This window comes from Rahnella sp. BIGb0603, from assembly GCF_024808755.1.
Lineage (GTDB): Bacteria > Pseudomonadota > Gammaproteobacteria > Enterobacterales > Enterobacteriaceae > Rahnella > Rahnella contaminans.
In genome coordinates, this window is sequence record NZ_JANUEX010000004.1 from 173,014 (window position 1) to 228,112 (window position 55,099).

The 55,099-nt window shown below is 53.2% G+C and carries 63 protein-coding genes (2 of these 63 running past the window's edge); 42 read left to right on the forward strand and 21 right to left on the reverse strand.

The window, feature by feature from the left end; translation table 11 throughout:
* Positions 1-11, reverse strand: partial view of a dGTPase gene (dgt, locus tag M2403_RS12145; RefSeq protein WP_259229298.1) — the beginning only. The gene continues 1,504 nt to the left of window position 1, outside the view; only the first 11 of its 1,515 coding nucleotides appear in the window; it begins with the start codon at positions 9-11; its stop codon lies off the left edge, out of view.
* Positions 12-195: 184 nt separating this feature from the next.
* Here dgt and mtnN point away from each other — a divergent pair, with 184 nt between their 5' ends.
* The 3 genes from mtnN to M2403_RS12160 all read left to right on the forward strand — a co-directional run bounded on the left by mtnN (position 196) and on the right by M2403_RS12160 (position 2,301).
* A complete protein-coding gene (gene mtnN, locus M2403_RS12150) occupies positions 196-900 on the forward strand; it encodes a 5'-methylthioadenosine/S-adenosylhomocysteine nucleosidase (protein WP_152327669.1) in 705 nt (234 codons plus the stop codon).
* The gene (gene btuF / locus M2403_RS12155) at positions 900-1,706 is read left to right on the forward strand and encodes a vitamin B12 ABC transporter substrate-binding protein BtuF (RefSeq protein WP_165059063.1); all 807 of its coding nucleotides are present in this window, start codon (positions 900-902) and stop codon (positions 1,704-1,706) included. The genes mtnN and btuF overlap by 1 nt, the downstream gene beginning before the upstream one ends.
* 349 nt (positions 1,707-2,055) lie before the next feature.
* Positions 2,056-2,301, forward strand: a complete 246-nt coding sequence (locus tag M2403_RS12160) for a hypothetical protein (protein WP_152327667.1) — start codon at positions 2,056-2,058, stop codon at positions 2,299-2,301.
* 103 nt (positions 2,302-2,404) lie between these two features.
* Here M2403_RS12160 and erpA read toward each other — a convergent pair whose 3' ends face one another.
* Both erpA and clcA read right to left on the reverse strand, forming a co-directional pair.
* Positions 2,405-2,764 (reverse strand): iron-sulfur cluster insertion protein ErpA, encoded by a 360-nt coding sequence (gene erpA, locus M2403_RS12165; protein ID WP_369825840.1) that lies wholly within the window; start codon positions 2,762-2,764, stop codon positions 2,405-2,407.
* Positions 2,765-2,852: 88 nt separating this feature from the next.
* Positions 2,853-4,316 (reverse strand): H(+)/Cl(-) exchange transporter ClcA, encoded by a 1,464-nt coding sequence (gene clcA, locus M2403_RS12170; RefSeq protein WP_259229302.1) that lies wholly within the window; start codon positions 4,314-4,316, stop codon positions 2,853-2,855.
* Positions 4,317-4,502: 186 nt separating this feature from the next.
* Here clcA and hemL point away from each other — a divergent pair, with 186 nt between their 5' ends.
* A complete protein-coding gene (gene hemL / locus M2403_RS12175) occupies positions 4,503-5,783 on the forward strand; it encodes a glutamate-1-semialdehyde 2,1-aminomutase (RefSeq protein WP_152327665.1) in 1,281 nt (426 codons plus the stop codon).
* A gap of 62 nt (positions 5,784-5,845) precedes the next feature.
* Here the strand turns inward: hemL and fhuB are convergent, their stop codons facing one another.
* The 6 genes from fhuB to hrpB all read right to left on the reverse strand — a co-directional run bounded on the left by fhuB (position 5,846) and on the right by hrpB (position 17,438).
* On the reverse strand, positions 5,846-7,834 hold the full coding sequence (fhuB, locus tag M2403_RS12180) for a Fe(3+)-hydroxamate ABC transporter permease FhuB (RefSeq protein ID WP_208949978.1): 1,989 nt from the start codon (positions 7,832-7,834) through the stop codon (positions 5,846-5,848).
* Positions 7,831-8,733: a Fe(3+)-hydroxamate ABC transporter substrate-binding protein FhuD gene (gene fhuD / locus M2403_RS12185; RefSeq protein WP_259229304.1), complete on the reverse strand. Its 903-nt coding sequence runs from the start codon at positions 8,731-8,733 to the stop codon at positions 7,831-7,833. The genes fhuB and fhuD overlap by 4 nt, the downstream gene beginning before the upstream one ends.
* A 1-nt stretch (position 8,734) precedes the next feature.
* Positions 8,735-9,547, reverse strand: a complete 813-nt coding sequence (gene fhuC, locus M2403_RS12190) for a Fe3+-hydroxamate ABC transporter ATP-binding protein FhuC (RefSeq protein ID WP_195813762.1) — start codon at positions 9,545-9,547, stop codon at positions 8,735-8,737.
* 78 nt (positions 9,548-9,625) lie between these two features.
* On the reverse strand, positions 9,626-11,854 hold the full coding sequence (gene fhuA / locus M2403_RS12195; protein ID WP_217152683.1) for a ferrichrome porin FhuA: 2,229 nt from the start codon (positions 11,852-11,854) through the stop codon (positions 9,626-9,628).
* 294 nt (positions 11,855-12,148) lie between these two features.
* The gene (gene mrcB, locus M2403_RS12200) at positions 12,149-14,779 is read right to left on the reverse strand and encodes a bifunctional glycosyl transferase/transpeptidase (RefSeq protein WP_259229306.1); all 2,631 of its coding nucleotides are present in this window, start codon (positions 14,777-14,779) and stop codon (positions 12,149-12,151) included.
* A gap of 214 nt (positions 14,780-14,993) precedes the next feature.
* On the reverse strand, positions 14,994-17,438 hold the full coding sequence (gene hrpB / locus M2403_RS12205) for an ATP-dependent helicase HrpB (protein ID WP_259229628.1): 2,445 nt from the start codon (positions 17,436-17,438) through the stop codon (positions 14,994-14,996).
* A gap of 94 nt (positions 17,439-17,532) precedes the next feature.
* On the opposite strand from hrpB, the gene thpR reads away from it, so the two are divergent.
* The 6 genes from thpR (at position 17,533) to folK (ending at position 22,775) form a co-directional block, all read left to right on the forward strand.
* Positions 17,533-18,075 (forward strand): RNA 2',3'-cyclic phosphodiesterase, encoded by a 543-nt coding sequence (thpR, locus tag M2403_RS12210; protein ID WP_259229308.1) that lies wholly within the window; start codon positions 17,533-17,535, stop codon positions 18,073-18,075.
* A gap of 23 nt (positions 18,076-18,098) precedes the next feature.
* Positions 18,099-18,818, forward strand: coding sequence for a DNA/RNA nuclease SfsA (gene sfsA, locus M2403_RS12215; RefSeq protein WP_217152536.1), 720 nt, complete (start codon positions 18,099-18,101; stop codon positions 18,816-18,818).
* 245 nt (positions 18,819-19,063) lie between these two features.
* Positions 19,064-19,519 (forward strand): RNA polymerase-binding protein DksA, encoded by a 456-nt coding sequence (gene dksA, locus M2403_RS12220; RefSeq protein WP_095924702.1) that lies wholly within the window; start codon positions 19,064-19,066, stop codon positions 19,517-19,519.
* Between the two features lie 62 nt (positions 19,520-19,581).
* Positions 19,582-20,448: a tRNA glutamyl-Q(34) synthetase GluQRS gene (gene gluQRS, locus M2403_RS12225; RefSeq protein ID WP_217152535.1), complete on the forward strand. Its 867-nt coding sequence runs from the start codon at positions 19,582-19,584 to the stop codon at positions 20,446-20,448.
* A gap of 525 nt (positions 20,449-20,973) precedes the next feature.
* Positions 20,974-22,299 (forward strand): polynucleotide adenylyltransferase PcnB, encoded by a 1,326-nt coding sequence (gene pcnB / locus M2403_RS12230; RefSeq protein WP_204902605.1) that lies wholly within the window; start codon positions 20,974-20,976, stop codon positions 22,297-22,299.
* Positions 22,296-22,775, forward strand: a complete 480-nt coding sequence (gene folK / locus M2403_RS12235; protein WP_152327656.1) for a 2-amino-4-hydroxy-6-hydroxymethyldihydropteridine diphosphokinase — start codon at positions 22,296-22,298, stop codon at positions 22,773-22,775. Before pcnB ends, folK begins: the two co-directional genes overlap by 4 nt.
* Before the next feature lie 5 nt (positions 22,776-22,780).
* Here folK and qseC read toward each other — a convergent pair whose 3' ends face one another.
* Positions 22,781-24,139, reverse strand: a complete 1,359-nt coding sequence (gene qseC / locus M2403_RS12240; protein ID WP_259229629.1) for a quorum sensing histidine kinase QseC — start codon at positions 24,137-24,139, stop codon at positions 22,781-22,783.
* A gap of 5 nt (positions 24,140-24,144) precedes the next feature.
* Entirely contained in the window at positions 24,145-24,822 is a 678-nt protein-coding gene (gene qseB / locus M2403_RS12245) for a quorum sensing response regulator transcription factor QseB (protein ID WP_259229324.1), read from the reverse strand.
* Between the two features lie 158 nt (positions 24,823-24,980).
* Here qseB and panB point away from each other — a divergent pair, with 158 nt between their 5' ends.
* From panB to panD, 3 genes are all read left to right on the forward strand, one after another.
* Positions 24,981-25,775, forward strand: a complete 795-nt coding sequence (panB, locus tag M2403_RS12250; protein ID WP_259229326.1) for a 3-methyl-2-oxobutanoate hydroxymethyltransferase — start codon at positions 24,981-24,983, stop codon at positions 25,773-25,775.
* A gap of 14 nt (positions 25,776-25,789) precedes the next feature.
* Positions 25,790-26,644 carry a pantoate--beta-alanine ligase gene (gene panC / locus M2403_RS12255; RefSeq protein ID WP_152327653.1) on the forward strand — a complete coding sequence of 285 codons (855 nt, stop codon included), beginning with the start codon at positions 25,790-25,792 and terminating at the stop codon, positions 26,642-26,644.
* Between the two features lie 106 nt (positions 26,645-26,750).
* Positions 26,751-27,131, forward strand: a complete 381-nt coding sequence (gene panD / locus M2403_RS12260) for an aspartate 1-decarboxylase (RefSeq protein WP_101075221.1) — start codon at positions 26,751-26,753, stop codon at positions 27,129-27,131.
* Positions 27,132-27,358: 227 nt separating this feature from the next.
* Here panD and M2403_RS12265 read toward each other — a convergent pair whose 3' ends face one another.
* On the reverse strand, positions 27,359-28,129 hold the full coding sequence (locus M2403_RS12265) for an ABC transporter permease (protein ID WP_152327652.1): 771 nt from the start codon (positions 28,127-28,129) through the stop codon (positions 27,359-27,361).
* Positions 28,129-29,052 (reverse strand): ABC transporter ATP-binding protein, encoded by a 924-nt coding sequence (locus M2403_RS12270; RefSeq protein WP_152327651.1) that lies wholly within the window; start codon positions 29,050-29,052, stop codon positions 28,129-28,131. Before M2403_RS12270 ends, M2403_RS12265 begins: the two co-directional genes overlap by 1 nt.
* Before the next feature lie 133 nt (positions 29,053-29,185).
* Here M2403_RS12270 and can point away from each other — a divergent pair, with 133 nt between their 5' ends.
* Complete coding sequence (gene can, locus M2403_RS12275; RefSeq protein WP_152327650.1) at positions 29,186-29,842, forward strand: carbonate dehydratase; 657 nt, start codon at positions 29,186-29,188, stop codon at positions 29,840-29,842.
* 148 nt (positions 29,843-29,990) lie between these two features.
* Here can and M2403_RS12280 read toward each other — a convergent pair whose 3' ends face one another.
* Both M2403_RS12280 and M2403_RS12285 read right to left on the reverse strand, forming a co-directional pair.
* Positions 29,991-30,998 carry a tyrosine-type recombinase/integrase gene (locus tag M2403_RS12280; protein ID WP_259229341.1) on the reverse strand — a complete coding sequence of 336 codons (1,008 nt, stop codon included), beginning with the start codon at positions 30,996-30,998 and terminating at the stop codon, positions 29,991-29,993.
* A gap of 75 nt (positions 30,999-31,073) precedes the next feature.
* Positions 31,074-31,373, reverse strand: a complete 300-nt coding sequence (locus M2403_RS12285; protein WP_259229342.1) for a helix-turn-helix transcriptional regulator — start codon at positions 31,371-31,373, stop codon at positions 31,074-31,076.
* Positions 31,374-31,492: 119 nt separating this feature from the next.
* On the opposite strand from M2403_RS12285, the gene M2403_RS12290 reads away from it, so the two are divergent.
* The gene (locus M2403_RS12290) at positions 31,493-31,765 is read left to right on the forward strand and encodes a regulatory phage cox family protein (protein WP_259229344.1); all 273 of its coding nucleotides are present in this window, start codon (positions 31,493-31,495) and stop codon (positions 31,763-31,765) included.
* Positions 31,766-31,801: 36 nt separating this feature from the next.
* A complete protein-coding gene (locus M2403_RS12295) occupies positions 31,802-32,137 on the forward strand; it encodes a hypothetical protein (RefSeq protein ID WP_259229347.1) in 336 nt (111 codons plus the stop codon).
* Here the strand turns inward: M2403_RS12295 and M2403_RS12300 are convergent.
* On the reverse strand, positions 32,121-32,309 hold the full coding sequence (locus tag M2403_RS12300) for a hypothetical protein (RefSeq protein WP_259229349.1): 189 nt from the start codon (positions 32,307-32,309) through the stop codon (positions 32,121-32,123). The two genes, M2403_RS12295 and M2403_RS12300, sit on opposite strands and share 17 nt — an antisense overlap.
* Before the next feature lie 140 nt (positions 32,310-32,449).
* On the opposite strand from M2403_RS12300, the gene M2403_RS12305 reads away from it, so the two are divergent.
* The 5 genes from M2403_RS12305 to M2403_RS12325 all read left to right on the forward strand — a co-directional run bounded on the left by M2403_RS12305 (position 32,450) and on the right by M2403_RS12325 (position 35,750).
* Complete coding sequence (locus tag M2403_RS12305) at positions 32,450-32,614, forward strand: phage filamentation protein Fil family protein (RefSeq protein WP_259229352.1); 165 nt, start codon at positions 32,450-32,452, stop codon at positions 32,612-32,614.
* A gap of 7 nt (positions 32,615-32,621) precedes the next feature.
* Complete coding sequence (locus tag M2403_RS12310) at positions 32,622-32,948, forward strand: hypothetical protein (RefSeq protein WP_223509138.1); 327 nt, start codon at positions 32,622-32,624, stop codon at positions 32,946-32,948.
* A 66-nt stretch (positions 32,949-33,014) separates the two neighbouring features.
* Positions 33,015-33,197 carry a DUF2732 family protein gene (locus M2403_RS12315; protein ID WP_112286861.1) on the forward strand — a complete coding sequence of 61 codons (183 nt, stop codon included), beginning with the start codon at positions 33,015-33,017 and terminating at the stop codon, positions 33,195-33,197.
* Positions 33,197-33,421, forward strand: coding sequence for a TraR/DksA family transcriptional regulator (locus M2403_RS12320; protein WP_112286862.1), 225 nt, complete (start codon positions 33,197-33,199; stop codon positions 33,419-33,421). The genes M2403_RS12315 and M2403_RS12320 overlap by 1 nt, the downstream gene beginning before the upstream one ends.
* A 79-nt stretch (positions 33,422-33,500) precedes the next feature.
* Entirely contained in the window at positions 33,501-35,750 is a 2,250-nt protein-coding gene (locus tag M2403_RS12325; RefSeq protein WP_259229362.1) for a replication endonuclease, read from the forward strand.
* A gap of 313 nt (positions 35,751-36,063) precedes the next feature.
* On the opposite strand, the gene M2403_RS12330 is transcribed toward M2403_RS12325, so the two are convergent.
* Both M2403_RS12330 and M2403_RS12335 read right to left on the reverse strand, forming a co-directional pair.
* Positions 36,064-37,143 carry a DUF6602 domain-containing protein gene (locus M2403_RS12330; RefSeq protein WP_259229364.1) on the reverse strand — a complete coding sequence of 360 codons (1,080 nt, stop codon included), beginning with the start codon at positions 37,141-37,143 and terminating at the stop codon, positions 36,064-36,066.
* Positions 37,144-37,597: 454 nt separating this feature from the next.
* Positions 37,598-37,846 (reverse strand): plasmid recombination protein, encoded by a 249-nt coding sequence (locus M2403_RS12335; RefSeq protein WP_310503636.1) that lies wholly within the window; start codon positions 37,844-37,846, stop codon positions 37,598-37,600.
* Between the two features lie 909 nt (positions 37,847-38,755).
* Here M2403_RS12335 and M2403_RS12340 point away from each other — a divergent pair.
* Complete coding sequence (locus M2403_RS12340) at positions 38,756-40,549, forward strand: ATP-dependent endonuclease (RefSeq protein WP_112286867.1); 1,794 nt, start codon at positions 38,756-38,758, stop codon at positions 40,547-40,549.
* Positions 40,550-40,592: 43 nt separating this feature from the next.
* Here the strand turns inward: M2403_RS12340 and M2403_RS12345 are convergent, their stop codons facing one another.
* Together M2403_RS12345 and M2403_RS12350 are read right to left on the reverse strand one after the other, a co-directional pair.
* Positions 40,593-41,630 (reverse strand): phage portal protein, encoded by a 1,038-nt coding sequence (locus tag M2403_RS12345; protein ID WP_112286868.1) that lies wholly within the window; start codon positions 41,628-41,630, stop codon positions 40,593-40,595.
* 2 nt (positions 41,631-41,632) lie between these two features.
* On the reverse strand, positions 41,633-43,399 hold the full coding sequence (locus M2403_RS12350; RefSeq protein ID WP_259229370.1) for a terminase ATPase subunit family protein: 1,767 nt from the start codon (positions 43,397-43,399) through the stop codon (positions 41,633-41,635).
* A gap of 149 nt (positions 43,400-43,548) precedes the next feature.
* Between M2403_RS12350 and M2403_RS12355 the strand changes: the two genes are divergently transcribed.
* From M2403_RS12355 to M2403_RS12405, 11 genes are all read left to right on the forward strand, one after another.
* Positions 43,549-44,400, forward strand: coding sequence for a GPO family capsid scaffolding protein (locus M2403_RS12355; RefSeq protein ID WP_259229631.1), 852 nt, complete (start codon positions 43,549-43,551; stop codon positions 44,398-44,400).
* Positions 44,401-44,446: 46 nt separating this feature from the next.
* The gene (locus tag M2403_RS12360) at positions 44,447-45,511 is read left to right on the forward strand and encodes a phage major capsid protein, P2 family (RefSeq protein WP_259229372.1); all 1,065 of its coding nucleotides are present in this window, start codon (positions 44,447-44,449) and stop codon (positions 45,509-45,511) included.
* An 11-nt stretch (positions 45,512-45,522) separates the two neighbouring features.
* Positions 45,523-46,179: a phage terminase small subunit gene (gene gpM, locus M2403_RS12365; protein ID WP_259229373.1), complete on the forward strand. Its 657-nt coding sequence runs from the start codon at positions 45,523-45,525 to the stop codon at positions 46,177-46,179.
* A gap of 95 nt (positions 46,180-46,274) precedes the next feature.
* Positions 46,275-46,745 carry a head completion/stabilization protein gene (locus M2403_RS12370; RefSeq protein ID WP_259229374.1) on the forward strand — a complete coding sequence of 157 codons (471 nt, stop codon included), beginning with the start codon at positions 46,275-46,277 and terminating at the stop codon, positions 46,743-46,745.
* Complete coding sequence (locus M2403_RS12375; RefSeq protein WP_235174386.1) at positions 46,745-46,948, forward strand: tail protein X; 204 nt, start codon at positions 46,745-46,747, stop codon at positions 46,946-46,948. Before M2403_RS12370 ends, M2403_RS12375 begins: the two co-directional genes overlap by 1 nt.
* Before the next feature lie 5 nt (positions 46,949-46,953).
* Entirely contained in the window at positions 46,954-47,163 is a 210-nt protein-coding gene (locus tag M2403_RS12380) for a phage holin (protein ID WP_120164091.1), read from the forward strand.
* Positions 47,144-47,653 carry a lysozyme gene (locus tag M2403_RS12385; RefSeq protein WP_259229379.1) on the forward strand — a complete coding sequence of 170 codons (510 nt, stop codon included), beginning with the start codon at positions 47,144-47,146 and terminating at the stop codon, positions 47,651-47,653. Before M2403_RS12380 ends, M2403_RS12385 begins: the two co-directional genes overlap by 20 nt.
* Positions 47,653-48,078: an Rz-like lysis system protein LysB gene (lysB, locus tag M2403_RS12390; RefSeq protein ID WP_259229380.1), complete on the forward strand. Its 426-nt coding sequence runs from the start codon at positions 47,653-47,655 to the stop codon at positions 48,076-48,078. The genes M2403_RS12385 and lysB overlap by 1 nt, the downstream gene beginning before the upstream one ends.
* Entirely contained in the window at positions 47,966-48,211 is a 246-nt protein-coding gene (gene lysC / locus M2403_RS12395) for an Rz1-like lysis system protein LysC (RefSeq protein WP_259229381.1), read from the forward strand. Before lysB ends, lysC begins: the two co-directional genes overlap by 113 nt.
* Entirely contained in the window at positions 48,174-48,641 is a 468-nt protein-coding gene (locus tag M2403_RS12400; protein ID WP_119826385.1) for a phage tail protein, read from the forward strand. Before lysC ends, M2403_RS12400 begins: the two co-directional genes overlap by 38 nt.
* Positions 48,634-49,086, forward strand: a complete 453-nt coding sequence (locus tag M2403_RS12405; protein ID WP_259229382.1) for a phage virion morphogenesis protein — start codon at positions 48,634-48,636, stop codon at positions 49,084-49,086. The genes M2403_RS12400 and M2403_RS12405 overlap by 8 nt, the downstream gene beginning before the upstream one ends.
* Positions 49,087-49,168: 82 nt before the next feature.
* On the opposite strand, the gene arsH is transcribed toward M2403_RS12405, so the two are convergent.
* Positions 49,169-49,867, reverse strand: coding sequence for an arsenical resistance protein ArsH (arsH, locus tag M2403_RS12410; RefSeq protein ID WP_123552177.1), 699 nt, complete (start codon positions 49,865-49,867; stop codon positions 49,169-49,171).
* A gap of 86 nt (positions 49,868-49,953) precedes the next feature.
* Here arsH and M2403_RS12415 point away from each other — a divergent pair, with 86 nt between their 5' ends.
* The 9 genes from M2403_RS12415 to M2403_RS12455 form a co-directional block, all read left to right on the forward strand.
* The gene (locus M2403_RS12415; RefSeq protein WP_064407404.1) at positions 49,954-50,274 is read left to right on the forward strand and encodes a transcriptional regulator; all 321 of its coding nucleotides are present in this window, start codon (positions 49,954-49,956) and stop codon (positions 50,272-50,274) included.
* A gap of 45 nt (positions 50,275-50,319) precedes the next feature.
* Positions 50,320-51,609, forward strand: coding sequence for an arsenic transporter (locus M2403_RS12420; protein WP_115192521.1), 1,290 nt, complete (start codon positions 50,320-50,322; stop codon positions 51,607-51,609).
* Positions 51,610-51,621: 12 nt separating this feature from the next.
* A complete protein-coding gene (arsC, locus tag M2403_RS12425) occupies positions 51,622-52,047 on the forward strand; it encodes a glutaredoxin-dependent arsenate reductase (RefSeq protein WP_076946774.1) in 426 nt (141 codons plus the stop codon).
* Between the two features lie 215 nt (positions 52,048-52,262).
* Positions 52,263-52,904, forward strand: coding sequence for a phage baseplate assembly protein V (locus tag M2403_RS12430; RefSeq protein ID WP_259229384.1), 642 nt, complete (start codon positions 52,263-52,265; stop codon positions 52,902-52,904).
* Between the two features lie 12 nt (positions 52,905-52,916).
* On the forward strand, positions 52,917-53,048 hold the full coding sequence (locus tag M2403_RS12435) for a hypothetical protein (protein WP_259229385.1): 132 nt from the start codon (positions 52,917-52,919) through the stop codon (positions 53,046-53,048).
* Complete coding sequence (locus tag M2403_RS12440) at positions 53,041-53,391, forward strand: GPW/gp25 family protein (protein ID WP_259229386.1); 351 nt, start codon at positions 53,041-53,043, stop codon at positions 53,389-53,391. Before M2403_RS12435 ends, M2403_RS12440 begins: the two co-directional genes overlap by 8 nt.
* A 2-nt stretch (positions 53,392-53,393) precedes the next feature.
* A complete protein-coding gene (locus M2403_RS12445; protein WP_259229387.1) occupies positions 53,394-54,302 on the forward strand; it encodes a baseplate assembly protein in 909 nt (302 codons plus the stop codon).
* The gene (locus M2403_RS12450) at positions 54,295-54,822 is read left to right on the forward strand and encodes a phage tail protein I (RefSeq protein ID WP_259229388.1); all 528 of its coding nucleotides are present in this window, start codon (positions 54,295-54,297) and stop codon (positions 54,820-54,822) included. Before M2403_RS12445 ends, M2403_RS12450 begins: the two co-directional genes overlap by 8 nt.
* Positions 54,823-54,831: 9 nt before the next feature.
* Positions 54,832-55,099, forward strand: partial view of a phage tail protein gene (locus M2403_RS12455; protein ID WP_259229389.1) — the 5' end (the start) only. The gene runs 2,423 nt beyond the window's last position; the window shows 268 of its 2,691 coding nt (coding positions 1-268); the start codon lies at positions 54,832-54,834; the stop codon falls past the right edge of the window.

The window sequence follows — 55,099 nt, forward strand, 5'->3', positions numbered from 1 at the left end:
ATCCCGGACATGATTTCCCACCTTTTCAGCCACTCACGCGCCCGGCCAGCCCGCGTTTTGCGTAACAAAACCCACGGCCCAAACGCATTATCTCTTCCCTTTAGCCATGATAGACTATCGCACATTGTTTTCGTTATTAAACCGTCAATTCCGCACCTGTTGCGGTTCATTTCACCCCAATCTGCGAGTATTTATATGAAAGTAGGCATTATTGGCGCAATGGAGCAGGAAGTGACCCTGCTGCGCGACAAAATCATCAACCGTCAGACTATCGAGCGTGCTGGCTGCGAAATCTATACCGGTCAGCTGAACGGTGTGGACGTCGCGCTGCTGAAATCAGGCATCGGTAAAGTGTCTGCGGCGATGGGTACGACGCTGCTGCTGGAACATTGCCGCCCGGATGTGGTGATCAATACCGGTTCTGCCGGTGGTCTGGCGAAAACGCTGAAAGTCGGCGATATCGTGGTTTCCGATGAAGTTCGCTACCACGACGCGGATGTGACCGCATTTGGTTATGAGCCGGGTCAGATGGCGGGTTGCCCGGCAGCTTTCGTGGCAGCCCCTTTCCTGATCGAACTGGCTGAAACCTGTATCCGCGAGCTGGACCTGAACGCCGTGCGCGGTCTGGTGTGCAGCGGTGACGCATTCATCAACGGTGCCGCGCCTCTGGCCCGCATTCGTGCCACCTTCCCGAACGTCGCTGCCGTGGAAATGGAAGCTGCCGCAGTTGGCCATGTTTGCCATCTTTTCGACACGCCTTTCGTGGTTGTGCGTGCCATTTCTGACGTCGCAGACACCGAATCTCACCTGAGCTTTGAAGAGTTCCTGGTGGTTGCTGCACAGCAATCCACGCTGATGGTTGATGCCATGCTGAAAGCACTGGCTGCTTCCGAAGAGTGATGATGCGCCGGTTCTGTCTTTTGCTGATTTGCCTGTCGCTGCCCCTGATGGCGACAGCGGCACCGGCGCAGCGGGTGATCAGCCTCGCGCCTAATCTGACAGAACTGGCGTTTGCTGCGGGCATGGGCGATCAGTTGGTCGGAGTTAGTGCTTACTCCGACTTCCCGCCGCAGGCCAGCAAGCTTGAGCAGGTTGCGAACTGGCAGGGAATCAATGTCGAGCGCATTGTGACGCTAAAACCGGATCTGGTGCTCGCCTGGCGCGGCGGTAATCCGCAGCGTCCGCTTGATCAGCTCACGTCTCTGGGCATCAGGGTCATTTATCTCGATCCGCAGAATGCGCAAGATGTGGCAAAGGCGCTGGAACAGCTGGCAGCCTACAGCCCGGAGCCTGCAAAAGCTCAGCAGGCAGCCCGTGATTTTCGTCAGCAATGGCAGGCGCTGAAGCAAAAATATCACCGCGAAAAGCCGGTGCCGGCATTTATCCAGTTCGGCACTCAGCCGCTGTTTACCGCCTCATCCGCAACAATGCAAAGTGAAGTGCTGGAAGTGTGTGGCGCAAAAAACGTTTTCGCCGACAGCCGTGTTCCGTGGCCTCAGGTCAGCCGGGAGCAGGTTTTAAGCCGTCAGCCGCAGGTTATTGTTATATCGGGAGGAAAATCGCAAAAAGCCATCATTGAAGGCTACTGGCATTCCCTGCTCAATGCGCAGGTTATCGCACTCGAACCGGACTGGTTCAGCCGCGCGGGGCCACGTATTTTGCTGGCCGCTCAACAGCTCTGCCCTCAGCTTGCTGCCTTGCCTTAAAGGTGAATACTTACTAACAAAACGTCTTTCTGCCAAAATCTGTGCGTTGTCGCACTTTTCCGAATTGTTCTTTTATTAACCAAAATCAAGAATACAGCCCTGTCATCTGGTAACATGCCTGTCGTAGAATTATCCGGTTCGTGCACTTTCCCCGCTTGAACATTATCTCTTTGTTGTACAAACGAAATAATAAAAGTCACGCCAGAACGTTAAAAATAACGTCACTAAAAGGCATGACTGGCATCCAAATCATAAGAATTTTGGATTAAAGGCCACGAAAACATTACCGATAACCTTCTCAGCCCCCGGCTGATTTTTATTGTGATTACACCAGCAGGAAAAAATATTAATGAAAGTACTCCTACTCAGCGTGCTGCTGGCTTTGAGCCCGCTGGTCGCGGTCGCGGGCATGACAAGTGGCGAGATCCACATCAGCCTGACCATTTTACCGACCTGCAAAGTGGATGTGGCGCACTCCGGCACGTCAGTTACCTGCGCCAGCCGCACGATGATGCAGCCTCACATCAGTGAAATGATGCTCGCTTCCGTTCCGGGCATCAGCACAGATTCCAAACTGGTCACGGTGGAATGGTAAGTGGCATGTGAATGCTTACTTACCTCAGCGTCCGCTATCAGCCATTAAAAAAGCCCGTCTGCATCAGCAAACGGGCTTATTCTTTTAAGGACGAAGGGGAATATCAGATGCTGAAGGAGGAACCGCAACCACATGTCGTCTTCGCATTCGGATTCGTCACCACGAAACGTGAGCCTTCCAGACCTTCGGTATAATCCACGGAGCCACCCACCAGATATTGCAGGCTCATCGGATCGACCACCAGCGCCACGCCTGATTTCTCAATGGTCATGTCGCCGTCGTTGATTTTGTCATCAAAGGTAAAGCCGTACTGGAAACCGCTGCAACCACCACCGGTGATATAAACACGCAGTTTCAGGTTCGGGTTTTCTTCATCAGAAATCAGGTTCTTCACCTTCTTCGCTGCGTTTTCAGTAAACTGTAACGGCAACGCAGCAGTTTCATTCAACAATGCTTCGCTCATAATCTCTCGCTCCCAATCCGCATTTGTTCAGGCCGCCGGATTGACTGTCTGAATAATGTACTCATTATCTTATACCTGAGTTAATGCTTCAAGTATGGGGTGTTTTGGTCGCGCTGTCCTGACTAATGGTGCCTTTAGTCTCAGATTCTGCTTCCGCTTTTTCGGCATTTTCACTTTCCTGCCGTTGCAAGGTGCGGGTCAGAATGGCCGAATACAAGGGTTTACCCCCCAAAAACTGTGCCAGCAGCGTTGCGCCGAGACAGGTAATAATCATCGGCAAAATGAGCTGATAGTTATCGGTCATTTCCAGCACCAGCACAATTCCGGTGAGCGGAGCACGTACACTGCCTGCAAATAACGCGCCCATTCCGGCAATTGCAAAGGTCGCGGGCTCAATGCCGTATTGCGGGAAAAAGTACATCGCCGCGGTGCCGAATGCGGTGCCCAGCAAAGTGCCGAGCGCTAACATCGGCGCGAAAATCCCGCCCGGCGCACCGGAGGCGAAGCACAATAACGTGGTCGCAACGCGGACAACAAAGATAAACAGAAGCATCAGCAGGCTGTATTTGCCGGCCGCCGCCAGCGGGATCAGCGCAAAGCCGCCGCCTGCCGCTTCCGGCTGAACCAGCCCGAGCAACCCGCAAAAGCCGCCCAGAGTACCGCCGATAATCAGGATTTTCTTCAGATTGCCGCCGTGAATGCGCGCAAACATATCCTGCGTACGGAAAATCAGCGCGTTAAAGCTGACGCCCACCACGCCAAAAACCATGCCTAACACCAGATACAGCCACAGCGTGTTGAGCGGTGCGTTCGCCAGTTTCCCGACTTCAATTACCGCGCCGTCGCCGTTGAAAACACGAAAGACGATGCTCGACATAATCACACCGATAAACACCGCTTTGATGGAAATCAGGCTGTACCGGAATTGCAGACGCATCTCTTCGAGAATGAACAGGATCCCCGCCAGCGGTGCGTTAAAAGCGGCCGAAAGCCCGGCCGCCGCGCCGGTTGCCAGCAAAGAATGGCGCGCTTCAGCGCTGCGCAGCCGGAAAATATCCACCATCATTTTCCCGACGTTTGCGCCCATCTGCACGGTCGGCCCTTCCCTGCCCAATACCATGCCTGCGCCGAGTGTGCCCATCCCGCCAAAAAACTTCACCGGGATAACGCGCCACCAGCGAACCGGCCGTAATTCTTCCAGCGCGCCTTCAATTTCAGGAATGCCGGAGCCGCCCGCTTCGGGCGCGAATTTGCGCACCAGGTAATAACCAAACATCGCCAGCACGGCGGAAACCACAAAGGTCAGCGGCCACAGCAGGATCCAGTAATCGCTGAAAAATCCCAAGCCGGTGAGGCGCAGGTGCATCACCCAGTTAACCGCTTTTTCGAACGCCACGCCGAGCAACCCGGCGACGGTACCGGCCACCGCGGCGACTATCAAAATCGTGACCGGCGTTTTATCGCGGCGCAGAAAAAGGCGCAGCACTTCACTGCGCTTACGCGGACCGCGCAGGCGCGGATTATCTAAATGTTCAGAGCCTGATTCATTCATTTGGTGAAAGGTTATTTGGAAAGAGTTGGGAAAGATTGATGGATTTAATCATACAAAATGCCGGCCTGACAGGATCTGCAACAATATGCCGCACGGTTTACGGTTTGATAACGCCGCTCACTTCACTAGAATGGGCGCATCAACATTCTTATTACATACAGAACCCAGCAATTCAGGAGCCGAATAATGAGTAAGTCAGAAAGTCTGTTCACGCAGGCGCAAGCGCTAATCCCGGGCGGTGTTAACTCGCCGGTACGTGCCTTCTCCGGCGTCGGCGGCGTCCCCTTATTCATTGCGCGCGCAGACGGCGCGTTCCTGTTTGATGCCGATGGCAAAGCCTATATCGACTATGTTGGCTCGTGGGGCCCGATGGTGCTCGGCCACAACAACGCGGAAATCCGCAACGCGGTTATTGAAGCAGCGCAACGCGGCCTGAGTTTTGGCGCACCGACCGAAATGGAAGTCAAAATGGCCGAGCTGGTCACCGGGCTGGTGCCAAGCATGGACATGGTTCGCATGGTGAACTCCGGAACGGAAGCGACCATGAGCGCCATCCGTCTGGCGCGCGGCTTCACGCATCGCGATAAAATCGTCAAATTCGAAGGCTGCTATCACGGCCACGCCGACTGCCTGCTGGTGAAAGCCGGTTCCGGCGCGCTGACTCTCGGCCAGCCAAACTCTCCGGGTGTTCCGGCTGATTTCGCCAAACACACGCTGACCTGTACGTATAACGATCTGGATTCAGTGCGCGCCGCGTTCGAACAATATCCTGACGACATCGCCTGTATCATCGTTGAGCCGGTCGCGGGCAACATGAACTGCGTGCCGCCACTGCCGGAATTCCTGCCGGGCCTGCGTGCAATTTGTGATGAGTTCGGCGCACTGCTGATTATCGACGAAGTGATGACGGGTTTCCGCGTCGCGCTGGGCGGTGCTCAGGAGTATTACGATGTGATGCCTGATCTGACGTGTCTGGGTAAAATCATCGGCGGCGGTATGCCGGTAGGCGCGTTTGGTGGTCGTCGCGATGTGATGGAAGCGCTGGCGCCAACCGGGCCGGTGTACCAGGCGGGTACGCTTTCCGGTAACCCGATTGCGATGGCAGCCGGTATCGCCTGCCTGACGCAGGTGGCACAACCGGGCGTGCATCAGACCCTGACCGAACGCACCACGCAGCTGGCTGAAGGTTTACGTGAAGCCGCAGCAGAAGAGAACATTCCGTTCGTGGTGAACCACGTCGGCGGCATGTTTGGCCTGTTCTTTACCGATGCCAAAACCGTCACCAGCTATCAGGACGTGATGAAATGCGACGTTGAGCGTTTCAAAAAATTCTTCCACATGATGCTGGAAGAAGGCATTTATCTGGCACCTTCCGCGTTCGAAGCGGGCTTCATGTCTCTGGCCCACACGCAGGAAGACATTCAGCGCACCATCGACGCCGCGCGCCGCTGTTTCGCTAAGCTTTAAGCCGCTCTATCCTGCAGAAAGCAAAAAGGGGCCATCTGGCCCCTTTTCTATTGGCAAACACGTTAACTCGCCTGCTTTCTCAGCAGATAGATAAAGTACGGCGCGCCGATGAAGGTCGCGAGCAAACCGGCGGGGATCTGGTTTGGGAAGATCACCATACGGCCACACCAGTCCGCGAAGACCATCAGCAAACCGCCGAGAATACTCGCCACCATCCACTGCGGAACGGCGCGGCGGAATCCCATCATGCGCGCCATATGCGGTGCCATCAGCCCGACAAAACTCAGCGGCCCGACGGTCAGCGTTGCGGCCGCCGTCATCACGGCGGCCAGCAGCAGGATCGCCACACGCGTTGGCGTCAGCGCCAGCCCGACGGATTTCGCGGTCACGCTGCCGAGCGGCAAGATGTTTATCCAGCGGCGGCAGAACGGCACGATGGCCATCAGCACGGCGGCCAGCGCCAGCGTTCGCCACGCCATCGGCGCAGTCACTGAATAGGTCGAACCGGAAAGCCAGGTCAGCAAACCGCCCATACGCGGATCGCCGCTGGCCAGCAGCAGTGTCATCAGCGTGGTGAAAGCGGTACTCAACGCAATGCCGGTCAGCAACATCCGTTCCGCCGAGAAACTGCGCAGGCCGGAGGCGACCATAATCACCAGCAACGTTAACGCCGCACCGGCACTGCCCGCAGGCAGCAGCCACACAAACGCATCGCCGGGAACGATAAACATCATCACCACGACGCCGGTCGCCGCACCGGAGCTGATCCCCAGCACTTCCGGGCTCGCCATCGCGTTACCGGTCAGTTTCTGAATCAGCACGCCGGAAGATGCCAGCATAATCCCTGCCGCCAGCGCCGCCAGTACGCGCGGTAAACGCCACGGCAGCAACGCCTGCAAATCTGCGCCCGTCGCCCAGCTCCAGCCTGTCGCATTACGCCCGACCATAAGCGCTATCACCAGCCCGGCGAGAAGCACCAGTAAAGCCAGCGCAACCCAACGCACCAGATGGTGACGTTCATTGGGCACATTGTCGCCCTGATTCATCGGCGGCGGCGTCATGCTGTTTCGCAGACGCGGCAGCAGCCACAGCAGCAACGGCGCACCGACTAACGCGGTCGCGGCACCGGTCGGGATTTCCATCCAGATTTGCGTCACGTACTGCATCACCTGATCGGTGAACCACAGCAGCAATGCACCAATCAGCGGAGCCATCACCAGACGCGCAGTCAGGCGACGTGCGCCGAGCATTTTTGCCAGAAGCGGCGCAAAGAGGCCGATAAAACCGATTATCCCGACGGCGTTGACCAGCTGCGCACTCATCAGGATCGCCAGCGCCAGCACTGCCAGACGCGCCGCCGACAAGCCTAAACCCAGGTTTTTCGCGACACCGTCATCCAGCCCGAGCAGCGTCATCGGGCGCTGCAACAGGAACGCCAGCAGCCAGACGATAATCACGCGCGGCAGTAAAAACGTCGCGACATCCCAGTCCTGCTGCGTCAGCGAACCGCTGCTCCACATATACAGGCTTTGCAGGCTCTGATAGTTGAAGATCCCGAGCAGGCCATTCACCGCCCCGCAATACAAACCGAGCACCAGCCCCGCGAGGATCAGCGTCACCGGCGACATGCGTTTGCCCCAGGCGATCCCGAACACCAGTCCGCCGATCACCACCGCACCAGTCATCGCGGCAAACTGCTGCGTGAGCATGCCGCCCGGCAACGCCCAGAGAGTGGCGATCGTCAGGCCGAGCTGCGCGCCCGCTGAAACGCCCAGCGTCGCGGGTTCGGCCAGCGGATTACGTAATACCTGCTGGAACAGTAAACCGACCAGCCCCAGACCGGCACCGGCGAGCAGCGCGACGGCGATGCGCGGCAGTGAGCTGTAATGGAAAAGCATCTGCTGAACATCATCGATGTCCGGCTGCCAGAGCGCGCCGCGCCATAAGTGATAAGGCAATTGCTGGTGCAGGTTGTAGATGCTGAGCGCACCGGCCGCCAGCGCCAGAACCAAAAGTAGGATCAGCGAAACGCTGAGTGAACGGCGGTTCATACCGGTTTCCCCAGTGTGCTGTTCAGGATTTTACAGAAATGCATGGCGCTGAACGTCGCGCCGTAGAACCAGACGGCGGGGACAACGCTGAACTGATTTGAACGGACGAAAGGCATCGATTTCCACAGCGGCGTTTTGGCAACCGCGTCCATGATGTCAGCGCTGCCGTGATCAAAACACAGCACGCGGGCATTTTTAATGCGGGTCAGGCGCTCAACGCCTACCGACACGCTGCCCCAGAAACTGCCTTCGCCACCCCACGCGTTGGTCAGCCCGACATCGCCCATGATTTCATGGAACATGCTGCCCTGACCAAACACCAGAACATGGCGCGGGTCGATAAAGGTCATCAGCAGAACCGGTTGCTGCGCGACCGGTTTCATCAGCTCACGCGTTTTCGCAATGGCGTCGTTGTACACTCGTAAATGTTCTTCGGCGCGATCCTGCAAACCGAGCGTATCCGCCAGTTTATGCAGCGATTTGATCGCCAGCTGCATCGGCTTCGCGCTGCCATCATTGGCTTTCACACCCAGCACCGGCGCGATGGTTTCCAGCTGTTGGGTGTCCGGGCCATAACCTTGCGTTATCAGCAACAAAGAAGGTTTCAGTTGCTGGATAAGCTCCATGTTAGGCTCGGTGCGCTGGCCGACATCGATAACGCCGGGCGCCAGCGGCGGTTCCGCCACCCACAGGTTGTAATTGGGAATATCAGCAATCGCCAGCGGCATCACGCCGAGCGCAATCAGCAACTCGGTAGGTAACCATTCGAGGGTAACAATGCGGCTCAGATCAGGGCGCGAGGCAGACAGCGCTGGCAGGGAAGTCAGTAACGGGGACAGCGCCATCATCTGTAAAAGACGACGGCGCGTCAGCCCTGAATAACGTTGAATATCAGACATATCAGTAAACGAAGCTTACCGGCGCACCGCCCGCAGGATGCGGAAGAATGCCCATCGGAATACCATAAATTTGTTCGAGAACGTCACCGCGCATCATGTCTTCCGGCGCGCCCTGCGCGATCATCTCACCGCCGCGCAATGCCATCAGTTCATCGCAATAACGCGCCGCCATATTCAGATCATGCAATACCGCGATCACGGTTAAGCCTTTCTCACGGCTCAGGCGCTGGATCAACGCCAGCACATCTTTCTGATGCGCGATATCCAGCGCGGAAGTCGGTTCGTCGAGCAACAGGCAACGGCTGTCCTGTGCGACCATCATTGCCAGCCACGCACGCTGACGCTCGCCGCCCGAGAGGCTGTCGACCAGGCGCTGGGCGAACGGTTTCAGGCCCACCAGCGCAATGGCTTCTTCGACTTTTTCTTTGTCCTGATGTTTAAAACGCCCCAGCGCGCCGTGCCACGGATAGCGGCCAATCGCCACCAGTTCCTGCACCGTCATGCCTTCTGCGGCCGGAAGTTGCTGCGGCAGATACGCAACCTGACGCGCAAACGCTTTGCTGTCCCACTGGGCCAGCGGCGTTTCATTCAGATAAATCGTTCCGGACGTCGCCGGCTGATGCCGTCCCAGCATTTTTAACAACGTTGATTTCCCGGAGCCGTTATGGCCAATCAGCCCGCACACTTTTCCCTGCGGGAAAGTCAGCGACAGTGGCGCGAGCAACGTTCGCCCCGGCACTGAAAAGCTGACTTCTTGCAGGCGAAAGACGCTGTCAGGCAGCGATGAAGACGGGTGTACGTTGTTATCAGGCATAAGATTTTCTACGTGGCGTCTGGAAGTGAATTGGAAACGGGCACGACCAGCGTGCCCGGATTTAACTTCTTAAAACTTTTAGAAACGGAAGGTGGCTGTTGCCACAACCTGACGATCTGAACCCCAGTAACAGGCGTAATCGCGGTAGCAGCTGGCAACGTACTCACGATCCAGCAAGTTGTTGATGTTCACGCCCACGGAAGAACCCGGCAGGCCGAAACGACCCAGATCGTATTTCACCGTTGCATCCACCAGTGTGTATGAAGAGACATTGAATGCTTCATTCGCTTTGTCTGCATTTACACCGTTCGTTGTGTAGAAGCTGGAGCTGGCCCCGACATAACGCACACCGGAGCCTACGGTCAGGCCGCTGAGAGCCGTTTCGTGGAAGGTGTAATCCGCCCACAGAGACGCCATATTTGCCGGTACTTCAACAGGGCGTTTGCCTTCGAAAGTGGTGTCATGCGTGTACTTGGCATCAGTGTAGGTATAAGACGCCGTCACGTTAATGTTAGCGTTAATCGCAGCTTTGGCTTCGAGTTCAACACCACGCGAACGTATTTCACCAGACTGAACGCTAAAGGCAGCATCAGCAGGGTTGGCAGTCAGGTTTTTGTCTTTTGTCAGCTGGTATACCGCCGCGGTCAGGCTGATCGGACGATCGTTCGGGATGTATTTGATCCCGGCTTCGTACTGTTTGCCCATTGAAGGATCGAACGGTTTCCCTTCTTTGGTCGCGCCGGCAGTCGGTTCAAAGGATTCGCTGTAGCTGAAGTACGGAGAAATACCGTTGTCAAACAGGTAGTTCAGACCGCCGCGCCAGGTAAACTGCTCGTCGTTGATCTGCGCAGAAGTGTTCGTTGTGCGGGTAAAGGTTGAGCTTTTCGCGAAATCGTAACGACCGCCGAGGGTCAGGATCCACTTGTTCCATTCCGCCTGATCCTGCACGTACAGGCCCGTTTGTTCCTGACGGTTGAGGATCTCATACGGGAAGTACAGCGAGACATTGCCGTTACCGTACTGCGGATTGGCCAGATTCAGATTACTTGCGCTGCCGTAATCCGCATCAATATCGTTACGCATACGCATGTAATCGACGCCTGCCAGCACGGTGTGATCAACATCACCGGTACCGAATTTAGCTTGTGCCTGCGTATCAACATCAAAGTTCGCCAGCTTCTCTTTGGACTGAACATAGCTGCGCGTAATGTTGCCGTTGCCGAGGTAGCCGAAGCCGTAAACCGATTTATATTCCGTATCGAGTTTGGTGTAACGCAGGTTCTGGCGAACTGTCCAGGTATCATCAAACTGGTGCGCAAAGCTGTAACCGACCATTTTCTGATTACGGGACATGCGGTTACCCGCTTCGCCTTCGTTGAAATCTGTCGGCAGTTTATGCGCTTTACCGTTGGCGTCGTAATACGGCACAACGGTGCCTTCACGTGGCAACCATCCGTAGTAACCCGCATCCGGATCGTTCTGGAAATTGCTCAGGAAGGTGAAATCAGTTTTATCATCAGGACGCCATGAGAAAGACGGAGCAATGGAATAGCGTTTTTCTTTCGCCATTTCCTGCTGCGCATCCTGACTACGTGCCACACCGGTCAGACGGTAGGAATACACGCCCGCATCGTCGATGGCATCGCTGAAATCAAACCCGGTCTGGTACAGATTATCTGTACCCATTTTGAACTGTACTTCTTTGAGTGGTTCAGTGGTCGGGCGCTTGCTGACCATGCTGACAACGCCGCCCGGGTTGCTTTTACCGTACAAAACGGAAGACGGCCCGCGCAGCACTTCGACACGCTCAAGCATGTACGGATCCATCGACACTTCAGAATAGTTATCACCCTGAAGTTTGATACCGTCGAGATACTGGTTGGTATTCACAGAGGTGAAGCCACGGATTGCCATAGCATCGATGGTGTTGGAGCTACCACGGCTGGCGAAGACACCCGGCGTATAACCCAGCGCTTCTTTCACCGTCACAGGCTGCTTCATGTCCATTTCTTCACGGGTGACCACGGAAACAGACTGCGGGGTTTTCACCAGTGGCGTATCGGTTTTAGTCCCGGTCGCACTGTGTTTTGCCGCGATTGTTGCGGCCGGGCCCCATGCCGATTCCTGTGCGACATCAGCAGACGCAGAGCTGGTGACATTAATCGTATCTTCTTTTGCGGTTGCTGTGGTTGCTGCACCTGCGTAAAACGCGGTGGAGCCCAGAACGGCGGTAATGGTTAACGCGAGCGTCCGACGCTTAAATGCGCCTTTTTGGACTGAGTTTGAAAGCGAGCATTGAGAAGCCATTGCATTATCTCTGGAGTGGTAATGGGAATGTAAACGATAATTATTATTATGACCGTCGCATAATATGCGCATTGCGCGGGGCTCTGCAAGCCTATTTGACTCATAGATTGGCTGAATGAATAAAAAGTATCCCCATGTTAAGCATGGGTAAAAACGCCTATGAATTATACGGAATGAGTTGTGAAAGACCTGACGGGAATGTAAAACACGACGGGGAAATTTGAGTTAAGAATAACAATTAAAAAGGGCGCGATTTTCATCGCGCCCTTTAATGTACCTGAAATCAACAATTTGTTACTGGCCGGAACCGAACATGTCCTTGATCCAACCGGCAACACCGTTGCTGTCTTTCTTCTCGTCCTGCGCCTGAGGTTGCTGGCCCTGAGGCTGTTGTTGCTGCTGTTGCTGCTGAATCTGCTGCTGTTGTTGCTGCTGTTGCTGCTGCTGAACGGCAGAAACAGAAGCCTGGCACATAGCATCCGGTGAATCCGTCCACACCGGAATGGAACGCACGGTGCCACCGCCCAACATACCGCCGCCACCACACACAAAGTTACCCGCGCCGTCGATATTCATCGGGCTGATACCTTCCGGCATTTGCAGATCCAGCGGCTGAGGCGTGCCGTTTTCCAGATAGCGGCCATACAGCACCAGTGCACCGGTCGAACCCCACAGCTTAGACGGGCCGTTGTTATCGCGGCCAACCCAGGTGATTGCGACCTGATTGCCGTCGATACCGGCAAACCAGCTGTCACGCAGTTCGTTCGATGTCCCGGTTTTCGCGGCCAGATGCAGTTTCGGGAATTTGTTCGCCAGCGCGCGCGATGTCCCTTCCTGAACCACCTGCTGCATTGCGTACAATGTCAGATAAGCGGCCTGAGCAGGGATCACACGTACTGCCTGCGGGAAGCTCTGGTACAAGACCGTGCCGTCTTCCGCAATCACCGAACGCACCGCCGACAGTGGCGCTTTGTTACCGCCGCTGGCAATGGTCTGGTATTCCTGCGCCACTTCCATCGGCGTCAGCGCGATTGCACCGAGCAACATCGACGGCGTCTGGTTCAGGGATTCTTTCGGGATCCCCAAATCAATCAGCGTCTTTGTGATGTTGTCGAGACCCACCGCCATACCGAGATTAACCGTCGGGACGTTCATGGAACGCGCCAGCGCATCGACCAGCAGAACCTGACCGCGGAACTGATGATCATCGTTTTTCGGCGACCAGATCTGACCGTTCGCCAGTTTCAGGTTCAGCGGCTGGTCAGCAAGAATGGTATTCAGACGGTATTTATCCGGCTGCGACAGCGCAGTCAGATAGGTCGCTGGTTTAGCCAGAGAACCGACCTGACGGCGCGCCTGCATGGCGCGGTTGAAACCGGCAAACTGCGTTTCCGCCCCGCCGACCATCGCACGCACTTCGCCGGTATAACGGTCAACAATCACCATCGCGGTTTCGATGTCGTTCAGGCCGCTTTTCTTGCGAAGTAACGGAATGCCTTCCTCAACTGCTTTTTCCGCCGCATCCTGAGAAATCGGATCCAGCGTGGTGAAAATTTTCACCCCGGACATGTCCTGAACTTTATCGCCCAGTTTGGCCTGCAATTCCTGACGCACCATCTGCATAAACGCAGGCTGCGGTGAAATCACCCCGCCTTTGGGCTGTACGCCCAGCGGACGCGCGCTCAGCATGTCATACAATTCCTGATCGATAACTTTCTGATCGACCAGCAAACGCAGCACCAGATTACGACGTTGCAACGCCATCGCCGGGTTACGCCACGGGTTATACAGCGATGCGCCTTTCACCATACCGACCAGCAATGCCTGCTGATCGAGGCTCAGTTCGTTCACCGGACGGCCAAAGTAGTACAGGCTCGCCAGCGGGAAACCGCGGATCTGATCCGAACCGCTCTGGCCGAGATATACCTCGTTCAGATACAGCTCAAGGATGCGATCTTTGCTGTAGTCGGCGTCGAGCAAGACCGCCATCACCGCTTCGCGCGCCTTACGGCTCAGCGAGCGTTCGTTGGTCAGGAACAGGTTTTTGACCAACTGCTGGGTCAGCGTAGAGCCGCCCTGCACCGCATGACCGGCTGTCAGGTTCGCCACCACCGCACGACCGATGGAATAGAAGTTAATCCCGTCGTGCTCGTAGAAATGGCGGTCTTCCGTTGCCAGCAAGGTATCAACCAGCAAGTCCGGGAAGCCGGAACGCGGCACGAACAGGCGTTGTTCGCCGTTAGCATTGGACGCCTGCAACATGGTGATCAAACGCGGATCCAGGCGGAACAGCCCGAAATCACGCTGATTATCCAGGTTTTTAATTTCTGACAGACTGTTGCCGTCAAACATCAGACGCGCGTTAACCTGCCCTTCTTTGCCTTCCGGGAAATCGAACGGACGGCGCAGTAAATCAATATAATTTGCGTGAACGGTAAATTCGCCCGGACGGGTGATGCGCGTCACTTCGCGATATTGCGTGCCTTCCAGCAGCCCGACCATTTCAGCTTTGCTGATGGACATATCCGGCTCAAGGTTCACCTGACGACCATAAACGGCCGCCGGTAATTGCCAGACTTTACCGCCGTCGATGCGGCTGTGTATTTCACGGTTCAGATAGACCGCGTAAATGCCCAGCAGAATGGCAAAGACGATGAACAGCTTGACCAGCAGCCAGAAAATACGGCGTTTCAGGCTCTTCTTGCCGCCTTTTTTCGCTTTACGCGGCGGTGCTTTGCGGCTCATGCGAGATCCCCGTTCTTCTTCGTAATCATCTTCATCCTCATACTCGTCATCGAGTTCCTCTTCTTCGTATTCGTCGTAGTCGTCATCCCGACGGCTGCGGCGAACCGGACGAGTCCGCGCAGGCTTGCGCCCGGCGGGTTTACCTTTACGGCCAATTGGCTCGCGATCATCGCCAGACATTAGTCATTCTCCCCACGTACTGCTGTGTTCGTCATAAAGTTATTCTGCATAATGATTCTGTTTAGCTGAGTCATTTTCATATTCGATTCAAACGGATACTTTTTTATCCCGCAACGCGGGCAGCAAGGCGCTTACTCTGTGCCCGGCTTTGGTTAACTTCCAGAAGAAAGGTCTGAAAAAAAGCGACCTTTCCTGAACAATTTCGTCGCCACGCTTATTGCGCGGAATACTTCTTCGTTCGCCGCGTCGGCGCTGCTTCAGCCGGGTTGTCAGGCCACGGATGTTTCGGGTAGCGCCCTTTCATTTCTTTCTGCACTTCGCGGTACGAGCCCTGCCAGAACGCCGCGAGATCGGCGGTAATTTGCAAAGGCCGCTGCGCCGGAGACAGTAATTCCAGCACCACGGTCACGCGCCCTTCGGCAAGTTCAGGGCTGCGTTCTTCGCCAAACATTTCCTGCATCCGCACCGAAAGCGCCGGTGGCTGGTCTGCATGATAGCGGATCGGCAGGCGACTGCCAGTCGGGACGGTGTAATGCGTCGGTAAAGCGGCGTCAAGACGCTGACGCTGTTTCCAGTCACAAAGCCTTAATAAGGCATCATACAAATCAACCTGTTGCAGCGATTTTAACGAACGCACGCCCTGTAAAGAAGGCTGTAACCAGCTTTCCAGCCCGCCGAGCAGGGCCTCGTCGTCCATCGCTGGCCAGTCATCTTCCGGCAACCATTTGGCCGCACAAGTCAGGCGCAGGCGCAATTGTTCGGCGGCCACCGACCAGGTCAGCGCCTGCAAACCCTGCGTGCGGATCCAGTCGATCAGCGCCTGTTGCAGCTCGCCATCTTCCGGCTTCGCCAGCGGATTCGCTTTCAGCACCAGACGCCCGATTTGCCAGCGCCGCCACGCGCGCAGCGTACCTTTTTCTTCATCCCATTCGACCGCCGTCTGCTCTTTCACGACGTCCGGCAACCGCGCAGGCAGTTGTGTGATATCGAGCGAAATCGCCAGCAAAATTCGGGCGTCCGGGCTGTTGTTGCCCTGTAATAATTGCGGCGCAACCAGCCACGGCGCGCGGGTTAATCCGTCGTCCTGTGGCAAAGACGCGCCCAGCCCGTTCGCCAGCAGATAACGGCCATCTTCGCCGCGCCGCTGGGCGATACGGTCGCTGAAGGCCCGCGCCAGCAGCCACGGCGCGAGCGAGGCATCCGCGTCACCGCTTTTCGCACCGGTACGCTGCACCAGCTGTTTTGCCCGCCGCTGCCAGTTGCCCTGCGGACGGCTGAACCAGTAATCAATATCCGGCAATCCGCCGCGTGGTGGTTCTTCGAGCATGGCCGCCAGCAGCGCCGCCGTCGCCAGCGCGTCCGGGCTTTGCTGCGCCGAAGAAATCAACATCGCTGCCAGCCGTGGCTCGCAGCCGAGTTGCGCCATGCGCTGTCCGGCAGCGGTAAGTTTGCCCTGCGCGTCGGTCGCGCCAAGCTGATGTAAAAGGTGTTTTGCCGCCGACAACGCCGCCGCGGGTGGTGCATCGAGCCACTGAAGCTGGGCCGGATCCTGACAACCCCACTGCAACAACTCCAGCCAGAAACTGCTCAGATCGCTTTGCAGGATTTCCGCTTCGGCCTGCGCACTGGCGCGTTCCGCCTGCTCTTTGCTAAACAGATGCCAGCACAATCCCGGCTCCAGACGCCCTGCGCGGCCTGCGCGCTGGGTCATCGACGCCTGACTGATACGCTGCGTAACGAGACGCGTCAGGCCGCTGCGCGGCTCGAACTGCGCGCTGCGCTCCAGACCGCTGTCGACCACCAGCCGGATACCTTCAATGGTCAGGCTGGTTTCCGCAATATTGGTCGCCAGCACGATTTTGCGACGTCCGGCGGGTGAAGGCTGAATGGCTTTTTGCTGCTGTTCTAAAGAGAGCGCGCCGTACAGCGGGCAGAGATCGACATCGTCTGCCACCTTGCCCGAAAGCAGATTTTGCACGCGGGTAATTTCGGAAACGCCGGGCAAAAACAGCAGCATCGAGCCGTGATTTTCACTCATCAGGCGGCTGACCACGCGGGAAACGCCTTCGTCCAGCCTTTCGTGAGTGGCGAGGGAAAGATACTGACGGTCAACCGGAAAACTGCGGCCTTCGGAGACGATCACCGGCGCATCAGGCAGCAGCGGCGATAAACGCAGGTTGTCGAGCGTCGCGGACATGATCAGCAGTTTCAGATCATCGCGCAGCGCATTTTGCACGTCGAGCAGCAGCGCCAGCGCCAGATCGGCCTGCAAACTGCGCTCATGGAATTCATCGAGGATCACCAGCGAAACACCGGTCAGTTCAGGATCTGCCTGCACCATGCGGGTGAGAATGCCTTCGGTCACGACTTCAAGCCGCGTCGCCGCGCTGGTTTTGCTTTCGGCGCGCATACGGTAACCGACAGTCTGCCCCGGCGTTTCGCCCAACTGCTGCGCCAGACGGAAAGCGACATTTTTCGCCGCCAGACGACGCGGCTCCAGCAACAGGATTTTCCCCGGCAGATTGCTCTGTTTGAGCAATTGCAACGGCAGCCAGGTCGATTTACCGGCACCGGTCGGCGCGAGCAGTAACACTTGTGGTGCCTGCTTAAGGGCGATTAAAAGCGGTTCAAGTACGGCGCTGACCGGCAAAGAAGACAATGAATTCTCCATGAGAGTTAACTTTAAACGGCGGGCATTGTAGCATTTAGCGCCAGATCCGGTATGTCGTGATTTTTTTAAACCAGGAATGAATATGTCTGCCGAGCGCCGCTTGTTTTTCGCCTTAGCGTTACCTGCAAAGTTACAAAAGCAGGTCATCAAATGGCGTGCCGATAACTTTCCGCAGGACACCGGCCGCCCCGTCGCGGCGGCGAACCTGCACATTACGCTGGCGTTTCTGGGCGAAATCAGTGAACTCAAAGCGGATGCGCTGACCCGCATCGCCGGGCGCATTCAGGCGCATAAATTCAGCCTGTGTCTGGACGATATCGGCCACTGGCCGGGTTCCGGCGTGGTCTGGATAGGCACGAAGCGCGCGCCCAATGCGCTGCTGCAACTGGCTTCGGTGCTGCGCTCTCACGCCGCGCGTAACGGCTGCCATCAGAGTACGCTGCCGTTTCATCCGCACGTGTCGTTGTACCGCAGCGCCACGCGGCCGGTGGCGATCCCACCCGCCACCCCCAACTGGCAACTGGACGCCGAAGGATTCAGTCTTTACGAATCGACTTACGAACGCGGGCGTACCCGTTACTGCTGCCTGCAAAGCTGGCCTCTGGCTGACATTCCGGCCATCTGAACCTCTTTCATACGGAAACTCTCATGCATTTCGAGCCAGCGCTTCAACCCGCTACCCTGATCAAACGTTACAAACGTTTTCTCGCTGACGTCATCACCCCCGATGGCCGTGAACTTACGCTGCACTGCGCCAACACCGGCGCAATGACCGGTTGCGCTACGCCGGGCGATACCGTCTGGTATTCCACCTCAGATAACGCCAAACGTAAATATGCCCACAGCTGGGAGTTGACCGAAACGCAGCGACATCACTGGATTTGCGTGAATACGCTGCGGGCAAATCAGCTGGTGCGCGAGGCAATAGAAGCCGGTCGCATACCGGAATTATCCGGTTACAGTAATTTATCGGCGGAAGTAAAATACGGCACCGAAAATAGCCGTATAGACTTGATGTTACAGGCAGAAAATCAACCTGACTGCTATATTGAAGTGAAATCTGTCACGCTGCTGCACGAAGGTCAGGGATTCTTCCCGGATGCAGTCACGCTGCGCGGCCAGAAGCATTTGCGCGAGTTACAGTCGATGGCAGAACAGGGGCAGCGAGCAGTACTTTTCTTCGCTGTTTTACATTCAGGCATTGAAAGCGTGTCTGCTGCACACCATATTGATCCCCGTTACACAGAATTGCTGACGCAGGTTCAGAAAAATGGTGTAGAAGTGATGTGCTACGGTGCCGCACTTTCTGCTGAGGGCATCCGCCTCACAGAACGTTTACCGCTGGTCACGAAATCGCTAAACGGATAAACCCAGTTCGGATAACCCTGTTATTAGCCGTCGGCGGCATAAAAAACAGGTCGCGAATACGCTTTTCCTCACAGGCTTGTCAAGCACCTGTCAGGAATAATTGCCAACCTCGTTGCCTTCTGTTATTTATAGCGGCCTGATTTTTTCCCCCGTTGGGGATCGAAATGTTCGAAGCCTCTCATTTGCAGACAATCTGTAAACGTTAAGGTGGATGAACATAGTGCGTGTTATGTAGGAGAAGCATCATGCAAGAAGGCCAAACCCGTAAGACGTCGTCCTTGAGCATTCTCGCTATCGCTGGGGTGCAGCCGTATCAAGAGAAGCCGGGCGAAGAGTACATGAACGACGCTCAGCTGGCTCACTTCAAAAAGATTCTTGAAGCATGGCGCAATCAGCTCAGGGATGAAGTAGATCGTACCGTTACACACATGCAGGATGAAGCTGCAAACTTCCCTGATCCGGTCGACCGTGCCGCTCAGGAAGAAGAATTCAGCCTCGAACTGCGTAACCGTGACCGGGAACGTAAGCTGATCAAAAAGATTGAAAAAACACTGAAAAAAGTGGAAGACGAGGATTTCGGTTATTGCGATTCCTGTGGCGTTGAGATTGGCATCCGCCGTCTTGAAGCACGTCCGACCGCTGATTTGTGTATCGACTGTAAGACTCTGGCAGAAATCCGCGAAAAGCAGATGGCTGGCTAAGTCCCGGGTTCCACGCGGTGCGTCATGCACCGCGTTCCCTTTAAAAGCACGACCCCATTCTTATGCCACAAAATCAATATACGGGCCGTTTCGCGCCTTCACCTTCCGGTGACCTCCATTTCGGTTCGCTGATTGCCGCACTCGGCAGTTATCTGCATGCACGCGCCCAAAACGGCCAGTGGCTGGTTCGCATTGACGATATCGATCCGCCGCGTGAAATTCCTGGTTCTGCTGACCGCATTCTGGCCACGCTTGAACGCTATGGTCTGGAATGGGACGGTGACGTCGTCTGGCAATCCAAACGTCATGACGCCTACCGCGAAGTGCTGGACTGGCTGTATCAGCAACAAAAAAGCTATTACTGCACCTGTACCCGCCAGCGCATTACGCAAAGCGGCGGCTTTTACGACGGTCACTGCCGAGGCCTGAATTTAGGTGCAGAAAACGCGGCAATTCGCCTGCATCAGACCTTACCGGTTTATGGTTTTGATGATGATTTTCAGGGGCATTTACAGGCCGAAAGCCAGCTGGCCGAAGAAGATTTTATTATCCGCCGCCGCGACGGGCTGTTTGCCTACAATCTGGCGGTGGTCGTTGATGACCATTTTCAGGGCGTGAATCATATTGTGCGCGGAGCCGATCTCATCGAGCCGACCGTGCGCCAGATTTCGCTTTACCGGCATCTGGGCTATCCGCAACCGGGATATCTGCATTTGCCGCTGGCACTGAATGAAAATGGCGACAAGCTTTCCAAACAAAATCATGCACCGGCGCTGCCTGAAGGCGATCCGCGGCCGGTAATCATTAACGCACTGAAATTTTTAGGCCAAACGCTGCCGGAAAACTGGCAGGATTACACTTTGCCTTTATTATTACGCTGGGCGACAACGCACTGGACGCCCTCTGAGATACCGCGTCAGGGCGCTTAATCACCGCTGAACTGACATCGGCATTCTCAAAGAGGCTATCGTGAGCTATGATTAGCCGCTGTTTTTGCGTCACGCCAATTTTTTCAGTCACTATCGAGGTGTACCATTTTTACCCGAGTAGCCAATTTTTGCCGTAAGGTGCTGGTCCGTGAAGATAAAGTCGTTCGTGAAGAAAAGGCTGTTCATGACGAAGCCGCACTTCATGGAGAAGTTAATCGTGAGGACAATTCCCGTCGCGATCCGTCTCCTGTGGCTGAAAACACTGTGAAGGCAAACCATCCTGAACGTCGTGACAACGAGCAACGCCGCGAAAACCGTGGCCGTCGGGATGACAACGCAAACCGGGGCGACCGTCGTAATAACAACAACCGTCGCTCAGCGCCTTATCAGCCGCGTGGCGAACGTAACGACAATCGCGGTGAACGTACCGACAACCGTGGCGAACGCAGCGAACAGCGTGCTCCGCGTACCGAGCACGTCCAGAAACCGCGCCCGTCATTTGATTACGCGGGCGAAACCCGTGCGATGACCATCATTCCCCGTGATGAGCATAATATTTCCCGCCGTGACATCAGCGAAAACGCCCTGAAAGTTCTGTACCGACTGAACAAGTCTGGCTATGAAGCCTTCCTGGTGGGCGGTGGCGTGCGCGATTTGCTGCTGGATAAAAAGCCAAAAGATTTCGATATCACGACCAATGCAACGCCTGACCAGGTGCGCAAACTTTTCCGTAACTGCCGTCTGGTTGGCCGCCGTTTCCGTCTGGCCCATGTGATGTTCGGCCCGGAAATCATCGAGGTCGCCACGTTCCGTGGTCACCACGAACAGTACGAAGAAACCGACGATAAAAACGTTTCCCAGCAGGCCCAGAACGGCATGCTGCTGCGCGATAACATCTTCGGCACGATTGAAGACGATGCTCAGCGCCGCGACTTCACCATCAACAGCCTGTATTACGGCGTGGCTGATTTCACCGTCCGCGATTACACCGGCGGCCTGCGTGATCTGGAAAACGGCATCATCCGCCTGATTGGTGATCCGGAAACCCGCTACCGCGAAGACCCGGTGCGTATGCTGCGTGCGGTGCGTTTCGCTGCAAAACTCGACATGAAGATCAGCCCGGAAACCGCTGAGCCGATCCCACGTCTGGCGACCCTGTTACAGGAAATTCCGCCTGCGCGTCTGTTTGAAGAATCGCTGAAGTTGCTGCAAGCCGGCTACGGTTATGCCACGTACAAAAAACTGTGTGAATACCAGCTGTTCCAGCCACTGTTCCCGCTGATTGCCCGCCAGTTTACTGAGCATGGCGACAGCCCGATGGAACATATTCTGTTGCAGGTTCTGAAAAATACCGACTACCGTTTGCAAAACGATCAGCGCGTCAATCCGGCGTTCCTGTTTGCGGCAATGTTGTGGTATCCGGTGATTGAACATGCACAGAAACTGGCGCAGGAAGGCGGTCTGACGTATTACGACGCCTTCGCGCTGGCCATGAACGACGTGCTCGACGAACAATGTCGCACGCTGGCAATTCCAAAACGTATTACCACGCTGGTGCGTGACATCTGGGCATTGCAGCTGCGTCTGTCCCGCCGTCAGGGCAAACGTGCGCACAAGCTGATGGAACATCCTAAGTTCCGCGCCGCTTACGATTTACTGGTTCTGCGCGCTGAAGTTGAACAGCATCGCGAACTGCAAAGTCTGGCGCAGTGGTGGGGTGAATTCCAGGAAGCCACACCGGCCTCGCAGAAAGCCATGCTCGGTACGCTCGGTGACGACGCAACGCCTGCGCGCCGCGCACGGACACGTCGTCCGCGTAAACGTGCTCCCCGCAAGGACGGCGGTCAATGATCCGCGTTTACCTGGCTCTGGGAAGCAATCTCTCACGACCTCTCGACCAGGTAAATTGCGCGCTGGAGGCGCTGGCACATTTGCCGCGCACCCGTTTTGTCGCTGTCTCTCCGTTTTACCGCAGCAAACCGCTGGGGCCGCAGGATCAGCCTGATTATCTGAACGCCGTGGTGTCGCTCGATACGTTGTTACCACCGGAAGAGCTGCTCGATTGCACGCAAGCCATCGAGCAAAATCAGGGACGTGTCCGCAAAGCCGAACGCTGGGGTCCGCGGACATTAGATCTGGATATGCTGTGTTATGGCGATCGGGTGATCGAGACTGAACGTCTGACCGTGCCGCATTATCATATGAAAAACCGCGAGTTTATGCTTTACCCGCTGGCGGATCTGGCACCGGATCTGGTGTTCCCGGATGGCGAAACGTTGCAAAGCGTATTGGATCGCGTTCCGCTGAATGGCCTGAAAAAATGGTAAGCCGCTCAGCGACTTACCCGCACCTGTAATCCCCCTTCTGCTTTGTTCTGGTACTCCACCCGCAAGTGATGTAACTGTGCGATCCTCTGTACGATCGAAATGCCCAGACCGCTGCCGGTTTGCTCCTGGCCTGGTGGCCGGTAAAAGCGTTCGCCCAGCCGCGCCAGATGTTCTTCCGAGATCCCCGGCCCCTGATCTTCTACCGTTAATCCCTGCGCATTCAGCGTGACCGACACAGTGGTTCCCGCCGGAGAATAACGAATCGCGTTATCCAGCAGATTACGCACCATCAGCGAAAGGAGAAGAGATTGCCCGCGCATTTGCGGCGGCGTTCCCTGCTCTTCAAAACGTAATTCGATGCCTTTGCTGTGCGCGCGATAATCCTGCTCAGCGAGATTTTGTGCCAGCAGCGAAGGCCAGTCGATGATCTCCAGTTCTTCAGGTTCTGAAAAACTTTCCAGCCGCGAAAGCGTCAGCAGCTGATCCACCAGCCGCGTGGCGCGATCGATACTGGTGGTCAGGTTTTCCAGCGCATGTTCACGCATTTCAGTGTCGTCGCCGGACAGCTGTACCACTTCGGTTTGCACGCGCAATGCCGCCAGCGGGCTGCGTAATTCATGCGCGGCATCGGAAGTAAACCGGCGTTCGCGGACCAGCATTTCACTGGTACGGTCGAACAGAGAATTCAGCGCGTTTGCCAGCGGAAGGACTTCACCGGGCAGACGGTCTGTGACAATCGGCGTGGCATCTTCCGGCGATCGCTGACGCAGCCCCTCTGCCACCCGGCGTAGCGGGCGGAGTTCCAGCGTCACCATCACAATCAGCGCCAGCAGCAATACCGGCAATGAAGCCAGCCACGGCGTCAGTTGCCCGCTGACTAAACTCCAGGCCATATCATTGCGGTAGTCGTATTCCTGACCGACAGCCACGCGATATTGCCCGTCCGGCGACGTCAGCCAGACCATACGCCAGTCGTCGTGGTCGCCTTTAATCTCGTCATCTTTAAAGCCCTGCGTGTTGCCGTCGAAGCGGATACGTTTGCCGTTTTCGCCGTCGTTGAGCAGCATGTCGCCCTGCTGATTGAAAATCGCAAACGTCAGCGCATCGTCATCGGTGTGGCCGCGCGAGCCTTTTCGTACCATCTTTTTGGTGTCCGGCAGCTCGGCGTCTTTTTGCATATTCAACCGGTCGCCCAGCCCGGTAGCGGCCAGACGTTTGGCAAACAACATCTGTTGGGTATCAAACACTTCGTTGATGTGTTTGCGGGTCTGGTGCCACGCCACGCCGCTGGCAATCAGCCACGTCAGTAGTGCCAGCACGGTAAACAGCAGGATCAGCCGGAGGCGCAAACTCAGGTTTTTCAGCTCCTTCACGCGCTCTCCCCGGATGAAACATCGCCCAGCGTATATCCCACACCGTGAACGGTGCGGATGAAGCTTTTGCCGAGTTTGCTGCGAAGATGGTGGATATGCACTTCAACCGCGTTGCTGCTGACTTCATCGTCCCAGTTGTACAGTTTTTCCTGAATCAGGGTGCGCGCCAGCACGCGGCCTTTGTTATTGAGAAACAGTTCCAGCACCGCGACTTCACGCGGCGTGAGCGTGACGGTTTCGCCGTTGAGCGTTACACTTCGGGCGGCCGGATCGAATTCCACTGCGCCGTGCGTCACTTTCGGCGTAACCACGCCATGACGGCGGCGGATCAGCGCCTGTAAACGCGCGGCCACTTCCACCAGCGCAAACGGCTTACACAGATAATCATCCGCACCGGCCTGCAATCCGCCGACGCGCTGTTCAAGCGCATCGCGCGCCGTGAGGATGAGTACCGGCGTGTCGAGACCGGCCTTGCGCCATTCACGCAGCAGCTCCATGCCGTCCATTCCCGGCAGGCTTAAATCGAGGATCACCGCATCGTAAGGCGCGCTGTCGAGCGCGGCCTTACCGGTCAGCCCGTCGGTAAACCAGTCGAGCGTAAACCCCAGTTTTGTCAGCCCGGCTTTGATGCCGTCGCCAATCATTTTGTCGTCTTCAACCAATAGAATTCGCATGGTTCCCTCCGTTTTTTTCATTATAGGCGAAGCTTCTTAATCACTTCTTAAGACCTGAATCATAGAGTCCGTTGCTGATCTTGCTGTCTGCATTTCGGCTCATACAGTAGAATACTGGCATCATATTCATCCGATGAATTATTCAAAGGAAAGTGTTCATGAAACCAACAACGCTGAGCCAGCTTCGCCAATGGAAGCAGGAAAAACACAAATTTGCGACCATTACCGCGTATGACGCCAGTTTCGCGCAATTGTTTGCCGAACAGGGTATCAGCGTGATGCTGATCGGTGACTCACTGGGCATGGTCGTTCAGGGGCAGGATTCCACCCTGCCGGTGACGGTTGAGGAAATTGCTTACCACACGCGCTGCGTGCGCCGTGGCGCGCCTCAGGCTTTATTGCTGGCAGACCTGCCGTTCATGAGTTACGCCACACCGGAACAGGCGTTTGAAAGCGCGGCAATCCTGATGCGTGCCGGCGGCAATATGGTGAAACTCGAAGGCGGCAGCTGGCTGTGCGATACAGTTAAAATGCTGACCGAGCGCGCCGTGCCGGTGTGCGGCCATCTCGGGCTGACGCCGCAATCCGTGAACATTTTTGGTGGTTACAAAGTGCAGGGGCGCGACGAAGTAGCCGCAAACCAGCTCATCAAAGATGCGATGATGCTCGAAGAAGCCGGGGCGCAGCTGCTGGTGCTGGAATGTGTACCCGTTGAACTGGCGCGCCGCGTGACCGAAGAACTGAGCATCCCGGTGATCGGCATTGGTGCCGGTAACGTGACCGACGGACAGATTCTGGTGATGCATGACGCGTTCGGCATTACCGGCGGCCATACGCCAAAATTTGCCAAAGACTTCCTCACAGAAGCGGGCGATATCCGCACCGCGGTGCGTTTGTATGTCGATCAGGTCGCGCAGGGCGTGTATCCGGGCGAAGAGCATTCCTTTAAATAATCGGGAGAAGAAGTGTGCTGATAATTGACAGCGTGGCGCTGCTGCGTCGCGAGATCCGTGATTTTCGTAAAAATAACAAACGCATCGCGCTGGTGCCGACAATGGGCAACCTGCACGAAGGCCATATGACGCTGGTGGAAGAAGCCAAAGCGCGTGGCGACGTGGTAGTGGTGAGTATTTTCGTCAACCCGATGCAGTTTGAGCGAGCGGATGATCTTGAACGTTATCCGCGCACGTTGCAGGAAGACTGCGAAAAGCTGAACAAACGCGGCGTGGATCTGGTATTTGCTCCGTCTCCGGCGGAGGTTTATCCGAAAGGCCTGACAACGCAGACGCAGGTCGATGTACCGGTGATTTCTACCATTCTGGAAGGCGCGAGCCGTCCGGGGCATTTTCGTGGCGTCTCTACCATCGTCAGCAAATTGTTCAATCTGGTGCAGCCGCAGGTAGCCTGTTTCGGCCAGAAAGACTTCCAGCAACTGGCGCTGCTGCGCACGATGGTTGAAGACATGGGCTACGACATTGAAATTATTGGCGTACCGATTGTCCGCGCCAAAGACGGTCTGGCACTGAGTTCGCGCAATGGTTATCTGACCCCGGAAGAGCGTAAAATAGCGCCACAGCTGAACAAGATCATGACCGCGCTGGCGGAGCGTCTAAGCCAGGGCGAGCGTCACGTTGAAGAGATGTTGCAGGAAACCGCGCAACAGCTGCGTGAAGCCGGATTTACGCCTGATGAGTTGTTTATTCGTGATGCCAAAACCTTGCAGGAATTGTCCGTCGACAGCACATCTGCGGTGATCCTGATGGCGGCATGGTTAGGGAAAGCCCGGCTGATTGATAATCAAGAGGTTGATCTGACGCAGTAGACAGCGCAGCTCAAATCGGCAACTATGTTGGCCGCCGGAAATATCGGAATTTTATTATCTCCGCCCGGTGGGTTCCCTGATTTTTTACGCAAGTAAGGTATATGTGATGATCCGCACTATGCTGCAAGGCAAACTGCACCGGGTTCACGTGACTCAGGCAGATTTGCACTACGAAGGTTCCTGCGCCATCGACCAGGACTTTCTCGATGCTTCAGGCATTTTAGAATACGAAGCGATTGATATTTATAACGTTGATAACGGTCAGCGTTTCTCAACTTACGCCATCGCGGCAGAACGCGGTTCGCGTATTATTTCGGTTAACGGCGCTGCGGCGCGCTGCGCCTGTGTCGGCGATCTGCTGATCATCTGCTCTTACGTGCAGATGTCTGACGCTGATGCCCGCCAGCACAAACCGAAAGTGGCTTATTTTGAAGGTGAGAACCAGCTAAAACGCACCGCGAAAGCCGTGCCGGTTCAGGTGGCTTGATTCTCTGAGCAACACATAAAGAATTATAAAAAATCTGAATCCCCCCAATCATTCGAGTTGCATCACAAAAGGCTTTAGCCTTTTGAACAGCGCTTGCGCTGGCCCCTATGGGGCGAGGCTCTGCCGAGTAACGCGGCAATTGAGTGAATCCCCGGGAGCATACATAAGTATGTGACCGGGGTTCACGAGGGCAGCCAACGCAGAAGCGGCCCGAAAGATGAAGGGGATTAACTTCTCAGACCGCGTCCGCGTTCAATCAGATACCACGCCAGCAGATAAAATACCGCGATAAACGCCACCAGCACGCTCATCGTGAAGATCAGCGGAACGTCACTGACGCCAAGGAATCCGTAGCGGAAACCGCTGATCATGTAGACGATCGGGTTCAGCTTGGAAATCGCCTGCCAGATTGGTGGCAGCAACGACAGCGAGTAAAACACGCCGCCCAGATACGTCAGCGGAGTCAGCACGAACGTCGGGATCAGGCTGATATCATCAAACGTGGTGGCAAACACCGCATTCAGCAAACCGCCCAGCGAGAACAGGATCGCGGTCAGCAGCAGTGTCAGCGCAATCACCCACCAGGAATGGATCACCAGCGGCACGAAGAACAACGAAATCGCCGTGACCAGAATCCCCACGCAAATCCCACGCGCCACGCCACCGCCGACATAACCGGCGATCACCACGTGCGTTGGCACCGGTGCAACCAGCAGCTCTTCAATATTGCGCTGGAATTTCGCGCTGAAGAAAGACGAAGCCACGTTAGCGTAAGAGTTGGTGATTACCGCCATCATGATCAGGCCCGGCACGATGAACTGCATGTAAGTAAAACCATGCATGCTACCGATTTGCGAACCGATCAGATTGCCGAAAATGATGAAATAAAGTGTCATGGTGATCACCGGTGGAACCAGCGTTTGGATCCAGATCCGGCCAAACCGGTTGATCTCTTTCATCCAGATACTTTTGAGTGCTACCCAATACAGTTGCGACATTATTTCTTTTCCCCGCTGCCGTTCACCAGCGTGACAAACAGCTCTTCCAGACGGTTAGCTTTGTTACGCATACTTAATACCTGTACGCCCTGCTTGCTCAGCTGGCTGAACAGGGAATTCAGGCCTTGTTCACGCATGACTTCAACTTCCAGCGTCGACGTATCTGTCAGCTGGCTGCGGTAGCCTTCAAGTACCGGCAGCGGGCTTTTCGCCCCTAAATCCAGAATGAAGGTTTCGGATTTGAGCTTGGACAACAGCGCTTTCATGCTGGTGTTTTCCACCAGTTCACCGCCCTGAATGATGCCGATATTGCGGCACAGCATTTCGGCTTCTTCCAGATAATGCGTGGTCAGAATAATGGTCGTGCCCTGTGCATTCAGCTCTTTCAGGAAACCCCACATCGAGCGACGTAGTTCGATATCTACCCCGGCGGTCGGTTCGTCGAGGATCAGCAGTTTCGGTTCATGCATCAGCGCGCGGGCAATCATCAGACGACGCTTCATGCCACCTGAAAGCATGCGGGAACGCTCATTACGCTTGCCCCAAAGATCCAGTTGGGTCAGATATTTTTCGGCACGTTGAAGCGCCAGCGGACGCGGCACGCCGTAGTAACCGGCCTGGTTGACGACAACCTGCATCACAGTTTCAAACGGATTGAAGTTGAATTCCTGCGGCACCAGCCCGAGCTGACGCTTGGCGTTGACGATATCTTTGTCGATGTCGTAACCGAACACCTGAACTTTACCGGCAGTTTTGTTCACCAGTGAGCTGATGATGCCGATGGTCGTCGATTTACCCGCACCGTTCGGCCCCAGCAGGGCATAAAAATCGCCGGCTTCGACGCGCAGATCGATACCGCGCAAAGCCTGTACACCACCGGCGTAAGTTTTGGTTAACTTTTCCAGTTCCAATGCATAATTCATAAAGGAAGCGTACCTTGTTGTGAAAACCCTGTTGTAGGAATGCGTAAAAGGAGATGTTGAATCGGTTTTAAAAGACGGAGCATTGCCCTATATTACTCCATCGCTGTTGGCTCGTTACAGGCTATTAACCTCAATGAATGATATAGAAAAGCTCATCAGTAATAATGCCAACTGGTCCAAGACCATGATCGACGAAGATCCTGGCTTCTTTGAACGACTTTCCCAATCTCAAAAACCCCGTTTTCTGTGGATCGGTTGCTCCGACAGTCGCGTTCCCGCTGAGCAATTGACCGGGCTTGAACCGGGCGAACTGTTTGTTCACCGTAACGTCGCCAATCTGGTTATCCATACTGATCTCAACTGCCTGTCCGTTGTGCAATATGCTATCGACGTACTGGAAGTGGAACACGTCATCATTTGCGGTCACTACGGTTGCGGTGGCGTACAGGCAGCGGTTGAAAACCCTGAACTGGGTTTGATTAATAACTGGTTATTGCATATCCGGGACATCTGGTACAAACACAGTTCCCTGCTGGGCGAACTGTCACCAAATCAGCGTCTCGATAAATTGTGTGAGCTGAACGTCGTGGAACAGGTTTACAACCTCGGCCACTCCACCGTAATGCAATCAGCCTGGAAACGCGGCCAGAAAGTCACCCTGCACGGCTGGGTTTACGGCATTCAGGACGGACGACTGCGCAATCTCGAAGTCGACGCCACCAGCCGCGAAACGCTGGAACAGCGCTACCGTCAGGGCGTCTCCGCCTTACTGAACGGCAACCCGCAATAACAAGCCGCCCCACTCTACAGAAAATTAAAAAACAAAAGGCACAAAAATGTGCCTTTTTTATCATTTATTTTTCCTGCACTTATAACGCGATCACTATAAATCAATGAGTTATATGCGGTGTAAGCAGCTACAAGCCCTATAAAGATGCTTAGGTGTGGACACTATGTGGACACTCCAGCCCCGCTTTTCCCCTCAGTGGATTGAAGAAAATCGCGTCCTGCAGGAAGTCCGGAGCAAAGTGAGCATAGACCATTGTCTGGTTAATATTCGCGTGTCCGAGAATTCTTTGCAGGGTGATTATGTTCCCGCCGTTCATCATGAAATGTGTCGCAAACGTATGTCGCAGCACATGCAATGATTGCCCTTTCGGTAAGTCTGGCTTCACCGATTTCAATAGCAGCCGGAAGGTCAAATAATCGGCATCAGGAAAAAGTAATCCAGACTTCTGATTTTTGACTGCCTTACATACCTCATCTGAGATCGGGACTGTTCTAGGTTTGCCGTTTTTGGTGTTAAGAAAAGTCACTCGGTTATTAATGACATTCTCCACCTTCAAACTGCTTATTTCTCCCCAACGGCCACCAGTGCTCAAACTCAGGATCGCAATCCGCTTATTGTCCCCTTCCAAAACAGACAGCAACTTCTCAATTTCATCAGCAGACATAAAAGTCATGGATGATAGCTGACCTTTTAGCAACGTTACTCCATGCAACGGATTTTCAGCGTGGAATAAACCGGCTTCGTTCAGGTAAGTAAACAGGCCACTCAGCAACATCAAATTGCGGTTTACCGTCGTTGCCTTAACGCCCTTCGCCAATCTTAATGACTTAAATTTTGTAATAGCCAGGCTATCGATTTGAAAAGAACACGGGTCATCCATCAGGTTGCAGATGAATTCCAGTTTGGCTTTGTCGAGCTTGCCGTGTTTCACGTTCTGTCCGTGATAGAGCCACCACAGTTCTATCAGCTCGGATAACGGTCGTTTGTCTGCCGGTTTAGATAGCCATTCTTTGTCGTGATAATTCACCGCTACATATTTTTCGTAGGCGGCTGCTTCATGTTTTTTGTCGAACCTACGCCGGAAGCGCTTTCCGTTGCGCCCCTGCGGTCTGATGTCCACTTCATAACGACCATCATCGAGCTTCTTAATCGACATATTGAAGCCCTCCGGAATCGTGGGTACTGCAAAGACTCAGTGAATCTATAAAACGTAAAAAGTCGAAATGTAGCGTTAACCAGTCTTTTTGTCGGAGTGGGACGACGTTGTTTCGTCCTGCCCAAAGTGTGCGAGAACCGGCGCGATCTGTCCGGCTTCTGGGGAAATTTGATCAGTCATGAACCACATTGTGTATTTTGTGAACTTTGGATGCGCCAAAATTTTCATAGTGACGTCCGTCGGGGGAACAGATCTCCCGCTTTCGTAGTATGTCAAAGAACTGTATGGAACCCCTGTTAACTCCGCAAATTGCTTACGGTTAATCCTTTCGGATTCTCTGATGAGTCCAATCTTCTCTGCTATCGAGCTTGACATGTTTTCAAGATCCTCTAATAATTAGATGTACACGATATTTGAATTCAACATTATCTAAACATCTGTAAGTGTCGTTAAGCGACTATAAGCAGTTGTCGAGATCTGGGAAAGGTTAGCAGATGAGCAAACAAATCGTAAGTGTGTCGGATGTACTGCCTTATACGGAATTTGCCAAATCAATTGGCAAAACTCCCGCTGCCGTTAAGGCAATGATTGAGGCTGGCAAACTGCCGGTAGTCGAAATGCGTAACCCTGAAAATCCTACGGCTCGAGCAGAGAATTGGATCTACATTCCAGCATGGAATGCAGGCATGAAATTAGCTTTTGAAAAGCGTCCAAAAGAGATTCGCGACGGATGGCTAATGTGGCTTGGCTTGGGCGAGCCGAAGTAATACTTCGTTAGATTGATATTTAAGTTGGAGGAAAGCATGGCTAAAAATATTGGTTCCACAATTCAGGACAGTTTACTTTTTTTAGATTTTCAAGATGTAAATAAAGGAAGGACATTCGTCCTTTTAACTTCAATTATATCTATTCAACGAAATGCCGAAGGTGCTCTTATCACCTTAGATTCGGGACTGGAGATTTCAGTTCATTTAAGTGTCACAGCAGTCATGAGCACAATTGCATATGCCGTTAAGAATTGCCGCAGATCTCACCCCGAAGTAGCAGACACGATTCCTGCAATGTTTATTTTTGCCTTATCTGAGGAAGATAAGGCCAGTCTAGACCGGCCTATGGAAGCTATTAGATACGCTCGATAAAGCTTTTTAAATGCGGTTCTATTGGGAATTTTTGATCAATTAGATGAGCAATTTCATTCACAAGACCTTTGAGTTCAGATCCTAAAGCACTCGCCCCATCGGGGGTTTCGATGGATTTTAACAGTTTTACTAAATCTGTCAGTTGAGCGCGAACCTTGGCTTCTCTACTCATAAATGTCTCCTTTTGTAATGTGTTTAAACCTGAGTCATCTCGCGAAAGATAATCAGGCTGAACAACTTTACCATATGAATCATGGTGAAAGAGTGCATGTTTCCATTTCAGGCACTCGAGCCAACATAGGATAGGTGAAGATGAGTATCTCAGTTGCACCACTGCTGAAAAGACAAAGCCCTTCCCGCAGTTTTGGGCATGGCTGGATTGAGCTACCAGGTGGCAAACGCTGGAATCCAGCTAAACCACAAATGTTTTCAACCGGTTCGATCCGGAAGCCCTTCTACAAACGCTTCTTTGGTTGAGGTGTCTATGCAATCGCAAACATTGAGCTATTCGGAAAGTATCCCGAAGGAAAAAAGAGAGGCATGTTTTCAGCATATTATCGGGATCCGAAAAATGCTGACCAGCCAGAAAAATATTGCGCAGGAAACGTTTGATGAAAGTACGCCGACCATGCGCAAATTGATCTGCTTCCATGCTGGATTGAAAAGTCGTCATATCAATATGCGTTTCTTTGAATTGGCGCACAGTGAAAGAATAAAGGTCATTGAAGCACTTAACTCACTCATTGAGTTTGGTAACGCGCTTCCGGCCTTTATTAGTGAAACCGACTCAGTTCTCAACATAGAACATTAATACATCTGAAATTTAATTGGCGTTCAACCCGCCGGGCATTCTTTTGCCTAAAAACAGGATTGGATAATGGAAGAAATCATAAATGAAGCTCGTTCTGACGAACGTTTAAATCGTGCAGCCGTATTCGCTGCACGTCTTGAGGCTATCGCATGTTTCATCATCAAGCAGGCAATGACCGGCACTGAAGCCGCCGAAGCTTTACGCGTTGAGGCTACCCGCATCCAAAACGAAGCGGGAGAATTTCATTAATGGCTGATGTTATTGACGCTGCCCAAGAACGAGCGGACCTGATCTTAGAGTCACAAATTCAAGCTGCCCGCATAAGCACTACGGGCGCTTCCTCCATGTATTGCCTCGACTGTGACCGCCCTATTCCTGAAGAACGCCGCGCAGCTCTGCCTGGCGTTGAGCTGTGTGTCTATTGCAAGGAAATCAGTGAGCTAAACGCTAAGCATTACCGAGACAGTAAGTGATTTTGTTCTCGATGGCATTGCTCATTCTGGCTGGCATCAATGCTGGCTATCTGCTCATTGATATCAAAGACGGTTTGTAATGCAGAACAATCGCTTTACTTCTCAGACTGAAACGCCCGATGTTTGGGCGTTCCCCTGGAATAAACCTCTAGCCCCAATCAGCCCCCAAGAAAGGCCGAGACCGCTTACCCGTGATGAATACGATCAGGGGCAAGCTGTTTTAATCAAAGTAAAAAACCTCTCTAAAGACCTGCAAGAAATTTTCACTGGCCGCCATAAGTACCTACTCAAAACTCAGGGCATTCACGCAGCAAATAAATATCTGGTTTATACACTTGGCCGCAGCACCCTTCCGCGTGTCGATGCAGTTAATAAAGCCCATGCAATGAATATCAATGCCACCATGAAATTTATCTCAGAGGCCGATGTTTATCACCAGTTACCAGGCATGAGCGACAAACCGCTACGTCGTTTCACACAGAATATTGCAGGACAATTGAAGGCCATTTATGAAGACCGTTGCGATCAGCTGTTGGCTGAACATGGTGGAGATTACGCGGTACTTCTTCACTCTGATACGCAATGCGCTCTGTATCGTGATATTGCAGGAATGTCGCGAGCTTTCAACGTTAGCCCGATGTATTGGACAAAATTCAGTAAAGGCAAACTGGATGCAACGTCTGCCATCGCTGGCATGTCACGCTTGGTCAATCCTGACTGGTGGTTAAGTCAGTTGAAAGGCCAGCGTACCCGCTGGCGTGAGTCTTTACTTATTGCAATCGGCAAGGTTAACCGTGACGCCTCCCCCTATGCCAGTAAGCAGGCTATCCGTGAAGTTCGCTCCCGCCGTCTGTCGAATCTGGATTATCTAAAAAGCCGTGACCTGGAGAATGTCGAAACCGGTGAACGCATCAGTCTGATCGACAAAGTGATGGCGAGTATTTCAAATCCTGAAATCCGCCGTATGGAATTGATGAGTACGATCGCTGGCACCGAAAAATATGCTGCCGCGAATGGTGACGTCGGGATGTTTCTGACCATCACCACCCCTTCTAAATTTCACCCGACCCGCATGGTGGGTAAAGGTGATAACAAGCGTGTTCAGCGAAATCACTCCTGGGACAAAGAGGCATATACGCCTAAAGATGCACAGCGTTATCTTTGCGGTATCTGGAGCAAAATGCGCACCGCGTTCAAAGACAGTGGCCTATCCGTTTATGGTATGCGTGTAGTAGAACCTCACCACGACGCGACCCCGCACTGGCACATGATGCTATTCACCAAGCCTGCCATGCGTAAGCCCGTGATCGATATCATGCGTAAATACGCCATGAAAGAAGACGGTGACGAGCGCGGCGCTGCAAAGAACCGCTTTGACTGTAAGCACCTGAACCGAGGCGGTGCCGCTGGCTACATCGCTAAGTACATCGCGAAGAATATCGACGGTTATGCATTAGAAGGCGAACGCGACCACGAGACTGGCGAGCTTCTGACTGACTCCGCTGCTGCTGTTACTGCCTGGGCTGCAACATGGCGTATACCGCAGTTTCATCCCATCGGTTTACCTACGATGGGTTCCTACCGTGAGTGTCGTCGGATACGTTCCATCAGTCTGACTGAAACCTTTGACGAAGAAGTCGAAGCCGTTCGCGCTGCTGCTGATGACGGTGACTTTATGGCGTACATGACTGCCCAGGGCGGCGCTAATGTACCTCGTGACGATCAGACGGTGCGCGTAGCACGTCGCGTTGCCAATGAGCTGAACGCTTACGATGAAGAAGTGAAAAAAGTTGTGGGCATTTTCGCGCCCCACCTCGGCGAATCACATGTATATGAAACGCGCACCACTCAATGGCGCATCGTTGCTTCTGCCGTTGATTCTGAGGTTTTGACCGTAAAAAGCGCCTCCGGCGCGCCTCGGAGTCCTGTCAATAACTGTGGGTTAGGTGAAAAGAAGCTGGCCGCAAATTGGCGTGATAACAAGGCTGGGAGCGACGCTACTGCGTCCAATTCTGACAACCTGCGAGTTATTAACTGGACAGACACTGCCGCCGTGAAGGTGATTGTGGCGCGTATACGTGAGAAGGCGCCGAGAGTCAGCAAGACGCAGTGCAGTTTCGACCCGACAAAAGGTCGTGACGTGGCTCCGTCGGCAAGATTGACATCAGAAGAACGGGCACGCTTGCCGGAAATCGAACGCGCATTGATGAAACACAACATCACGGCGGAACGCTGGGAGCTGGAAGTGTTAAGCCGTGGGGCGAAAATCAGCTTTGGGGATCTGGTTATGAGTTTTGAACCGCTGCCTGATTGGGCAGAATTTGAATGATATGTACTAGCTTAGACTTGATCCGACAGATTTCGTAGGTAGATAGAACATCATCAAATGATGACAGTCTGGTTTGAGCGAGGAGCGGACCTTGAATTACTATATACTCACAAAAGTGAATGATACTGCTACCAAGATGCTCACATAAGGACCGAGGATTGGGCGGAGCAAAACTTATCGCCTGCCACCCCCAGTTTATCAGGAAGGGTACTGCTAGTAATAACAAAAGAGCATTGAAAAGCGGCCCCAGCGTCATACAGGGCGAAATGGTATAATCCATCTGGTGGCCGACAGTACCCGTCTTGTGCGGATTTTATTCTTCCTGTGGTGGGTTTTGTTTAAAGTAAAAGGTTATTTTACTTTCTTCAGCTGAGCTTTCAAAACTGAAACTGAAATTTTTAAAGTCGTCACCTAGACCGTTTTTATCAAACTTCTTACAACTTAAATTACCCCACATATCCTCACAGCATATCGAAAAAACCTTGGGATCAGCTTTCCTTTCGTTAAGTAAGTAATTACCAAATGATTCTTTAGATAATGTGTTTGATATTCCAGAAAAAAGTGATAACTCAACATCATTATCGTTGCACTCAACTCCAATCCATTGGTGTATTTTAAAAGTTATTTCATTAAAATTAATGCCGTTTATTATAATTTTCCCCGTGTCAAAATCGGAAACTATTTTGTTGGTTTGAATAGAAGATTGCAATAATAAAGCAAATTGAGATCTCGTTAAACCAGATAGAACATTATCGTTTTTTAAAGTGTCTTGAATGATATCTGTAAAATTTGACATTTTTATATTACCATCGCCCATAAAACCCTTGAGAATATCAGAGTTGCTAAGGTAGTCTTTTAAATATTTAATCTCTGTGTGTTTGTAGTAGTAACACTTATCAGAAATGCAGAGTACGCCAATGGCTGGATTTGCCAAGAAATTAGTATCGTTATCATAATATCTGCTCAGTTCGCTTTTCTTGGCATTACTTGAAAATGCAAATAGAACGGTAGGAGACTTCCCACCAATTGATCGAAATCTTCTAAATTTTTCAATTGTTGTTTCTAGTTCTTTCGCTGTTAAAGTTGATTTAACCTCAATGTTATATCTAACTGCTTCGATAGGAACGAAGGCAAGATCATTATTTATATATGGCGGTAATATTTCATTATCATAAATGATAACATCACTTTCATTTGATTGCTCTCCACATGAGTTCTCAATTATACCTCTTGAAATCTCATACTTTCTTGGAATAACGTCTTTTATTATTTTTATCAACTCTACTTCATTCAAACCACCCTTCACCCCCTGGTGTTCTACATTTTTATTTACAGCAAACTCTTGTTTCAATGTTTTTATCCTAGATGATATTTTTTCTGAAATAATACTCATATCAAGGTTCCCCCTCTCTTTCGATTACTATTGATTTTATAAATTGTGAAACATCCAACACTATTAAGTACTGTATATATAATAATTAAATAATGTTCAAACTCACCATAACCACGAGATTTTCTATGAATTTCACTTTTAATTCGTTTTTCTAACTCGCGCTTTCGATTTACTTGCTGGAAAATCTTAGACATCCGTAAAATCTCCTGCATCGGGTCTTAATGCAATCCCTTAAACGGCTCCGTAACGCCGTGTAGGCGCTTTTGTTGTTCGCCCTTAATCTTACTCTGTTCTCGTTCTGGTGGCTCTACGAGGCTAGAGTGATAATGGCTGTAAATCCATCATTCACAGCCTTACTCAAACGTTTAGCTACACTAGTCAAATTTTCTGCCTCTTTAGTGAAGATAGCTTTCCGTAGCACCTGTCGTTTCAGCAATTCCAGAGGTATCGATACCTAATTAAGCATTCCACGGCTTAATGATTTGTAGTAATGCTGAACTGTATGGTGTGTAGTGCGACTTCCCTCTATGCCTCGTCCCAATCTCAGCTTTTTCCCTGACTCTGCATATGAACTCTGGTCATCACGCATTTTAGAACGGTTACCAATAAACTCTTTTGCGGATAACCTTCCATCATCTGTCAACAGCACCACAAATACAAAAAGATGTGGTGTAGCTTCATCGCGATGAACCACAGCAGCCACAACACGATACTTTCCGTATTTTTTTCAAGCTACTGCTCATAATGGGCGAAAAATTCAGCCTGCTGTTATGGACTTGCTGTCATAACGTACTCGAGGGCTAATACAGCATCCTTTAGGCGTTTTTCCGGTATAAATCCTATAATCAGTCCATTGCCTGATCTGACGATTCGGACACATCGTATTCATTTTTTTGGTGTACGTTCAACATCAGCGTTAGGCATCTCCCGCTCTCAGTAACAGCGTTGCAACGCACTGGCAACGCTTCTCATTTCTACCAGTTTTTTGCAGCGAAACATCGCGTAGTTCGCCAAACACAACCCTCATTCCCTTAAATACGGAAATTAATAATATTTCTCATGCGCCTGAATGAAGCAACTGTAACTTAAAGTGCGTACACTCAATAATCTCTGCTGGCAGTGATGGCGAGCGGGAACTTTTGATAACTCACTTTCAACATCAACTTACCCCCTTGTTCCAAGTTGACTCACACATTATCATTTCGGCAACGACCGCATTTGGCACAAAGCTGCCTGTCAGGTAAGTTTAGTTGTGTAAGGTCAAATCTGAGCTCACCCATATGATGTGCATCAAGCACATCATATGGGTGAGCTATGCATGTATTATGCGCATGGTTTTGCATGATCCCGAAAGGATCAAAAAACACCTGCTCGACCCTCTGCCAGTACTTTGCGACGATCTCGGTCATGCATTAAAAACGGTGAACTAAGTCAGAAGCGGGCAGGCGGGTAACATTGCGCGCGCCGAGGGCAGCCCTGAAAGTTTCTTGTGGTGTGATAAGACGCTTGGGCTTGTGAAGCGAAAAACCGGCGTTAGGAAAATTACTGACTTTATTAAAAATTATGATATTTTATGTTATGAACAAATCTCACATAAAATTTCGAGGATCCCATGCCTGTTAGTATTTCTAGGATTGAAATATCGAATTTCAGATCAATACAAAAAATGGTTATTGATAGCGCAAGGTTACAGATAATTGTTGGGAATAACGATGCGGGTAAATCAAATATACTAAGAGCCCTAAATCTATTTTTCAATCATGAAACTAATCCGGGAGAGAGTTTCAACTTTACGACTGACTATAATATTTACTCCGCTAACAAAGAATCAAAAAAAGCACGCGAAATAAAAGTAAAGTTGATTCTTGAGATTCCTTCAAGTTACCATGCCACAAATGGGGACCTGATAGAGTGGACTAAATCATGGCGATCAGGCGGTTTATATGATGAAAAAATTCTGGGTATCAAATCGTCAAATGGCCCAAGGGGAGGAAGACGATCTGAAAAAATAGAAATACCTCCTAGATCCAACATGAAACAACTCCTCAGCAATGTTAAGTATGTATATATCCCTGCGGTAAAGGACAAAGAATATATAGCAAAGCTTAGAAGTGAGATTTACTTTGTTGTCAATGAAGTCTTTAACGAAAACTTTAACGATTCTAGCAAAGCATTCGAAAAAAGCATTGCTGAAAACCTTCACGAGTTGACCAAAGAAATTAGCGAGTCACTTGGATTTAATTCAGCTCTTTCATTACCACGAGACCTTAGTAGTTTATTTGGAAACTTAGATTTCCTGAATGATATGAAAATATCACTCAATGAGCGAGGCGATGGCGTTAAAGCACGTCACATACCTCTAATATTGAAATTTATTGCTGAGAAAACTAAAACTTTACAAGCTAGAGGTAACCCGCCTTATACATTTATTTGGGGTTATGAAGAGCCTGAAAATAATCTTGAACTGACTTCAGCTATAAAGTTAGCACTTCAATTTAAAAATTTTGTACCTGAACCTGTTTCTCAATTGCTCATTACCACCCACTCTCCAGCTTTTTATAATCTATCTAAGCATGATGAAAACGTTAAGTGTTTATTCATAGAAAAAGACAAGACTGATTTAACGTACTGTGATAGCGACTATGCACTGCTTGATGACAAGATGGGAGTAATGGAGTTACTTTCACCTTATATTGAAGAAGTTAGGTCACGCATAGAAAACATAGAGTCCGTTAGTCAACTTGGTGACGTGAAAGCTGTTATTTATGTCGAAGGAATGAGTGATAAAATAATTATAGAGAAAGCGATATCTCTTTATATTCCTGATCGAATAGAGACCATTGAGATTGTTACCAAGGACTATGGCGCTGGTACCAACTACGTCAGTGATATGTTGAAAGCATATTTTCATATGCACAAGCATCATAAAGATAAATTCAAGTGTGTAGGAATAGTTGATGCCGATGATGATGGTAGGAAAGTTAAACAAGAGCTCGGGAATATTCAGGATGTGGGAGAATCAGTGAAGTGTTACCTTTTACAACCTACGCAGGATATTATTGATGCAAAAAAAGATGGGTTCTTAATCCCTGGAGTACTAGAGTGCAACTATCCTATCCATATATGGGAAGAAGAACTAGAAAACGGAAAGCTTGAGCAGAGGGAGAAACTTGGTGATATTCTCACTGAAAGCAAAAATAATGAATTACTAAAATCTGATGTTTCATTATATAAGCATTTAGAGGGAAAGCCGTATCGAATTAAAGTTGAGAATTTTGTCCATAAAGATAGAAAATTACCTTTGGCGAATAAGATTGCCTCATTAGAGGACGCTGAAGCTAGGGTTTGCTTAGGTTTCTTAGAGAAAACTCTCAAAGAGATTGAAAAGTTTCTATTCAACTCTTAGAAGAAAATTTAGGTCAGTGGGTTACACTGACCTATCAATTTGACTATATATATTGAGATGTAAGCTCATAAAAGGTAAACCTAATCACCTCCTCCCCAAACCACGCATTCAACTCCTTAAACCGTTCCTGCAACGGCGTCAGTTCGTTACGGACAAATACCTGTGACGCCTTAACCGAATCACCAAATCCGCCGCTGTTCTCCGGAATAATCCCCATCATCTGCGGCGGTACGCGGTGCGCGCAGAGCAAATCGTTCTGGCTGGCTTTCTTGATGTTAAAGAAATCGTCTTTCGTCGCGACTTCACTCAGTGGCAAAATCTTGATCCCGTCCGGTTTGCCGTTCGGCGCGTACATAAACAGGTTACGGAAATTGCCCAGACCTTTCGTGTCCCGCATCGCTTTACGCATCTGATCGATGTCCGAGCTGCTTTGTGCTGCGTCGGTCATGTACAGGATATATCCGGCGTGCGCGCCGTTCTGATAGTACTTGCGGCGAAACAGCGTGGCGGCTTCATTCAACCAGGCGGAATTCAGGGCGCTGAGATATTCCGGCAGGCCATACAGCTCCTGGTTAATGTCCGGCTCAATCAGATGAAACACGCTGCCGGCTTCAAACTGATGCGCATCCTTCCACTGCTGCACAAACCAGTAAGTATCCTGCTCAACACCACGCCGCGCATATTTGGCGGGCACCGTTTTCATCACCACCGCGTCGCCGAGCTGGTTGCGGATCACTTCTAAAAACGCATTCCCAAATACCAGGTAATCCAGGGCAAACCGGCTGAACTCCTGCTGTGATAGCAGCGGATGCGGTACAAAGGTCGAGGCCAGAATATTACGTTTCACATACAGCGACGAACTGTGGTGCACCGCTGCCCGCAGCGTGCGAGCCAGGCCATCAAAGCTGACCGGCGGCTCATACCACTGGCCGTTCCCCGTGCATTCGATGTAATCCAGGATTTCACGGCGGTCTAGCACCGGCGTCGGGTCGCCAAAGCTGAACGCCTCCGCCCTGCCTGTCTGCTGGGCGACTGCTGTGACGGTGGTCTGTGCTGCCTTGCGAAATTTGCGCTTACTCATAATTAATAAAACTCCAGGATGTTAGGGCTTTGTCCACCGTTGGCGGCGGTCAGAGGTTCGTTGAGCAGTGCGTGCATGATTGCCCAGGCAACATCTGCGTGGCTGGCTTCCTCGCTCCGGCTGGCCTCATAGGTTGAGCGGCTGCCGCTGGCGGTCATGGTTTTGCGGATCGCCATGAATGACGAGGTGATGTCTTTATGGTTGGTGTCGTACTCCAGGCGGCCGGAGGTGATGCTGTCTTTCGCTTTCAGCACCATTTTCGTTTTTGTTTCCGGGCTGTAGCGGATTTCCATTGCAGCGGGGAAGAACTGCCGGACAAGCTGGAAAACGCCCTGACCGATGCCGGTGGCATCAATGCCGATATATTCCACGCAGTAACGCTTTGTGAGTTCCTCAATACTTTTCGCCTGGGCGGCAAAATCCATTCCTTTCCACTGATGGCGTTCCAGCACGCGGAATTTGCCGCCGTCCACCAGCGGCGGAGCCACGACGGCGCAGCCTGCGCTGTCGCCCGTGTGTGACGGGTCGTAACCAATCCAGACGGCGCGATAACCAAACGGACGCGTCGCAAACGGGCTGAAATCCTCCCATTCCTCCGCGCTTTCCACCATGCAGCGTTGCAGCTCGGCGAACGGGAACACGGACGCCTGATCGTCTACAAACTCACACATGAACAGGTTCCGGAAGTCCTCCGCGCTGTTCTCCTGTTTCAGCGTGTCGATGTTAAACAGGTTGCAGCCACCGGCTAACGCATCCTCAATGGTGACGATTTGCCGCCACTGCCCGTCGCCGCAAAGCTGCCCTTTAGCCAGGGCGTGATGGCTGATATCTAGCTCAATCCTGTCGTTGCGATCTTCCCGCCCTTTGTTGAACAGCTCGCCTGACCAGAACGGGTAAGCACCGTGTGTCAGTGCCGACGGCGTGGAAAAATAGGTGGTGCGCAGATGTTCCTGCGACGCCATGCCGCTGGCGACCTTGCGCAGCTTCTGGAAGTTGGGGATCCAAAAGATTTCGTCCACGTACAGGTCACCGTTATGGCTTTGTGCTGTGTTGGAGTTAGTGCCTAAGAAAATCAGTTTTGCGCCGTTGTTGCCGATTACAATCGGGTCGCCGGTCAGCTCGACATCGACCTGGCGGGCAAACTGAATGATGTACTCACGAAACACGTAAGCCTGGGTTTTACTGGCCGACAGAAAAATCTGGTTATGGCCGGTTGCCAGGGCGCGCAATAACGCCTCACGCGCAAAGAAGAACGTTGCGCCAATCTGGCGGGATTTCAGGATGTCGCGGATACGATGTTTAAGCCCCGCGTCATACCACACACGCTGGTACTGGAAGCACTGAGCCAGAAAAATCCCCTCCAGTTTCTCCAACGCCTCGTCACTGAAATAGTTCTTAGTCGGCTTCTTACGCTCACCCTTATTTCGGTTGGCAACGTTCGGGTTTAAATCCACCTCGTTCCCACTTTTCCCATAGCGGTTCACCCTTGCCAGGCGTTCCATCAACCGACCTAGCGCCTCCATTTCCTTGTAATCCGCATTCCCTTTGACGTCTTTGGTGGTGAGCTGGATAAGGCGCGCTTCCAGGCTGGATTCCACGCGGGAAATGGGCGCGGCGTTGTCCCAGGCGTCGCGTGTTTTCCAGCTTTGCACCGTCGGTATTTTTTGGGTCAGCAGTTCCGCAATCTGACGCACTGAAAACCCCTGCCAGTAAAGCAGTGCCGCCTGTCGCCGTGGGTCGCTGATGATGGTTGAGTTTGTCATTTTCATGACTGCCACGTTAACGGGCGGCCTGCTGATTTTCCTGCTGTCCACGTTGTGCCATCGAGCATCAACCCGCATCGGCTGGCGGTGTCGGGCGTGTGTCTGGAAACTTGGATTTCTCAGAAGCACACACCGACTGGAGTCAGAAAATGGCAATGGCAACAAAAGCAAAGCGCTTTCGTATCTGTACCGAAGGGGCAACCACCGACGGACGCGAAATCACCCGCGACTGGATTGAACAGATGGCGGCGACCTATGACCCGAAAGTCTACGGCGCACGCATCAACATGGAGCACATCAAAGGGTATTTCCCTGACAGTGCGTTTCGTATGTACGGCGATGTCACCGGCGTTTATGCCGAAGAAGTGGCAGACGGCGCGTTGAAAGGCAAGCTGGCACTGTATGCCGATATCGACCCGACGCCGGATTTAGTGTCGATGGTGAAAGCCCGTCAGAAGGTTTACACCTCCATCGAAGTGAACCCCTCGTTTTCCGATACCGGCAAAGCCTATCTGATCGGCCTGGCCGTGACCGACAGCCCCGCCAGCCTCGGCACCGAGTACCTGCAATTTAGCGCGAAGGCACAGCAAAACCCGCTGGCGAGCCGCAAACAGGATGCCGGAAACCTCTTTACCGCCGCCGAAGAAACGGCGTTCGAGTTCGTGGAGGAAGTACCGGCTGCCCCGTCGCTGTTCTCCCGCGTGAAACAGCTGCTTTCCAGCAAATCGGCCTCAGATGATGCCCGTTTTAAAGACGTGCATGACGCAGTGGAAGTCGTTGTGTCTCACGTCGAAACCGGCCTGCAAGCCGGTGACGAAAAGCTGTCTGCGCTGAAAACCTCGCTGACGGAACGCCTGAACGCACTGGAACAAGCCGCGAAAGATGACCGCGAACAGTTCAGCACGCTGAAAGGCAAGCTGGAAAAATCCGCCCCGCAGAACTACACGCAGCGCCCTGTTTCAAGCGGCGGCGGCAAGGGTGATGCAGCCAATTTCACCGACTGCTAAGTACAACACTCGCAATTAACCCGTACACAAATTTGGAAAAAAACGCATGAAACAAACAACCCGCTTTCAATTTAACGCCTACCTGTCCCGCATTGCCGAGCTGAACTCGGTGGACACCGGCGACCTGGATAAAAAATTCAGCGTTGAGCCGTCGGTGACACAGACGCTGATGACCCGCGTGCAGGAATCTTCCGCCTTCCTCCAGATGATTAACATCATTCCGGTGGATGAAATGAAGGGTGAAAAGGTCGGCGTGGGTGTCTCCGGTTCGATTGCCAGCACGGCAGACACCAGCGGCACCGGTGAACGCCAGACGGCTGATTTTAATACCCTGACCGCTGAGGGTTATGAGTGCCGCCAGACGAACTACGATTTCCATTTCCGTTACGCCACGCTCGATCTCTGGGCGCGCTATCAGGATTTCCAGGCGCGTTTACGTGACGCCATCGTGAAACGCCAGGCACTGGATCGCATTACCATCGGCTTTAACGGCGTTGAGCGTGCGGCGACATCTAACCGCGCTAAAAACCCGCTGTTGCAGGACGTGAACGTGGGCTGGCTGCAAAAGTACCGCAACAACGCGCCGGAGCGCGTGATGAGCAAAATCCTCGGGGATGATGACGCCGTGATTTCCGCGACCGTCCGCGTCGGTGCAGGCGGTGACTTTGAGAACCTCGACGCGCTGGTGATGGATGCCACCAACAACATGGTTGACCCGATTTATCAGGACGATACCGGCCTGGTGGTGATCTGCGGTCGTCAACTGCTGGCGGACAAGTATTTCCCGCTGGTGAACAAAGCGCAGGAGAACTCGGAAAGCCTGGCGGCGGATATGATTATCAGCCAGAAACGCATCGGTAACTTACCGGCGGTGCGCGTGCCTGGCTTCCCTGCCAATGCCTTCATGATCACCCGCCTGGATAACCTGTCCATCTACTGGCAGGACGGTACGCACCGCCGTCACATCGAAGAAGTGCCGAAGCGTGACCGCATCGAAAACTACGAATCCATTAATGAGGATTTCGTGGTGGAAGATTACCGCGGCGGCTGCCTGGTCGAAAACATCCAGCTCGGCACCTTCAAAACCACCGCGCCTGAATCAGCGGAATAAAGGGGGACGTCATGATTAGCCCTTGCCGTCGTCACATGTTGCGACAGTCAGCCATTATGGCCGCACAGCAGGCCGCCGGTCAGTTGACCCATGCCACCGGCTACGAACTGCAAATGCAGAAGCTCAATGCGGATAAACAGGCACTGCACAAACTCCAGTCCTTCCAGGCGAAAGCGGAACAGAAACGCAAGCTGTTGCCGGAATACGCCCCATGGGTGTCGGGCGTACTCGCCGAAGGGAACGGCGCGCAGGATGCCATCCTGATGACCGTGATGATCTGGCGTATTGACGCCGGTGATATTGCCGGTGCGCTGAACATTGCCCGCTACGCCTTTAAGCACCGGCTCGCGATGCCGTTCGGCACCCGCACGGCGGGATGCGCTTTCACTGAGGAAGTGATCGACCAGGCTGTACGTGCCCGCACCGCCGGTGAACCGGTCAGCGTTGAGCTGATGCTGGAAGTGCTGGAACTGACTGACGCTGAGGATATGCCCGATAAAGTCCGTGCCCAGTTGCACAAAATTATCGGCTATCTCTACCGCGACGGCGGCAAGGACACCTTAGCCCTGGCGCGTCTGAAAAGTGCCTTAATTCTCGACGGCAAATCAGGCGTTAAAAAAGACATTGAGCGCCTGGAGTCTGCCATTAAAAAGGCGTCCGGAAGCTAAAAAGCATGCGCCCCGCGCAGGGCGGCACGCCAGCCGAGACCGGTCTTTGACCTTGTTCGACGCTGGCGTCCACCGCCCCCCATTCAGAGGTCACTATGTCCCTTGTTGTACCTGCACCAAAGCCGGACGCCGCGACGGAACCCGCGATTAAAAATACGCACTTTTGGCCTGATGTGGATCCGGTTGAACTGCGTGACACGCTGCGCCTGGAGGGCACCGTCACGGCGAAAAGGCTGCGCACCGCCGCAAAGTTTGCCATGACCGAAGTGAACGCCGAGCTGTTCAGCTTTCGCGATGCACAGATTGCCCAGGGATTTAATCGCCTGGCTGATGTCCCCGCCGATCAGATTGATGACGAAAGCGTGAAGGTCTGCGCCTATCAGCGCGCCGTTGCGTCTATCTCTGCGGCCTTCCTGGCGGAGCGTTACCCGAATAACGACACCACCGATAAAGGCAGTAAAAAGGCCGAAATCGTGGAAAGCACGGTTGATGATTTATGGCGGGACGGGCGCAACGCGATCAGCGACGTCGCCGGTGTCTCTCACTGCATCATCGGGCTGCTCTGATGAAAGTCATTGCCGAGCAAGGCGACACCGTCGATTCGCTGTGCTGGCGGTACTACGGGCGTACCGAGTCGGTAATGGAACAAGTTTACGCGGCTAACGTTGGCTTAGCCGCACAGGGGGCAATTCTGCCCCATGGCTACGCGGTGGAGCTGCCGGATATTACCCAGGCCGCAGTCAGTGAAACCGTCTCACTTTGGGACTGATGACCATGGAGCGCATCACCTCGTTTATCTGTTATTGCATTGCCGTGTTTCTGGCCTGGCTGGGGGGAATGTCTTATCAGGATATTGCCTTTTTAGTCGGTGCAGCCGTCGGCGTCGCGACCTTCCTGGTGAACTGGTACTACCGGCGAAAAACCTACCGCCTGCTGAAAGCAATGGGCATCAGAGGGGACATTAATGCAGCCATCAATCGTTAGACGCTGCGCCGTCGCCGCAGTACTTGCGATTGCCGCGCTGCTGCCGCAAACGCCGACGTTGAAAACCTCCGCCGCCGGTCTGGCACTGATTGCGGATTTTGAAGGCTGCCGCCTGTCCGCCTACCAGTGCAGCGCGGGCGTCTGGACAAACGGCATCGGGCACACCGCAGGCGTGAAGCCGCAGACCCATATCAGCGAACGGCAGGCTGCCGTGAATCTGGTGGAAGACGTGATGCGGGTGGAGAAAGGGATTGCCCGATGTATGGCGATCACCATGCCACAACCGGTGTATGACGCCGTGGTGTCCTTTGCGTTTAACGTCGGCGTGACGGCGGCCTGCAAATCAACGTTAGGGTTTTTCATCAATAAAGGCCGATGGCGTGACGCCTGCGAACAGTTGCCGCGCTGGGTGTTTGTTAAGGGCGAGCGCGTCACCGGCCTGGAGCGCCGCCGCGCGAATGAGCTGGCCTACTGCCTGCGGGGGGGCTGATGCGCGTTTTAATTTTATTACTGCTGGCAGCCTGCGCGCTGGCGGGGCTGCAAACCTGGCGTATCGGTGGCCTGACTGAAAAAGCCGACCAGGCGCAGCGCATCATCGGCACGCTGTCCGCCGGTATTGAGAGCCGTGATGCTGCCATTAACCGCCTGAGCGATGATGCACTGAGACGCGAACGCCAGGAACAAAGCCTGCGCGCACAGCTCTCACAAGCGGGGCAGTTAGCACGGGATCGTGAAGTTCATATTCAAAGGTTACTTAATGAAAATCAGGAAATGCGCGATTGGTACGGCACTCGTCTGCCTGATGGCATTGGCCGGATGCACTCGCGTCCCACCTTTGCCAGCGCCGCAGATTATTTACGTTGGCTGTCCGGCGGTAACCAGTTGCCCGATACCGGCAAGCTCACCGGCCACTAACGGCGATTTAAGCAGTGATGTCAGAAACCTGGAGGCCGCGCTGACGGCCTGCGGCCTCCAGGTGGAAGCGGTCAAACAATGCCAGGAGGAACACCGTGTTAAAACCCGCACAGCTGCGAAAAGCCTTAACTGACGCCGTACCGGTGCTGCAAACCAGCCCCGACACCTTGCGGATGTTTGTGGACAACGGGCGCATCGTTTCCACGTTAGCCAGTTCGCTGTCGTTTGAATACCAGTATCAGACCGAGCTGCTGATCACCAACTTTGCCCAGGACTGCGATTTGATTATTGTGCCGATTCTGGCCTGGCTGCGTGAGAACCAGCCGGACATCATGGCGACACCGGAAAAGCAGCAGACCGGCTTTAAATTTAAGGCCGATATGCTCGATGATGGTTCTTACGATATCGCTATTGACGTGCAACTCACCGAGCGCGTGATTGTGAAACAGATTGATGCCGGTCTGTACGTGGAGCATTTTCCGGAACCGCCACTGCCGGAGCCGGTGGAAAGGCCGCGTGAACTCTACCTGCACGGCGAGTTAGTGAGTCAGTGGCATGAGTGAACTGTCAGCCTTTGATACCCGACTGGCGGGGCTGATTTCCGCGCTCTCACCGCAAAGCCGGAAGGCGATGGCGGCAACCATTGCGAAGCGTCTGCGCAAACATCAGCAGCAGCGCATTAAGCAGCAGGTTACACCGGAGGGGCAGCCCTTCACGCCCCGCCGTCCGCAGCCTCTGCGGGCAAAGAAAGGCCGCATTAAGCGTGAAATGTTCGCCAAACTGCGCACGGCAAAATACATGAAGGCCAAAGGCACCGCTGACGACGCCGTGGTGGAATTCACCGGCCAGGTTCAACGCATGGCGAAGGTGCATCAGTACGGGCTGCGGGATCGTCCGTCTGTACGTGCAAAAGAAATGCAGTATACGGCGCGCCCGTTATTAGGGTTGGATGGGGAAGATATGAAGATTGTTGAGAATGAATTGCTAATAGTATTATCACTAGCTTGACCTGACTCAACTACGGCACAGAGCCAAACCTAATCTGACAGGCAGCTCTGTGCCATAAGCGGACATTTTGAACTACCTAACGTTATATTTTCTCCTGATTGACGCGTGACGAAAGTTCCTGATGGCTCTCTTTTCGTTCGCTGTAGCGATCGGCAAGGTAACTGCTTTGCCCCTTGAACAGGAGAGTGATTTTAAATAACTCCTCGGCGACATCGACAATGCGGTCATACCAGGACGAAGGTTTCATTCGCCCGTTTTCATCGAATTCCTGCCAGGCTTTAGCGACTGAAGACTGGTTAGGAATAGTGAACATCCTCATCCAGCGGCCAAGAATTCGCATCTGGTTCACCGCATTAAAAGACTGCGAGCCGCCACATACCTGCATTACAGCGAGAGTTTTGCCTTGAGAAGGGCGGACCGCGCCTTCGCTTAACGGGATCCAGTCGATCTGGGCCTTCATCACCGCACTCATTGCCCCATGCCGCTCAGGAGAGCTCCACACCATTCCATCACACCATCTGACCAGTCCGCGCAGCTCTATGACTTTTGGGTGTGTATCCGGAGCATCATCCGGCAGGGGTAAACCTGAAGGATTAAACAGCCTGACTTCCGCCCCCATCGCCGTCAGCAGGCGACCCGCCTCTTCTGCTGCAAAACGACTGTACGAACGCTCTCTTACCGAGCCATACAGAATCAGAATGCGTGGAGATTCATTGAGCTGTAGGTGCTCAGCAATCTTTTTATCGAAACAATCAGCGTTCAGTGCAGGAAAGTGTTCCATTATTTCTCCTCCGGGATATTACGGTGATTTCAAAGCTAATGCATATGGTTTACCATATGTATATTCTGAAGGGAACGGAGTAATCAATGCTACAGCCTGTTCAGCTTTTTAAAATCCTGTCGGATGAAACACGTCTCGCCATTGTCATGCTTCTCCGGGAGTCCGGCGAACTATGCGTATGCGATATATGTGCGGTCACTACTGAGTCACAGCCCAAAATATCTCGCCATATGGCTATTCTGCGTGAAGCAGAGTTAGTGCTTGACCGCCGGGAAGGCAAATGGATTCACTACCGTCTGTCTCCCCACATGCCAGCGTGGGCGGCTGAGACGATCACGACGACCTGGCAATGTATGAGAGAAGATGTGGGTGAATGGCTGTCAAAATCAGCCTGTACATCATGCTGAGAATTTTTCATCACATATACATAACCATATGCAAAGGAACCTGAAATGATTTTGGCAGGGAGTATATTTATACTGACGCTGGTCCTGGTCATCTGGCAGCCCAGAGGTCTAAGCATCGGTTGGAGTGCAAGTATCGGAGCAGTGTTGGCGCTGGGAACGGGAGTTATCCACATTCATGATATCCCTGTAGTCTGGAACATCGTCTGGAACGCAACAGCGGCATTCATTGCGGTGATCATCATCAGCCTGCTGCTCGATGAGTCCGGTTTCTTTGAATGGGCCGCGCTGCATGTTTCCAGATGGGGTAACGGGCACGGCCGCCTGCTGTTTACCTGGATAGTACTGCTTGGCGCAGCTGTTGCTGCTCTGTTTGCTAACGACGGTGCCGCGCTGATACTGACGCCAATTGTGATTGCAATGCTGCTCGCACTGGGGTTCAGCCAGGCGACGACGCTGGCCTTTGTTATGGCTGCGGGATTTATTGCCGATACCGCCAGCCTGCCGCTGATAGTTTCCAACCTGGTGAATATTGTCTCGGCGGATTTCTTCGATCTGGGCTTTACGCAGTACGCCTCCGTGATGGTCCCTGTGAACCTTGCGGCCATCGCTGCAACGCTGGCCATGCTCCATCTCTTCTTCCGCCGCGATATTCCGGCCAGATATGACGTTTCACTGCTCAAAACGCCTGCCAGCGCGATTAAAGATCCAGCGACGTTCAGGGCGGGCTGGGTTGTTTTACTGTTCTTGCTGACCGGTTTCTTTGTTCTGGAGCCGCTGGGGATCCCTGTAAGTGCGATAGCAGCAGTTGGGGCTGCGGTGCTTTTCGTGGTAGCAAAGCGTGGTCATGCCATAAATACCGGGAAAGTGCTGCGCGGTGCGCCCTGGCAGATAGTGATTTTCTCGCTGGGTATGTATCTGGTCGTCTACGGCCTGCGTAACGCTGGACTGACTGAGTCTCTTTCAGCCGTACTCAATATGCTGGCAGACAAAGGTTTATGGGCTGCTACGTTCGGTACCGGCTTCCTGACTGCGTTCCTGGCGTCTGTGATGAACAATATGCCGACGGTACTCATTGGCGCATTGTCTATAGACGGGAGCACTGCGTCCGGCATAGCCAGAGAGGCGATGATTTATGCCAATGTGATTGGCTGCGATTTAGGTCCTAAAATCACCCCGATAGGCAGTCTGGCAACCCTGTTATGGCTTCATGTGTTGGCACAGAAAAACATGACCATTACCTGGGGGTATTACTTCCGCACGGGCATAATCATGACTCTGCCCGTGCTGTTTGTCACTCTGGCCGCGCTGGCGTTACGGCTCTCCGTCACTTTGTAATGAGAAACAGATATGAGCAACATTACCATCTATCACAATCCGGCCTGTGGGACCTCACGTAACACGCTGGAGATGATCCGTAACAGCGGTAACGAACCAACCATTATTTATTATCTCGATACTCCCCCGACTCGTGATGAACTTATCAAACTGATTTCAGATATGGGTATTGGAGTACGTGCATTGCTGCGTAAGAACGTCGAACCCTATGAGCAGTTGGGTCTTGATGAAGAGAAATTTAGTGATGAGCAGTTGATTGATTTCATGCTTCAACACCCGATCCTGATTAATCGGCCGGTAGTCGTTACGCCGCTTGGCACTCGTCTTTGCCGCCCTTCAGAAATAGTGTTGGATATTCTACCGGAAGGTCAGAAAGGAGTGTTTACCAAAGAGGATGGCGAGAAAGTCATTGACGAAATGGGGAAACGGGTTAAGTAATCTGCCCACTTCAAAATATCGGACGCCTGTTAATGCTTTGCGGGCGTCCGCTTTTCGCTCAAACCAGACTGTCAGATGTAATGATGTTCAACCTACGAAATGTGTCAGCTCAAGCTTGGGCTAATCCCCCTTAGTTAGTGATCCCCATGTTGTGCCACCTGCCATCAACCCGCCTCAAATTGTATGCCGCCTGACAGGGCGGCATTCTTTTATCCATGAATACATCCATCCCAAACAACGACATTCCGCGTCTGCTGCGCAATCTGATCCGCATTGGCACCGTTGCCGAGGTGAATTTGGAGGAAGCAACTTGTCGCGTAAATACCGGCGGTAACGTCACCGACTGGCTGCACTGGCTGACGTCCCGCGCTGGGCGTTCCCGTGCCTGGTGGGCACCGTCTGCCGGTGAACAGGTTGTGCTGTTCTGCCTGGGCGGCGAGCTGGATACCGCCTTTGTAATGCCTGGCATTTTTTCTGATGAATTTCCGGCGCCGTCTGCGTCCGCCGATGCCCTGCATGTGTCATTCCCTGACGGCGCGGTGATCGAGTACGAACCCAAAACCGGCGCACTGCTGGCAACCGGCATCAAATCCGCCACGGTAACCGCCTCGGATAAGGTGTCTGTAACTGCTCCGCTGATCACCTGCACGGCGAAAACCCGCATCACACTCGACACGCCCGAAGTGGTCTGCACCAACAAGCTCACGACAGGCAGCCTGGAGGTGAAACAAGGCGGAACCCTAACCGGCAACCTCACCCATTCAGGCGGGAGTCTCACGTCAAACGGCGTGGTTGTTCATACCCATAAACACGGCGGCGTCCAGACGGGCGGCGGTAATACCGGCACACCGATCTAATAAGGGGATTTAATGAGCAAGAATCTAAAAGTATTTTTGTCTGTTTTCGCTGCAACGACAGCGGGCGTCATGCTGGCAAGCGGGACGAATGGCTGGTGGTTAGTGGCGGGTATCGGCGTGTACCTGTTGTTTAAAAATGACTAACGCGAAATACATCGGCATGGCGCGCGAGTCAGGGCGCGGCGTCGAAGACCTGGCGCACATTCAGCAGTCGGTCAGCGACATTCTGCGCACGCCCGTCGGTTCCCGCATCATGCGCCGTGACTATGGTTCATTGCTGTCTGAACTGACTGACCGTCCGCAGAATGCGGCGCTGCGCCTGCAAATCATGGCGGCCTGCTACAGCGCGATCCTCAAATGGGAGCCACGCGTCAGCCTGACCGGCATCACCTTTGAAACGACGTTCGACGGGAAAATGGTGGTGGATATCACCGGCACCCGCAAAGACACGTCCGCCGCCATCTCCTTAACCTTACCCGTGAGCTAACCATGGCAACTATCGACCTGAGCCAGTTACCCGCCCCCGACGTGGTGGAGGTGCTGGATTACGAAATCCTGCTAGCTGAGCGCAAAGCCACGCTGGTCTCGCTGTACCCCGAAGGCCAGCAGGCCGCAATTGCCCGCACGCTGACCCTGGAGTCTGAGCCGATGGTGAAACTGCTGGAGGAGAACGCTTACCGCGAAGTGATCCTGCGTCAGCGGGTAAACGAGGCGGCGCAGGCGGTGATGCTGGCTTATGCCTCCGGTAATGATCTCGACAATATCGCCGCCACGTTCAGCGTGGAACGCCTGACGATCACGCCTGCGGATACGGTCAGCGTGCCCGCCGTGGCGGCTGTGATGGAAAGTGATGCCGATTTGCGTATCCGTGCGCAGCAGGCGTTTGAAGGACTGAGCGTAGCCGGTCCCGTCGGCTCTTATGAGTATCACGGGCGCTCGGCTGACGGGCGCGTGGCGGATATTTCAGTGATCAGTCCGTCGCCTGCCTGCGTGACAATTTCCGTGCTGGCACAAACCGGCAACGGCACCGCCCCCGCCGACCTGCTGGCGGTGGTTCAGGCCGCGCTCAATGACGAGAACGTGCGCCCCGTGGCTGACCGCGTGACTGTCCAGTCAGCTACGGTGGTGAATTACACCATTGATGCGGTGCTGTATCTGTTCCCTGGTCCGGAAGCCGAACCCATTCGCGAAGCCTCTGAGGCAAAACTGATTGCTTACACCACGGCGCAGCACCGTTTAGGTCGCGACATCCGGCTGTCCGCCATTTATGCCGCGCTGCACGTTGAAGGCGTGCAGCGGGTGGAGCTGAAAAGCCCCGCCGCTGACATCGAGCTGGATAAAACGCAGGCGTCATTCTGCACCGCGTACACCCTGAAAGTGGGCGGCTACGATGAGTGATCGCCTGCTGCCCGTTGGTTCCTCTGTTCTTGAGGTTGCTGCTGCTGATGCCTGCGCCGCGCTTGAAAACGTGCCGGTGCCGCTGCGGCAGCTCTGGGATCCGCTGGCCTGTCCGGCCAGGTTTTTACCGTACCTGGCGTGGGCGCTGTCGGTTGACCGCTGGGATGAAAACTGGCCGGTTGCCACCAAGCGCCGCGTTATTCAGTCGGCGTGGTTCATTCACTGCCACAAGGGAACTATTGGTGCCATCCGGCGCGTGGTGGAGCCGCTTGGCTACCTGATTAACGTGACCGAGTGGTGGGAAACCAATGACGAGCCTGGGACGTTTCGCCTGGATATCGGGGTGCTGGAAACCGGCATTACCGAAGAAATGTATTTAGAGATGGAAAGGCTGATTGCTGACGCTAAACCGGCCAGCCGCCATCTGATCGGCCTGACCATCACCCAGGATATTAAAGGTGATGTTTACATTGGCGCAGCGCAGTACACCGGCGAGCTGCTGACCGTTTACCCCGCATAAGAGGACGCTATGAGCACATTTAAATCCGTCGTCACCACGCTCGGCCAGTCGCGTATTGCGGCCGCCATCGCGGCGGGGACTGACATCAACATCACGCAGCTTGCCGTCGGTGACGGCGACGGCAAGGCGACCACGCCCGTCGCCACCCAGACCAAACTGGTTAAAGAGGTGTACCGCACGCCGCTCAATTCCTTAAAGCTGGATCCCACTCACGGCAACTGGGTGATTGCCGAGGCCGTGATTTCTGCCAGCGTCGGCGGTTTCTGGATGCGCGAAA

Excerpts from the sequence above, each read along its gene's own strand:
- mtnN (WP_152327669.1), top strand. The coding sequence starts at position 196 with ATGAAAGTAGGCATTATTGGCGCAATGGAGCAGGAAGTGACCCTGCTG.
- btuF (WP_165059063.1), top strand. The coding sequence starts at position 900 with ATGATGCGCCGGTTCTGTCTTTTGCTGATTTGCCTGTCGCTGCCCCTG.
- M2403_RS12160 (WP_152327667.1), top strand. The coding sequence starts at position 2,056 with ATGAAAGTACTCCTACTCAGCGTGCTGCTGGCTTTGAGCCCGCTGGTC.
- erpA (WP_369825840.1), bottom strand. The coding sequence starts at position 2,764 with ATGAGCGAAGCATTGTTGAATGAAACTGCTGCGTTGCCGTTACAGTTT.
- clcA (WP_259229302.1), bottom strand. The coding sequence starts at position 4,316 with ATGAATGAATCAGGCTCTGAACATTTAGATAATCCGCGCCTGCGCGGT.
- hemL (WP_152327665.1), top strand. The coding sequence starts at position 4,503 with ATGAGTAAGTCAGAAAGTCTGTTCACGCAGGCGCAAGCGCTAATCCCG.
- fhuB (WP_208949978.1), bottom strand. The coding sequence starts at position 7,834 with ATGAACCGCCGTTCACTCAGCGTTTCGCTGATCCTACTTTTGGTTCTG.
- fhuD (WP_259229304.1), bottom strand. The coding sequence starts at position 8,733 with ATGTCTGATATTCAACGTTATTCAGGGCTGACGCGCCGTCGTCTTTTA.
- fhuC (WP_195813762.1), bottom strand. The coding sequence starts at position 9,547 with ATGCCTGATAACAACGTACACCCGTCTTCATCGCTGCCTGACAGCGTC.
- fhuA (WP_217152683.1), bottom strand. The coding sequence starts at position 11,854 with ATGGCTTCTCAATGCTCGCTTTCAAACTCAGTCCAAAAAGGCGCATTT.
- mrcB (WP_259229306.1), bottom strand. The coding sequence starts at position 14,779 with ATGTCTGGCGATGATCGCGAGCCAATTGGCCGTAAAGGTAAACCCGCC.
- thpR (WP_259229308.1), top strand. The coding sequence starts at position 17,533 with ATGTCTGCCGAGCGCCGCTTGTTTTTCGCCTTAGCGTTACCTGCAAAG.
- sfsA (WP_217152536.1), top strand. The coding sequence starts at position 18,099 with ATGCATTTCGAGCCAGCGCTTCAACCCGCTACCCTGATCAAACGTTAC.
- dksA (WP_095924702.1), top strand. The coding sequence starts at position 19,064 with ATGCAAGAAGGCCAAACCCGTAAGACGTCGTCCTTGAGCATTCTCGCT.
- gluQRS (WP_217152535.1), top strand. The coding sequence starts at position 19,582 with ATGCCACAAAATCAATATACGGGCCGTTTCGCGCCTTCACCTTCCGGT.
- pcnB (WP_204902605.1), top strand. The coding sequence starts at position 20,974 with ATGACCATCATTCCCCGTGATGAGCATAATATTTCCCGCCGTGACATC.
- folK (WP_152327656.1), top strand. The coding sequence starts at position 22,296 with ATGATCCGCGTTTACCTGGCTCTGGGAAGCAATCTCTCACGACCTCTC.
- qseB (WP_259229324.1), bottom strand. The coding sequence starts at position 24,822 with ATGCGAATTCTATTGGTTGAAGACGACAAAATGATTGGCGACGGCATC.
- panB (WP_259229326.1), top strand. The coding sequence starts at position 24,981 with ATGAAACCAACAACGCTGAGCCAGCTTCGCCAATGGAAGCAGGAAAAA.
- panD (WP_101075221.1), top strand. The coding sequence starts at position 26,751 with ATGATCCGCACTATGCTGCAAGGCAAACTGCACCGGGTTCACGTGACT.
- M2403_RS12265 (WP_152327652.1), bottom strand. The coding sequence starts at position 28,129 with ATGTCGCAACTGTATTGGGTAGCACTCAAAAGTATCTGGATGAAAGAG.
- M2403_RS12270 (WP_152327651.1), bottom strand. The coding sequence starts at position 29,052 with ATGAATTATGCATTGGAACTGGAAAAGTTAACCAAAACTTACGCCGGT.
- can (WP_152327650.1), top strand. The coding sequence starts at position 29,186 with ATGAATGATATAGAAAAGCTCATCAGTAATAATGCCAACTGGTCCAAG.
- M2403_RS12280 (WP_259229341.1), bottom strand. The coding sequence starts at position 30,998 with ATGTCGATTAAGAAGCTCGATGATGGTCGTTATGAAGTGGACATCAGA.
- M2403_RS12285 (WP_259229342.1), bottom strand. The coding sequence starts at position 31,373 with ATGTCAAGCTCGATAGCAGAGAAGATTGGACTCATCAGAGAATCCGAA.
- M2403_RS12290 (WP_259229344.1), top strand. The coding sequence starts at position 31,493 with ATGAGCAAACAAATCGTAAGTGTGTCGGATGTACTGCCTTATACGGAA.
- M2403_RS12295 (WP_259229347.1), top strand. The coding sequence starts at position 31,802 with ATGGCTAAAAATATTGGTTCCACAATTCAGGACAGTTTACTTTTTTTA.
- M2403_RS12300 (WP_259229349.1), bottom strand. The coding sequence starts at position 32,309 with ATGAGTAGAGAAGCCAAGGTTCGCGCTCAACTGACAGATTTAGTAAAA.
- M2403_RS12305 (WP_259229352.1), top strand. The coding sequence starts at position 32,450 with ATGAGTATCTCAGTTGCACCACTGCTGAAAAGACAAAGCCCTTCCCGC.
- M2403_RS12310 (WP_223509138.1), top strand. The coding sequence starts at position 32,622 with ATGCAATCGCAAACATTGAGCTATTCGGAAAGTATCCCGAAGGAAAAA.
- M2403_RS12315 (WP_112286861.1), top strand. The coding sequence starts at position 33,015 with ATGGAAGAAATCATAAATGAAGCTCGTTCTGACGAACGTTTAAATCGT.
- M2403_RS12320 (WP_112286862.1), top strand. The coding sequence starts at position 33,197 with ATGGCTGATGTTATTGACGCTGCCCAAGAACGAGCGGACCTGATCTTA.
- M2403_RS12325 (WP_259229362.1), top strand. The coding sequence starts at position 33,501 with ATGCAGAACAATCGCTTTACTTCTCAGACTGAAACGCCCGATGTTTGG.
- M2403_RS12330 (WP_259229364.1), bottom strand. The coding sequence starts at position 37,143 with ATGAGTATTATTTCAGAAAAAATATCATCTAGGATAAAAACATTGAAA.
- M2403_RS12340 (WP_112286867.1), top strand. The coding sequence starts at position 38,756 with ATGCCTGTTAGTATTTCTAGGATTGAAATATCGAATTTCAGATCAATA.
- M2403_RS12345 (WP_112286868.1), bottom strand. The coding sequence starts at position 41,630 with ATGAGTAAGCGCAAATTTCGCAAGGCAGCACAGACCACCGTCACAGCA.
- M2403_RS12350 (WP_259229370.1), bottom strand. The coding sequence starts at position 43,399 with ATGAAAATGACAAACTCAACCATCATCAGCGACCCACGGCGACAGGCG.
- M2403_RS12355 (WP_259229631.1), top strand. The coding sequence starts at position 43,549 with ATGGCAACAAAAGCAAAGCGCTTTCGTATCTGTACCGAAGGGGCAACC.
- M2403_RS12360 (WP_259229372.1), top strand. The coding sequence starts at position 44,447 with ATGAAACAAACAACCCGCTTTCAATTTAACGCCTACCTGTCCCGCATT.
- gpM (WP_259229373.1), top strand. The coding sequence starts at position 45,523 with ATGATTAGCCCTTGCCGTCGTCACATGTTGCGACAGTCAGCCATTATG.
- M2403_RS12370 (WP_259229374.1), top strand. The coding sequence starts at position 46,275 with ATGTCCCTTGTTGTACCTGCACCAAAGCCGGACGCCGCGACGGAACCC.
- M2403_RS12375 (WP_235174386.1), top strand. The coding sequence starts at position 46,745 with ATGAAAGTCATTGCCGAGCAAGGCGACACCGTCGATTCGCTGTGCTGG.
- M2403_RS12380 (WP_120164091.1), top strand. The coding sequence starts at position 46,954 with ATGGAGCGCATCACCTCGTTTATCTGTTATTGCATTGCCGTGTTTCTG.
- M2403_RS12385 (WP_259229379.1), top strand. The coding sequence starts at position 47,144 with ATGCAGCCATCAATCGTTAGACGCTGCGCCGTCGCCGCAGTACTTGCG.
- lysB (WP_259229380.1), top strand. The coding sequence starts at position 47,653 with ATGCGCGTTTTAATTTTATTACTGCTGGCAGCCTGCGCGCTGGCGGGG.
- lysC (WP_259229381.1), top strand. The coding sequence starts at position 47,966 with ATGGCATTGGCCGGATGCACTCGCGTCCCACCTTTGCCAGCGCCGCAG.
- M2403_RS12405 (WP_259229382.1), top strand. The coding sequence starts at position 48,634 with ATGAGTGAACTGTCAGCCTTTGATACCCGACTGGCGGGGCTGATTTCC.
- arsH (WP_123552177.1), bottom strand. The coding sequence starts at position 49,867 with ATGGAACACTTTCCTGCACTGAACGCTGATTGTTTCGATAAAAAGATT.
- M2403_RS12415 (WP_064407404.1), top strand. The coding sequence starts at position 49,954 with ATGCTACAGCCTGTTCAGCTTTTTAAAATCCTGTCGGATGAAACACGT.
- M2403_RS12420 (WP_115192521.1), top strand. The coding sequence starts at position 50,320 with ATGATTTTGGCAGGGAGTATATTTATACTGACGCTGGTCCTGGTCATC.
- arsC (WP_076946774.1), top strand. The coding sequence starts at position 51,622 with ATGAGCAACATTACCATCTATCACAATCCGGCCTGTGGGACCTCACGT.
- M2403_RS12430 (WP_259229384.1), top strand. The coding sequence starts at position 52,263 with ATGAATACATCCATCCCAAACAACGACATTCCGCGTCTGCTGCGCAAT.
- M2403_RS12435 (WP_259229385.1), top strand. The coding sequence starts at position 52,917 with ATGAGCAAGAATCTAAAAGTATTTTTGTCTGTTTTCGCTGCAACGACA.
- M2403_RS12440 (WP_259229386.1), top strand. The coding sequence starts at position 53,041 with ATGACTAACGCGAAATACATCGGCATGGCGCGCGAGTCAGGGCGCGGC.
- M2403_RS12445 (WP_259229387.1), top strand. The coding sequence starts at position 53,394 with ATGGCAACTATCGACCTGAGCCAGTTACCCGCCCCCGACGTGGTGGAG.
- M2403_RS12450 (WP_259229388.1), top strand. The coding sequence starts at position 54,295 with ATGAGTGATCGCCTGCTGCCCGTTGGTTCCTCTGTTCTTGAGGTTGCT.